The organism is Bacillus cereus group sp. MYBK95-2, from assembly GCF_051915225.1.
Lineage (GTDB): Bacteria > Bacillota > Bacilli > Bacillales > Bacillaceae_G > Bacillus_A > Bacillus_A cereus.
In genome coordinates, this window is record NZ_JBQAEH010000016.1 from 1 (window position 1) to 56888 (window position 56888).

Sequence of the window (56888 nt, forward strand, 5' to 3'; positions counted from 1 at the left end):
GTTCATCCTGAGCCAGGATCAAACTCTCCAATAAAGTTAGTTTGTCTAGCATCTAAAATAAAAATTGACGTTTCACGTTGTTTGTTTCGTTCAGTTTTCAAAGAACTACTTGGTCGCTCATTTGCGACTTCCTTATGTTAACATCTTCGTTAGTTAATGTCAACTAAGTTTTTCAATTTCTTTTTGTCGTTTTCTGCGTTTCCGCATCAGCGACGGTTATTAATTTAACATATACAAACTATTAACGTCAACACTTTTTAATAAAAAATTCTTTTTCTTACATAACGAATACATTCTTCTGTGTTAGCTACTCTCCGGAATAAACAGAAAATGATTTTATATCTTTCTTCCATAGCTTTTTTTACAACTTCATGAATACGCTCATCTTCAAAATCAAATAAAAGTTCCTCTAATTCTCTCTTCAATATGTATTCCATTTCTTTTCTCTCTTCTTTTGTCAACATCAGCCCAAGCAAACAATCACCTCAATAATTCCTTACGCAACAATAAACGTTCCGCTCATTTTCAATTATCACAATCCTATCATCCATTATATCCACTACTTACGATATTAATCCTTTGTTCTCTTTTTTATATTTCCAGCATATATGTAACTGAAAAGGATTGGACAAAGGGGCGTAATATTATGTTTTTCTTTTTTATTACGAGTAAGAGAAATTTTAAACACATTAGCTTAATAGTGATACTGTCCTTATTTACAGCATGGCTACTCTTTTTAAAAACATATTCACATGAATCTGCTTTTTCAACTGCTACAGGCCCTAAAGTAATTTACAAAGGAGACACCGCTAAAAAGCAAGTTGCATTTACGTTTGATATTAGTTGGGGAGACAAAAAAGCAATTCCAATCCTAGATACTCTTAAAGAAAAAGAAATTAAGAATGCAACCTTCTTCCTTTCTGCTGCATGGGCCGAAAGACACCCCGATATTGTAGAGCGAATCATGAAAGATGGACACGAAATCGGTAGTATGGGGTACAATTACACATCCTATACTTCTCTAGAGACAAATGAAATAAGACGAGACCTTTTACGAGCACAAGATGCTTTTACGAAACTTGGTGTAAAACAAGTCAAGCTGTTACGTCCACCTAGTGGCGAATTTAACAAAGCAACCCTTAAAATCGCAGAATCACTTGGATACACCGTCGTGCATTGGAGTAATAATTCAAACGATTGGAAAAACCCAGGTGTAAATAACATCGTTTCCACTGTCTCTAATAATTTGAAAGGTGGAGATATCGTGTTATTACACGCATCCGATTCTGCTCTTCAAACAAATAGAGCTTTACCGCTGCTCCTGCAAAAAATAAAAAGTGATGGATATGAGCAAATATCCGTTTCACAACTTATTTCCAACACAAGTACGAAAAGTGAAGATGTGAAGTAGCTTCTTCCCTACTACTCTTCACGCATAAAAAGCTCTACTACCTTTCAAGAAGGTGGTAGAGCTTTTTTAATCATACCATTTACAACATTATAACTGATGTTGTATAAAACCTCTCTATTAAGCTGATTTACTTGTTTTTCCGATTAAACGATGTAATACAAGTAATTGATATGCATTACATAACAATAGCGGTATAACCATTAAATATAACCAATCTGTATCATTAATCCGAAGCGCCGGTACCCATTCAAGGATCGTTACAACAACCATAAAGAACAGAGCTGGCACAAATGCTTTTTTATTTGTTTCTTTACTTTTTACATAAGCAACAATTGCTCCAAACACAAATAACATTCCAGCAACAAGTATATTATTCCCTAACGAGACTTCCCCATTTGCAATAAGTACAGATCTTAAATACACAAAATCAAATAATACGAATGCAATAAAGAAGAGCTGGACTGCATTCCATAAAGAAGATGAGCGAAACATCCCTAGTCCAAAACGGTGGATTGTTAAATATGCAAAGAATCCCATTTGACTTATAACACTAAAAATAAATCCTACACCCATCAGCCAGAAAGATACTGCTAAAATCTCCTTACCGTCGAAATTTTGAAAAAATTTATTGTACTTGTCCCACTCCAAAACAAAACCAATAATAACTGTGCTAATCCCACCAAGAAACAACGTCGTTAAAAATAGTCGTACCCACTTGCGGCTATTCACAACACATCCCCCATTATCCTTATATTTCTAATTAAATTGTATCAATGACAATTTCAAAAAGCTAGCCATGTTCATGTATAAATTCCTTAAAGATATTTATATTAAAAAGAGAGAACTGTGCTGAAAGGAGTTCCAACTTATGAAACGGATGCTATTCATTTTCGTTTCTTCTTTTCTACTTATCGCACTTGCAGCATGCGCACAAGGAAAAGAAACGAAATCCGAACTAGATTACGATCAAACAAAGAAAATGATTGTTGATATTTTAAAAACAGATCAAGGTAAGAAAGCTATTCAAGATGTATTAACTGATGAAAAAATGAAACAAGCACTCATACTAGATGAAACAGTAGTAAAGAAAACGATTGAAGATGCCATGGTATCCGATAAAGGGCAACAATTCTGGGAAAAGCTCTTTAAAGATCCTGAGTTCTCATCAAAATTTGCTAAAAGTATGGGGAAAGAACAAACTCAATTAATGAAAACCTTATTAAAAGACCCTGAATACCAAGCAGGCGTTATAGAAATTATGAAAAATCCTGAAGTAGAAAAAATGATGTTACAAACAATGAAGAGTAAAGAATACCGTCAATATCTACAACAAGTACTAACAGAAACTGCTGAAAGTCCACTCTTCCAAGCCAAGATGATTGATATCATTAGTAAAGGTGTGCAAAAAGCTGAAAAAGGCGGATCTGGTAAGAAAGAAGCAGGCGGTGACGGTGGTTCTCAAGGCGAAAAGAAGGAAGAACAGTAAAAAATAATAACTATAATAACGAGTGGACAATTTATATATTGTCCACTCGTTATTACTTTATCTTGCTATTAACAGACAAAATGGACCCCTCTAATTAAACGAAAGGTTTACTAGCAACAAAAGCCTTATTGTTGTCAGTAACAGGTGAACCCCACTGATTAAAGTTTCACTTTATTTTTGTGTAACAGCTGTTTTATCAATTACTGTTTCAGCTATTTTACTATAAATAATGCCCGTTGTATGTGTATCTTCATATACTGAAGGAGCAAAGTCTTCTTTATTCCAATCGGGTTGTTGCAGTGGAATACGACCAAGAACATTCGTTTGTAATTCGGTAGCTAACTTATCTCCCCCGCCTTTTCCAAATACATATTCTTTCTCACCAGTTACCTTACTTTCAAAATATGCCATATTCTCAACAACACCAAGAATACTATGTTCAGTGCGCAATGCCATCGCTCCAGCACGCGCTGCTACAAACGCAGCTGTTGGATGAGGCGTCGTTACAATAATCTCTTTGCAAGATGGCAACATTGAGTGCACATCTAACGCAACATCACCTGTGCCTGGTGGCAAATCTAGTACTAAATAATCTAAATCGCCCCATTCTACTTCTGTGAAGAAGTGGTTTAACATTTTCCCAAGCATAGGTCCTCTCCAAATAACTGGTGCATTATCCTCTACAAAGAAGCCCATTGAGATTACCTTTACACCTAAACGTTCCACCGGAATTATCTTGTCACCTCTTACGATAGGACGTTTTTCTATCCCCATCATGTCTGGCACACTAAAACCGTAAATGTCCGCATCAATAATACCAACTTTTTTTCCTAAACGAGCTAAAGCAACTGCAAGGTTAACGGAAACAGTTGATTTTCCCACGCCACCTTTTCCACTCGCTACTGCTAAGAATGTTGTTTTTGAATTAGGTGACAATAAAGATTCACTTTGCTCTTCTTCTTGTTCCGGTGCAAACTGAGCTAATTCCTCTTCTGTAAATTCTGCAAAACGAAGTCCAACTGTTGCTGCCCCAAGTTCTTTTACTAACTTTACAATTCCAGACTGCAACTGCATTTGTTCCGCTGTACCGGTTTTTACGATTGCAATTTTAACACTCACATGTTCCTTCTCTGGCTTGACTGTTACCTCTTTAATTGCACTTGTTTCTTTTAATGTTTTATGTAAAAACGGATCTACAATCCCTTCTAACGCTTCAACCACTTGCTCTTTCGTTACCATAATTAGCCCAGCCCCCTGTATGAAAAATAACGTAATGTTAATTGAATTTATCTCTGCGTATTCTTGAAATAAATGCGTTTACATTTCCAGTATAACATATTTTCCGAAAACTTCGTTAACGAGAGAAGCTCAAAAAAATCCTCCTTATTCTGGAGGATTTCCTTTTTCCGTGAAATAACGTAATATACCACGGTATATTGCAGCTGCTACCTTTTGCTGATATTTCTCCGAATTTAACATATACCTTTCGTTCACATTCGATAAAAAGCCGGCTTCAATTAAAGCACCTGGTGTTTTAGAATACTTTAATAAATACACATGCGAAATTGTCTTAGCAGAACGATTCGTGTTCTCTAAACTTGTTCTCAATTCAGCCTGTATAAATTTTGCAGCACGTTCATTTTCAATCGAAGAGCGGTAATAGAACGTTTGTGCGCCTTTCGATCCACTACTAGTTAAAGCATTTAAATGAATACTTGCAAAAAAGTCTACATCAGGTTTATTGATGATTTCTACACGTTTTTTTAAATCCTCTGCTTTACGTCTACTATATGACTTTGTATCTTTGTTAGCTAAATCATAATCTCCCTCACGCGTTAAAATAACTAGTGCACCTTGTTCTTGTAAATAGTCTTGTACCTTTTTTGTAATTTCAAGCGTAATATCCTTTTCTATAATATCCTTTCCACCAACAGCCCCTCCATCTGGTCCACCATGCCCAGCATCTAATACAATTACTTTCCCTGATAAGGGTAAATTCCAAGCTCGCCACGATTTTGTAATTTGAAATTCTTGCTTGACTAAAAAAAACAATACAACCGCAGCGAGTGCAAAAGAGATAATTCGAATTCTCTTCATACCTTTCCTCCTCCAGCTAGTCCCTCTAATTACTTATATGGGACAAGAGGAAAGTTTATGCTTGTCTTAATGAAGCTTTAATCGATATCTTCTTTCACCTTTTTCATACCCTTCTTGCCACCACAATCCTATAAACTGCTGACAAGATTCAAAAAGTAATTCCTCATCTTTCAACTTTATTTCTCGCATAGTCATACTCGTTAAAAATTGAAATAGCGTTTCAGTTAATTGTTGTTCTTCTTCTAAAGCTCTATATTTCACATCAAAAAACGATTCACCATAATAACCAAATTTACTGTATCTCGCTCCTAATAAATAAGATTCTATCCCTAATTCAATACAGTAATCTTCATACTGACGATGAAGCTCTTGCATTTGAAAGGCATCACGAATATTTGAACGCAATGTTTTTAATGATAATTCCCGCAACATCTTCCGCTCGTATTTTAACTGCTTTTCTTTTTGTTTTTCTTGTAAGCTGACAATGACATTCATAGTACTTATAAACCTCCCTAATACGTATTAGTCTAAACTTCTAAAGAAGAAGCATACGCGCGGCGGTAGCACTAAAATATTCCAAGCTATAAAAATTGCAAAAGAGGAATGAAACATAAAAAACCCCAACCAAAATGGTTGGGGTTTGTAGTTCGCAAAAATTAACGTTTTGAGAACTGAGGTGCACGACGTGCGCCTTTAAGACCGTATTTTTTACGCTCTTTCATACGTGCGTCACGAGTTAATAGACCTGCACGTTTTAGTGTTAGACGGTATTCTGGATCAGCTTTTAATAAAGCGCGAGAAATACCGTGACGAATAGCACCAGCTTGACCAGTGTATCCACCACCATTTACGTTTACAAGTACATCGTAGTTACCTAAAGTTTCTGTTGCAACTAGAGGTTGTTTCACTACTTCACGTAATGCAGCAAATGGGATATAGTTTTCAAAATCACGACCGTTAATAATAACGCGTCCTTCGCCTGGAACTAGGCGTACGCGCGCTACTGAACTCTTACGACGTCCAGTGCCATAGTATTGAACCTGTGCCAAAGTAAGCCCTCCTTTAATTAATTATCCGCGAAGTTCGTAAACTTCTGGTTTTTGTGCTTGGTGTGGATGCTCTGCTCCAGCATACACGTTAAGTTTCTTAGAAACTTGACGGCCTAAGCGTCCTTTTGGAAGCATGCCTTTAATTGCAAGCTCTAACATTTGTACAGGGTAGTTTGTACGCATTTCAAGAGCTGTTCTTTGCTTAAGTCCACCTGGGTGGTTAGTGTGACGGTAGTAAATTTTATCGTTTAATTTATTACCTGTTAAATGAATTTTCTCAGCGTTAATAATAATTACATGATCACCCGTGTCAACGTGTGGTGTAAATGTAGGTTTGTTTTTACCACGTAAAATGGATGCTACTTCACTAGCAAGGCGACCTAAAGTTTGACCTTCAGCATCAACCACATACCATTTACGCTCAACTTCGTTAGCTTTTGCCATAAAAGTCGTACGCATGTGTTTCCCTCCTCGTTATCTTTTCCATAGAAAAAATCTATTGTTTATCTTAAACACGATTTCCTTCCGGGGCTAATCGTGGTTTTAGAAACAATACCATATGTTATGATATACTTTTGAGTTTCTAATGTCAAGCAAATGTTACACCAGGATTAGTTGTTATAGTTTACCTCCCACAAGTAAAGCCCATGACCTGGAGCCATCTTTCCAGCAAACTGACGATTTTGTTTCGCTAAAATCTCTGGAATGCTATCAGGATCAAGCTTTCCTTGCCCTACGCTAAGTAACGTACCAACAATAATTCTGACCATATTATATAAAAATCCATTACCTACAAAACGAAAAATTATTTCATCATCTTGTTCAATTAACTCGATTTCATAAATTGTTCGCACTTTATCTTTTTTGTCAGTTTTTGCCGAACAAAAAGAAGTAAAATCATGCGTTCCAATAAAATAAGGAATTGCTTTTCTTATATAGTTGATTTCGAGCGGGTATGGATATTGATATACGTAATTTCTACGGAATACATCCGCAGTCTTTGATAATAATACACGATAACGATATTCTTTTTTCTCAACACCGTAACGTGCATGAAATTCTTCTGTTTTTTTCTCTACTTGCCTAATAACAATATCATCTGGCAACATTGTGTTTAAAGCATTACTCCATTGCCATTCTTCAAGAGACAAAGGAGTATCAAAGTGTATTACTTGTCCTTTTGCATGAACTGTAGAATCTGTTCTACCAGATGCCTGAACACGAACAAGTTCTCCCTTATGCAATTTCTGCAATGCTTTTTCTATCTCCTGTTGAACAGTACGATGGTTCGGCTGAATTTGATAACCACAAAAATGCATGCCATCATATGCAACCGTACATTTTATTCTATCCATTTCTCTATTCTCCATTACGATCGCACCCATGCCAAAATACAAGCTAAACAAAATAAGCTGACAATCGTTACTGTATCGCTTGTTTTCCAGCGTAGTTGCCTAAATTTAGTACGTCCTTCACCACTTTGATATCCACGAGCTTCCATCGCAATGGCTAAGTCCTCTGCACGCTTAAAAGCACTGATAAACAGAGGAACGAGCAGTGAAATAATAGCTTTCATTCTATCTTTTATCGGTCCCCCGGCAAAATCAATACCACGTGACGCTTGTGCTTTCATTATTTTACTCGTTTCATCCATTAATGTCGGGATAAAACGAAGAGAAATTGACATCATTAATGCGATTTCATGAACAGGAACCTTTATACGCTTCAACGGCTTTAATAACGTCTCCAAACCATCTGTAATTTCAATAGGTGTCGTCGTTAACGTTAATAATGTCGTCATTAAAATAATAACGAAGAATCGTACAGAAATGTATATCCCTTGCTCTAATCCTTTTTCATATATCGAAAACCAACCAAGCTGGAATAGTACATCCCCCTCTTTATTTGTAAAAATATGCAGGAAAAATGTAAAAAGAAAAATCCATAAAATTGGTTTTAAGCCCGAAAGTACATAACGAATCGGCACTTTTGCAAAAAATAAAGCAATGAGTGCATATAAAAATAAAAATCCATATGAAATCGCATTATTTGCTAAGAAAACAACAAATACATATAAAAAGACAATCAGCAGCTTCGTACGTGGATCAAGTTGATGAATAAGTGAATTCCCCGGGATATATCTCCCAATAATCAACTGCTGCATGATTCATGACCACCTTTTCGTAACACCTGCACAACTTCATGAGTAAGATCCTCTAAAGATAAGGTAGCCTTTGGAATTGAAATACCAAACTTCTCTTCAATTGCACGTTTATACTTTAATGACATAGGAAGATCCACACCAATTTTCTCTAGTTCATCAGCATGTGAAAATACTTCCTCTGCACTTCCTTGCAAAAAGACCGTTCCTTTATGCATAACTACAATCTGCTCCGCATACTGAGCAGCATCCTCCATATTATGCGTTACAAGGATGACTGTAAGACCCTTCTCCTTGTGCAGCTTATAAAACATCTCCATAAGTTCGTTCTGCCCTTTTGGATCTAGTCCTGCTGTAGGTTCATCTAATACAAGCACTTCAGGTTCCATTGCCAGTACACCCGCTATAGCAACACGTCTCATTTGTCCACCACTTAATTCGAACGGAGAACGTGTTAACAGTTCTGGTTCTAGCCCTACAAGTTCAATTGCCTTTCTAGCCTTTTGCCTTGCTTCGTCTACAGATACTCCAAAATTAGTAGGGCCGAAACAAATATCTTTCTCCACAGTCTCTTCAAACAACTGATGTTCTGGAAATTGAAAGACAACCCCTACTTTTTTACGTAGTGGCTTTAGCTTTTTTTCTTTCTTTCCTGCCGAAATCAAATGTTCACCAATTTGAACTGTACCATTTGTCGGCTGCAATAAACCATTTAAATGTTGAATCATCGTCGACTTTCCTGAACCAGTATGACCGATAATGGCATAATAGCCCCCACTTGGAAACGACACGTCTACATCATAAAGTGCGCGTCTTTCAAATGGAGTTTTATATTGATAACGATGTTCTACTTTTTGGAATGTAATCTCCAAAGTTCGTTCACCAAGCTTTCCATTGTAAGATGCGTATTTTGCAAGAGAATTTCATTTCTTTTTAATAATTCTGCTATTTTCACCGAAAACGGTACATCTAAGCCAATTTCTTGGAGCATATGAGAGGATTTGAAAATTTTTTCTGGAGTCCCTTCCTCTAATATTTCTCCCTTATTTAAAATAATGACACGATCTGACTGTGCCGCTTCTTCTAAATCGTGCGTAATTGATAACACGGTAATACCTTTTTGAGTAACAAGTTGTCTAACCGTTTCTACTACTTCACGTCTCCCTTGAGGGTCTAACATTGACGTTGCTTCATCTAATATTAAAATAGATGGTTGAAGTGCTAAAACGCCTGCTATTGCCACTCGCTGCTTTTGCCCACCAGATAAGGAATGAGGCTCATCATTAAGAAAATCTTCCATACGGACAAGTTGCAAGGCCTGTTCTAATCTTTCAATCATTTGTTCTCTTGGCATTCCGATATTCTCCAAGCCAAATACAACATCATCTTGCACTGTCGTTCCAACAAATTGATTATCTGGATTTTGAAATACCATTCCAATTTGTTTTCGAACATCCCATACCGTTTCCTCTAATAAAACCATTGTATCATTTACTGTAATAGTCCCTGCTTCTGGCAAAAACAAACCATTCAATAATTTTGCAAGTGTAGACTTTCCTGAACCGTTTTGTCCAATAATAGATACCCATTCTCCCTCATATAAGGAAAATGAAACATCTTTTAATGCATAAGTGGCTGCCCCAGGATATTGAAATGATATATTTTCTATCCGAAGTTTCTCTTTTTTCAATAGAAGGCACCCTTTCCTTCGCCAAGTTAGCCTATTTTTATATTTAAAAAAAAGGGCCATGACCAGTTTCTTGAAAAGAACTGTCCTGCCCTTTTAATTATCATTATACTAACTCGATAATTACCATTGGTGCTGCGTCTCCGCGACGTGGACCAATTTTTGCAATACGAGTGTATCCGCCTTGGCGCTCAGCATAGCGTGGAGCTACATCAGCGAATAGTTTTTGAAGTGCATCTTGACCAGTCTCAGCGTTAGCTACTTCATTGCGAATGAAAGCTGCTGCTTGACGACGAGCATGAAGATCTCCGCGTTTACCTAAAGTGATCATTTTTTCCACTACAGAACGAAGTTCTTTTGCACGAGTTTCTGTCGTTTGGATGCGCTCGTTGATAATTAAATCAGTAGCTAAATCACGTAACATAGCTTTACGTTGCGCACTTGTACGGCCTAATTTTCTGTATGCCATTCGTAGTTCCCTCCTTTGTTGATGGGTTTAAATCCTCAGTCGTCTTTACGTAAACCTAAACCTAATTCCTCAAGTTTATGTTTAACTTCTTCTAAGGATTTACGTCCTAAGTTACGAACTTTCATCATATCTTCTTCTGTTTTGTTCGCAAGCTCTTGTACAGTATTAATTCCTGCACGTTTTAGGCAATTATAAGAACGAACAGAAAGGTCTAGTTCTTCGATAGTCATCTCAAGAACTTTCTCTTTTTGATCTTCTTCCTTCTCGACCATAATCTCAGCATTTTGTGCTTCATCAGTTAAACCAACAAAGATATTTAAATGCTCAGTTAAGATTTTGGCACCTAAAGAGATAGCTTCTTTTGGCCCGATGCTTCCATCCGTCCATACATCAAGCGTAAGCTTATCATAATTAGCCACTTGTCCGACACGTGTCTTTTCCACTTGGTAAGTCACACGTGATACTGGAGTATAAATAGAATCAATAGGAATTACTCCTATTGGTTGATCTTCGCTTTTATTTGCATCAGCTGGCGTATACCCACGGCCACGCTTTGCAGTTAAACGCACGCGGAAATGCGCATCTTTTGCTAACGTTGCAATGTGTAAATCTGGATTTAAGATTTCTACATCACTATCGTGAGTAATATCAGCAGCTGTGACAATACCTTCGCCCTGTACATCAATTTCCAACGTCTTCTCTTCTTCAGAGTAGATTTTAAGAGCTAACTTTTTCAAGTTTAAGATGATCGTCGTAACGTCTTCTACTACGCCCTCAACTGTTGAAAATTCATGTAATACGCCATCGATTTGGATAGCAGTAACAGCGGCACCAGGGAGTGAGGATAAAAGAATACGACGTAAGGAGTTACCCAAAGTAGTACCATATCCACGCTCAAGCGGTTCAATTACGAATTTACCATATTTAGCATCTTCGTTAAGTTCAACCGTTTCGATTTTCGGCTTTTCGATTTCAATCATTAACTAAACCCTCCTTCAAAACGTCGAAACCCCGGTTAAACAAAGGTATAACCCCTGTCTAACCGAAAGTCCCCCTTAGGCAGTTCCCGATTGTGCACAACAAGCGATGTTTCTGTACGAAATTTCTCGATAATGCATCATATCCATTATAGACAAAAGGGAAAATTCTATACAGAAAAATTACACACGACGACGTTTTGGTGGACGACATCCATTATGAGGAACTGGAGTAACATCTCTAATTGCTGTTACTTCTAGACCTGCAGCTTGAAGAGCACGAATTGCAGCTTCACGACCAGCACCAGGACCTTTAACAGTAACCTCTAAAGTTTTTAAACCGTGTTCCATTGCAGCTTTAGCAGCAGTTTCAGCAGCCATTTGCGCAGCGAATGGAGTAGATTTACGAGATCCACGGAAACCAAGTGCACCAGCACTAGACCAAGAAAGTGCGTTACCGTGAGTATCTGTAAGTGTTACGATTGTGTTGTTGAAAGTAGAACGAATATGAGCTATACCAGCTTCAATATTCTTTTTCACACGTTTTTTACGAGTGTTTGTTTTACGTGCCATTGTTAGTTCAACCTCCTTTACTTATTATTTCTTTTTATTTGCTACTGTACGACGTGGACCTTTACGTGTACGAGCATTGTTTTTAGAGTTTTGACCACGAACTGGTAAACCACGACGGTGACGAAGACCACGGTAAGAACCGATCTCCATTAGACGTTTGATGTTAAGAGATACTTCACGACGAAGGTCTCCCTCAACTTTAATACGATCGATGATATCACGGATACGTCCTAATTCGTCTTCCGTTAAATCACGAACTCGTGTTTCTTCAGAAATACCTGCTTCAGCAAGAATTTTTTCAGCAGTTGTGCGACCAATGCCGAATACGTAAGTTAAAGAAATAACAACGCGTTTGTCTCGAGGAATATCTACACCTGCGATACGTGCCATTACGAATGCACCTCCTTCTGATTAACCTTGTTTTTGTTTATGTTTAGGGTTTTCACAAATAACCATTACTTTTCCACGTCTACGAATAACTTTACATTTTTCGCAGATTGGTTTAACTGACGGTCTTACTTTCATGTCTCGAACCTCCTTAAAGATTACGGAGTGCTATATTATTTAAAACGGTACGTAATACGACCACGATTTAAATCGTACGGAGATAATTCTACCGTAACTTTGTCTCCTGGTAAAATACGAATGAAGTTCATACGGATTTTACCAGAAACGTGAGCCAATACGACATGCCCATTCTCTAATTCTACTTTGAACATAGCATTTGGCAACGTTTCAAGAACGGTACCTTCGACTTCAATTACATCATCTTTAGCCATTCAATAGTTCTCCCTTCTTCAAATCAGTAACATTTTACACTGCTCTGAAATCCCGGAGAGCCAGCTACTTATAAAGTGGTAAGGATTTCGTATCCTGCTTCTGTAAGAGCAATCGTGTGCTCAAAATGGGCACACCATTTACCATCTACCGTTACCACTGTCCAGTCATCAGATAGTGTTTTTACATATCGTCTTCCTTGATTCACCATCGGCTCAACACAGATGACCATTCCCGGCTTTAATCTAGGGCCTCTATTTGGTGGACCATAGTGCGGGATTTGAGGGTCCTCATGTAAGTCTTGCCCGATTCCGTGACCAACATACTCCCTAACGATCGAGAATCCATTCTCTTCAGCATGGGTTTGAACCGCATGTGAGATATTTGATAATCTCTCGCCTGGTTTTACTTGTTCTAGACCAAGATACAACGATTTTTCTGTGACATCAAGTAGCTTTTGAACAGATTCAGAAATGTTTCCAACTGGATACGTCCATGCAGAATCTCCATGGTACCCATTGTATTTCGCACCAATATCGATACTGATGATATCGCCCTCTTTGAGCTTGCGCTTCCCTGGAATTCCGTGTACAAGCTCTTCATTTACAGAAGCACATATGCTCCCCGGAAATCCGTTGTATCCTTTAAAAGATGGCGTAGCACCATATTTTTGAATCGTCTTTTCCGCTATTTGATCGAGCTCTTTCGTTGTAATTCCTGGAGTAATGTGCTGTTTCAACTCTTGATGAGTCAAAGCAACGATCCTGCCAGCTTCTCGCATGATTTCTATCTCGCGAGGAGTTTTGCAGATTATCATTACGCTAAGCCTCCGATGAGAACATCGATATCAGCAAATACTTTATTGATATCTTGCTCACCATTAATGCTTTGTAAGTAACCAAGCTCTTCGTAGAAATCAAGCAAAGGTTTTGTTTGCTTAATATTTACATCTAAACGATTTGCTACAGTTTCTTCATTGTCATCAGAGCGTTGATATAATTCGCCACCACATTTATCGCACACATCAGCTTTTGCTGGTGGATTGAATTCTAAGTGGTAAGTCGCACCGCACTCTTTACAAATGCGACGGCCTGTAAGGCGTTTTAATAACAACCCTGAATCCACATTAATGTTTAAAACATAGTCGATTTTTTTGCCAAGATCTTTCATAATTTCTTCAAGAGCTGATGCTTGTGCAACAGTTCGTGGGAAACCGTCTAGTAAGAAACCTCTTACGCAGTCGTCTTGACTTAAACGTTCACGAACGATTCCGATTGTAACTTCATCTGGAACAAGTGCACCTTTATCAATAAAAGATTTTGCTTGTAGACCCATTTCAGTTTCAGCCTTCATAGCTGCACGGAACATGTCTCCTGTTGAAATGTGAGGGATGTTATACTTGGCAACAATCTGTTCGGCTTGTGTACCTTTACCAGCACCAGGAAGCCCCATTAAAATTAAGTTCATCCTTGTTCCCCCTCAGAGTACATGAGCATGTAGGGAAGACAATTCTTCCCACTTACTCACTGCTTGATAAACCCTTTGTAATGGCGTTTTACCAGTTGGCTTTCTAGCTGCTTCATTGTTTCTAAAGCAACGCCGACAACGATTAACATACTCGTTCCACCGATCTGTGCAGATGGAGGAAGATTTCCCAATTTCGTAAAGATAACTGGTAAGATTGCAATCGCTGCTAGGAAAATTGATCCTACAAAGGTCAAACGATACAAGATTTTTGTTAGATATTGTTCCGTATTCTTACCCGGACGAATACCTGGAACATATCCACCTTGCTTGTTTAGATTCTCTGACATTTGCTCTGGATTAACCTGAACAAATGCATAGAAATATGTGAAGGCTACAATGAGCGCAACATATATGATCATTCCCACTGGGTGAGAATAGTTAAAGTTTGCAATAATCCACTGCGATACATCATGTTTCGGGAAGAACTGTGCAATAGTCGGAGGCGTAATTAAGAATGAAACAGCAAAAATTACTGGAATAACACCAGCACTATTTACCTTAAGCGGTAAATGTGTGTTTTGTGCTCCAGCATAACCACCATTTCCTCCTGTTACACGCTTCGCATATTGAATTGGGATCTTTCTAACAGCCTGTTGAATGAAAATAACACCCACAATAACTGCTAGCACAGCTAGTAAAATCAATGCAACTTTAACGATACTCATGAACAATTGATCTCCGATATTTTGAAACTGTTGCTGATACACTTGAGATATAACACTTGGGATCGCTGCGGCAATACCGCCAAAGATAAGGATGGAAATACCATTACCTACACCTTTAGCTGTAATCTGTTCACCTAACCACATTAAAAATGCAGTACCAGCAGTCAGTACCGTAGCAATGTATAAATAAGTGCTCCAACCTGGATTCAAAATTAATTGTCCACCTACCATACCGTTAAAACCGATTGACATACCAAACCCCTGAATAAACGCAAGAACAATTGTAAAGTAACGCGTGAATTGCGTTAATTTACGACGGCCCATTTCACCTTGCTTCGACCATTCCGAAAATTTAGGAACAACATCCATCTGCAATAATTGCACGATGATGGATGCTGTAATATACGGCATGATTCCCATCGCAAAGATGGAGAAGTTTTTCAAGGCTCCACCGCCAAATGTATTTAGAATACCTAAAGCATTTAATTGATCTTGTGCCTTCAGTACGTCTCCATTTGTAAATGGCACGGGGATAAACGTGCCAATCCTGAATACGATTAACATCGCTAAAGTGAATAATATTTTACGTCTTATCTCAGCAACGCGCATAAAGTTGGAGATTGTACGAAACATTAGATCACCTCAACTGATCCGCCAGCTGCTTCAATTGCTTCTTTAGCACTTGAAGAGAACTTGTGCGCTTTAACAGTTAGTTTTTTCTCTACTGCTCCGCTTGCAAGAACTTTAACACCGTCGTTTAACTTGCTGATAACGCCAGTTTCCAGCAATAATTCAGGTGTTACTTCTGTACCATCTTCAAAACGATTTAACGTTGATAAGTTTACAATAGCAAACTCTTTACGGTTAATGTTTGTGAAGCCGCGTTTTGGTAAACGACGGAATAATGGAGTTTGACCACCTTCGAAGCCAAGACGAACACCGCCGCCAGAACGTGCGTTTTGTCCTTTATGACCTTTACCAGCAGTTTTACCGTTACCAGAACCGATACCACGACCGACACGGTTACGTACTTTACGAGAACCTTCTGCAGGTTTTAATTCATGAAGTTTCATTCCCAGGCACCTCCTTATATTAATGAGTTATCCTTAAGCTTCTTTTACAGTTACAAGGTGAGAAACTTTGTTGATCATACCAAGAATAGCAGGAGTTTCTTCCTTAACTACAGTTGAATTCAACTTTTTAAGACCTAAAGCTTCTACCGTCGCACGTTGATCTTGTGGACGACCAATTACACTACGAGTGAGGGTAATTTCTAACTTTTTCGCCATTTGTTTTCCCTCCTTAACCTAGTAGCTCTTCTACAGATTTACCGCGTAATTTTGCAACATCTTCAGCGCGCTTAAGTTCGCTTAATCCGTTCACAGTAGCGCGAATCATGTTGATTGGTGTGTTAGAACCAAGAGATTTCGAAAGAATATCTTGTACACCAGCTAATTCAAGGACCGCACGAACAGGTCCACCAGCAATAACACCAGTACCCTCAGCAGCAGGTTTTAAGAATACTTCACCAGCGCCAAAATGACCGTTGATTGTGTGTGGAATTGTTGTACCAACTAATGGTACAGCGATTAAGTTTTTCTTAGCGTCTTCGATAGCTTTACGGATTGCGTCTGGTACCTCTTGTGCTTTACCAGTACCGAATCCAACATGACCGTTTTTATCGCCAACTACAACTAGTGCAGCAAAGCGGAAACGACGACCACCCTTAACAACTTTCGCGACACGATTTATCGTAACTACACGTTCTTCAAGTTCTAATTTACTTGGGTCAATGCGATGCATCAATTTTCCCTCCTTTGACCATTAAAATTGTAATCCAGCCTCACGAGCAGCTTCAGCTAGAGCTTTAACACGGCCATGGTATAAGTAACCACCGCGATCAAATACTACTTCTTTAACGCCTTTCTCTACAGCACGCTTAGCAACTGATTCTCCAACTTTCGTAGCAGCTTCAATATTGCTAGTACCGTTAAGAGCAAGGTCTTTATCAAGAGTAGATGCACTTACTAACGTTACACCATTCACATCATCAATAACTTGAGCGTAAATATGTTGGTTAGAACGGAACACGTTTAAACGTGGACGCTCTGCAGTACCAGTAAGTTTAGCACGTACACGTGCATGTCTTTTCTTACGAGTCGCATTTTTATCAGCTTTAGTGATCATTCTTGTCACTCCTTTCTCTCACCTAACGGGTTTACTTAGCAGTTTTACCTTCTTTACGACGAACAACTTCGCCTTCGTAACGAATACCTTTACCTTTGTAAGGCTCAGGAGCACGTACAGCACGGATGTTAGCAGCGAATTCGCCAACACGTTGCTTGTCGATACCTTTAATTACGATCTTAGTTGGTGCAGGTACTTCAACTTCAAGACCTGCTTCCGGAGTCATTTCTACTGGATGAGAATAACCTACGCTTAAAACAAGTTTATCACCTTGTTTTTGAGCACGGTAACCAACACCGACTAATTCAAGTCCGCGTGCGAAACCTTCAGTTACACCTTCAACCATGTTTCCGATTAAAGCACGAGTTGTACCGTGTAATGCACGGTGTTCCTTCTGTTCAGATGGACGCTCAACTGTTAATGTATTCTCTTCAATTTTGATAAGCATATCAGCATTGAAAGTACGAGTTAATTCACCTTTAGGGCCTTTTACTGTTACAGTATTGTCTTCTGCAACTGTAATAGTAACACCTGCAGGGATTTCAAGAATCTTTTTACCAATACGAGACATGTGGTCACACCTCCGTTCGTTTTAAATATATATTACCAAACGTATGCTACTACTTCTCCACCAGTTTGTAATTGACGAGCGTCTTTGTCTGTCATTACTCCCTTAGATGTAGAAACAAGAGCGATACCTAATCCGTTAAGTACACGTGGTACTTCGTCAGCTTTAGCGTAAACGCGTAAGCCAGGTTTACTGATACGTTTTAATCCAGTGATTACACGTTCATTGTTTGCACCATATTTCAGGAAAATACGAAGGATACCTTGTTTGTTATCCTCGATGTATTCTACATCACGAATGAAACCTTCACGTTTTAAAAGTTCAGCGATCTCTTTTTTGATTTTAGAAGCAGGAACCTCTAATTTCTCATGACGTACCATGTTCGCATTACGGATGCGAGTAAGCATGTCTGCAATTGGATCTGTCATCACCATGTGTTTTACCTCCTTCCCATTTGTGGGTTTTACCAACTAGCTTTTTTAACACCAGGAATTTGACCTTTATATGCAAGTTCACGGAAACAAATACGGCAAAGTTTAAATTTGCGGTATACAGAATGCGGACGACCGCAGCGTTCGCAACGTGTATACTCTTGTACTTTAAACTTAGGAGTACGCTTTTGTTTCGCTATCATAGATTTTTTAGCCACGTTTTCGCCTCCTCTACTTAGCGTTGGCTTCCATTATTTTTGGAATGGCATACCGAATTGTGTTAAAAGTTCACGAGCTTCTTCATCAGTTTTCGCTGTAGTAACGATTACGATGTCCATACCGCGGACTTTGCTTACTTTATCATAATCAATCTCAGGGAAAATAAGTTGCTCTTTAACACCTAATGTATAGTTTCCACGACCATCGAATGATTTCTTAGAAACACCACGGAAATCACGTACACGTGGTAAAGAAACTGATACTAATTTGTCGAAGAACTCATACATTTGCTCGCCGCGTAAAGTTACTTTCGCACCGATTGGCATACCTTCACGAAGACGGAAACCAGCGATTGATTTTTTAGCACGAGTTACAACAGGTTTTTGACCTGTGATTTGTGTTAATTCTTCTACTGCGTTGTCTAACGCTTTTGAGTTAGATACCGCGTCACCAACACCAGTGTTGATTACGATCTTTTCGATTTTTGGTACCTGCATTACAGATTTATAGTTAAACTTGCTCACTAGAGCAGGAGTAATTTCCTTTTGGAACTTCTCTTTAAGGCGATTCAATGAAGTGACCTCCTTTCTTAAGAAAATTATTTATCTAATAATTCACCAGATTTTTTTGCAATACGAACTTTTTTACCATCTTCTACTTTGAAGCCTACGCGAGTAGGTTCACCTGTTTTCGGATCTAAAATCATAACGTTAGAAACGTGAATAGGTGCTTCTTTAGTAATAATTCCACCTTGTGGATTTAATTGAGATGGCTTAGAGTGCTTCTTAACGATATTGACACCCTCAACGATAACACGGTTTTGCTTTGGGAAAGCCACAAGGATAACGCCTTGTTTTCCTTTGTCTTTACCAGTGATTACCTGTACTTTATCACCTTTTTTTACATGCATCTTAATTCTGCACCTCCTTAGCAAGGCAATACCTTAAATTATAGAACTTCTGGAGCTAAAGAAACGATCTTCATGAAGTTGCTATCACGTAATTCACGAGCTACTGGTCCGAAGATACGAGTACCACGTGGGCTCTTATCGTCTTTAATGATAACCGCTGCGTTTTCATCAAATTTGATGTAAGAACCGTCCGGACGACGAGCTCCGCTCTTCGTACGTACTACTACTGCTTTAACAACGTCACCTTTTTTAACAACGCCACCTGGTGTTGCTTGTTTTACCGTAGCAACGATAATGTCACCAATGTTAGCATATTTACGACCAGAGCCGCCTAATACTTTAATTGTTAAAAGTTCACGTGCACCAGAGTTGTCAGCAACTTTCAAACGAGATTCTTGTTGGATCATGTTATGAAACCTCCCTTCGGACTAAAAATTCCGATTCGTCTATTTAGATAATAACCGCTTCTTCAACGATTTCAACTAAACGGAAACGCTTAGTAGCAGAAAGCGGGCGAGTTTCCATGATTTTAACGATATCGCCAAGTTTCGCTTGGTTTTGCTCATCATGGGCTTTGTACTTCTTAGAATACTTAACACGTTTTCCGTACAAGGAATGAGTTTTGTAAGTTTCAACTAAAACTGTAATCGTTTTGTCCATTTTGTCAGACACTACACGACCAGTATAAACTTTGCGTTGGTTACGTTCGCTCACTATGCAAACCTCCCCTCAATTTATCGATTAATTCCGATCTCTCTTTCACGAACTACAGTTTTCATACGAGCAATTGCTTTACGCACTTCACGAATGCGAGTTGGATTCTCTAATTGTCCTGTAGCAAGTTGGAAGCGAAGATTAAACAACTCTTCCTTTAAAGCTTTAACTTTTGTTTCGATTTCGGCAGTGGTTAATTCACGAATATCATTAGTTTTCATTAGATTCACCACCATTTTCTTCACGTTTTACGAATTTACATTTCACAGGTAACTTGTGAGCTGCAAGACGTAATGCTTCGCGTGCTACCTCTTCAGATACACCCGCGATTTCGAACATAATTTTCCCAGGTTTTACTACTGCTACCCAGCCTTCTGGTGCCCCTTTACCGGAACCCATACGTACTTCTAGAGGTTTTGCAGTGTAAGGTTTAGAAGGGAAAATTTTAATCCATACTTTACCGCCACGTTTCATGTAACGAGTCATTGCACGACGAGCAGCTTCGATTTGACGGTTTGTAATCCATGAAGCAGCTTGTGCTTGTAAACCGAATTCACCGAAAGCAATTTCAGTTCCACCTTTAGCACGACCACGCATTTTACCACGATGCTCTCTACGATATTTTACGCGTTTTGGCATTAACATATTATTTTCCTCCTTCCTCAGAAGCTTTCTTTTTTGTAGGAAGGACTTCTCCACGGTAGATCCATACTTTTACGCCTAATTTACCGTATGTTGTATCAGCTTCAACTGCTGCATAGTCAATATCAGCGCGAAGTGTATGAAGTGGAACAGTTCCTTCACTGTAAGATTCTGCACGAGCGATATCAGCTCCGCCAAGACGACCAGAAACCTGTGTTTTAATACCTTTAGCACCTGCACGCATAGCACGTTGAATAACTTGCTTTTGTGCACGACGGAATGATACACGGTTTTCTAATTGACGAGCGATGTTTTCGCCTACTAATTTAGCGTTAAGATCAGCTCTCTTAACTTCTAAAATGTTGATGTGTACACGCTTGCCTGTTAATTGGTTAAGAGCTTTACGAAGTGCTTCAACTTCAGTACCACCTTTACCAATTACCATACCAGGTTTTGCAGTGTGAATTGTAACATTTACACGATTTGCTGCACGTTCGATTTCTACTTTAGCAACAGCAGAATCTTTTAAGCGTACATTAATGTACTCACGGATTTTGATGTCTTCATGTAATAATGTAGCGTAATCTTTCTCAGCGAACCAACGAGATTCCCAGTCACGGATAACGCCGACACGAAGACCAATTGGATTAACCTTTTGACCCATCGATTATCCCTCCTTCTTTTCTGATACCACAACTGTGATGTGGCTTGTGCGTTTGTTAATTTGGCTTGCACGACCCATTGCACGTGGACGGAAACGTTTTAACGTTGGACCTTCGTCAACGAAAACTTTTTCTACAACTAGGTTGTTAATGTCCATCTCATAATTGTGCTCTGCATTTGCGATTGCAGATTTTAAAACTTTTTCTACAACTGGAGAAGCAGTTTTTGGTGTGTGGTTAAGGATAGCAATCGCTTCACCCACTTGCTTACCTCGGATTAAGTCTACTACTAAACGAACTTTACGAGGAGCAATACGAACTGTTCTCGCTACTGCTTTAGCTTGCATTGAAGTGCCTCCTCTCATTATCTTCTAGTTTTCTTATCGTCAGCAAGGTGACCTTTGTACGTACGAGTTGGTGCGAATTCACCTAACTTATGGCCAACCATATCCTCAGTGATGTACACAGGTACGTGTTTACGACCATCATATACAGCGATTGTGTGTCCGATGAACTGAGGGAAGATTGTTGAACGGCGAGACCAAGTTTTAACAACTTGTTTTTGCTCAGATGCAACTAATTTTTCCATTTTGCTCATTAAGTGATCATCGACAAATGGTCCTTTTTTTAAGCTACGAGCCATTTTGGTGCCTCCCTTCGTGATTGGCGTACGGTTCTAGAAATGAACCGTACTACAATCCCATTATTTTTTACGACGACGAACGATAAATTTGTCAGACGCTTTGTTTTTCTTACGAGTCTTGAATCCAAGAGTTGGTTTACCCCATGGAGACATTGGAGACTTACGTCCGATTGGAGAACGTCCTTCACCACCACCGTGTGGGTGATCAACAGGGTTCATTACAGAACCACGAACTGTTGGGCGTTTACCTAACCAGCGAGAGCGACCTGCTTTACCGATTTTGATAAGTTCGTGTTGTTCGTTACCTACTTGACCGATTGAAGCGCGACAAGCAGATAATACAAGACGTACTTCACCAGAAGTTAAACGTACAAGTACGTATTTACCTTCTTTACCAAGTACTTGAGCAGATGTACCAGCAGAACGAACTAATTGTCCGCCACGACCAGGCTTAAGCTCGATGTTATGAACAACAGTACCTACTGGAATGTTGATTAATGGTAATGCGTTACCGATTTTAATGTCAGCTTCTGGGCCAGACATAACTTCCATACCTACTTCTAAAGATTTAGGAGCAAGAATGTAACGTTTTTCACCGTCAACGTAGTTAATTAATGCGATATTCGCAGAGCGGTTTGGATCGTATTCGATCGTAGCAACGCGTCCTGGAATTCCATCTTTGTTACGCTTAAAGTCGATGATACGGTATTGACGCTTATGTCCGCCACCTTGATGACGCACAGTGATTTTACCTTGGTTATTACGACCAGCCTTCTTGCTTAAAGGAGCAAGTAATGACTTTTCGGGTCTATCAGTCGTGATTTCAGCGAAATCATTCGTAGTCATATTACGACGACCGTTAGTAGTTGGATTATACTTTTTGATTCCCATCTCAATTTCCCTCCTTCTTTAGTAAGAATTAAACGCCTTGGAAGATTTCGATTTCTTTGCTGTCAGCAGTTAGCTTAACGATTGCTTTACGACGACGGCTAGTAAAACCAGCGTGACGACCAACGCGTTTTGCTTTCGGCTTGTAGTTCATGATGTTCACTTTTTCTACTTTAACACCAAAGATCGCTTCAAGAGCATCTTTAACTTCTGTTTTATTAGATTTAACGTCCACATCGAACGTGTATTTTTTTTCAGCCATCATTTCCATAGAACGTTCAGTGATAACTGGGCGCTTAATGATATCACGAGGATCTCTCATTATGCAAGCACCTCCTCTACTTTTTCCACTGCCGCTTTTGTCATGATTAGCTTATCATGATGAAGCACGTCTAAAACGTTTACGCCATCAGCAGTGATTACTGTTACTCCAGGGATATTGCGAGCAGATAACTCTACAGATTCGTTTGCATCAGCAGTTACGATAAGAGCTTTCTTCTCAACAGTTAATCCTTTAAGTACTGCTAGCATGTCTTTTGTTTTTGGTGCATTTAACACTAGGTCTTCAAGAACTACAATGTTGTTCTCAACTACTTTAGTAGCTAATGCAGATTTGATTGCTAAACGACGAACTTTCTTAGGAAGTTTGTACGCATAGCTTCTTGGTGTAGGTCCGAATACCGTACCACCACCACGCCATTGAGGAGAGCGGATAGACCCTTGACGAGCACGTCCAGTTCCTTTTTGACGCCATGGTTTACGACCACCACCGCGAACTTCAGAGCGAGTTTTTACTTTGTGTGTACCTTGACGTAAAGATGCACGTTGCATCATTACAGCTTCGAAAAGTACAGCTTCATTTGGTTCGATACCGAAAATAGCTTCAGCTAATTCGATTTCACCAACCTGTGAACCAGTTTGGTTATATACAGTAACTTTTGGCATTGGAATTCCTCCTTCCTATTGTGAATTATTTGCTAACCTTCACAGCGCCTTGAACAACTACAAGAGATTTCTTAGCACCTGGAACGTTACCTTTTACTAGTAATAAGTTGCGCTCAGTGTCAACTTGAACGATTTCTAAGTTTTGGATAGTAACTTGGTCTCCACCCATACGTCCAGCAAGTTTTTTGCCTTTGAATACACGGTTCGGAGCAACTGGGCCCATTGAACCTGGACGACGGTGATAGCGAGAACCATGAGACATAGGTCCGCGAGATTGTCCGTGGCGTTTGATAACACCTTGGAAACCTTTACCTTTAGAAATTCCTGTTACATCAACGATTTCACCTGTAGCGAATACGTCAACTTTTACCTCTTGACCAACCTCTAATCCGTCCACGTCTGCATCGCGGATTTCGCGAATGAAGCGCTTAGGAGTTGTAGATGCTTTAGCAGTGTGGCCTTGTTCAGGTTTGTTAGTTAACTTTTCACGTTTATCTTCAAATCCTAACTGGATTGCATTGTAGCCATCAGTTTCAGTTGTTTTCTTTTGAAGAACAACGTTTGGATTAGCAGCGATAACTGTTACTGGGATTAACTCACCGTTCTCAGCAAATACTTGAGTCATACCGATCTTTCTTCCTAAGATTCCTTTGGTCATGAGTTACACCTCCTACATTTTTAAGTTATATAAATTATAGTTTGATTTCGATATCTACACCAGATGGTAAGTCTAAACGCATTAATGAATCTACTGTTTGTGGAGTAGGACTCACGATGTCGATTAGACGTTTGTGCGTGCGCATTTCGAATTGCTCACGAGAATCTTTGTACTTATGAACAGCACGAAGAATTGTGTAAACAGTTTTTTCAGTTGGTAATGGGATCGGACCAGAAACTGTTGCCCCAGAACGCTTAGCTGTTTCTACAATTTTCTCAGCTGACTGATCAAGAATACGGTGATCGTAAGCTTTTAAACGGATACGAATTTTTTCTTTTGCCATTATTTTCCCTCCTTCGTTCGCCTATTTCTAAAATAGACCTTCTCCATGGAAATTTCCCCACACCATGCCATGGCAAAGCGGCCGGGTGTGTCAGCAACCTTCCACTTCATCGCAGTCAAAGACCAACATTGTCTATTATACAATGTTATTCGTCTAGATGCAAGCATCTTTTTGTTTGCATCTGCTTTTCTCTACTTTTGCTATTATACATGGCACTTTAAAGAATTTCAAGTTTTCATCTAACAGAATTCATTTTACAGTTTCTGGATTATCTTTTGTCGTTTTTATAATACTATAGAAGAAACTCGTCAAAACAAAAAACACCCTCTTCTTCCTTATATAAACGCAAACAAAAAACCTAAGGGAAAATCCCTTAGGTTTTTTTATATCAGTTAAGATTACTCAACGATAGTAGCAACTACACCGTAACCTACTGTACGTCCACCTTCACGAATAGAGAATTTAGTTCCCTCTTCGATAGCGATTGGAGCGATAAGTTCGATAGTCATTTCGATGTTGTCACCAGGCATTACCATTTCAGTACCTTCTGGTAATTGGATGATACCAGTTACGTCAGTTGTACGGAAGTAGAACTGAGGACGGTAGTTAGCGAAGAATGGAGTGTGACGTCCACCTTCTTCTTTAGATAATACGAAAACTTCAGCTTTGAATTTAGCGTGAGCTTTTACAGAACCGCTTTTTGCAAGTACTTGTCCACGTTGGATGTCTTCACGAGCAACCCCACGAAGTAAAGCACCGATGTTGTCTCCAGCTTGAGCTTGGTCAAGAAGTTTACGGAACATCTCTACACCAGTTACAGTTGTAGAAGCATTTTCTTCAGCAAGACCGATGATTTCTACTACGTCACCAACTTTAACGATACCGCGCTCAACACGACCAGTAGCAACTGTACCACGACCTGTGATAGAGAATACGTCCTCTACAGGCATTAAGAATGGTTTGTCAGTTTCACGTTCTGGAGTTGGGATGTAAGCATCAACTTCAGCCATTAATTCAATGATTTTTGCTTCCCAATCAGCTTCTCCTTGAAGAGCTTTAAGAGCAGAACCTTTGATTACAGGAATGTCGTCGCCTGGGAATCCGTATTCAGATAATAGGTCGCGAACTTCCATTTCTACTAATTCTAATAATTCTTCGTCATCTACCATGTCGCATTTGTTTAAGAATACAACGATGTAAGGAACACCTACTTGACGAGAAAGAAGGATGTGCTCACGTGTTTGAGGCATTGGGCCATCAGCAGCAGATACTACTAAGATACCGCCGTCCATTTGAGCAGCACCAGTGATCATGTTTTTAACATAGTCAGCGTGACCTGGGCAGTCAACGTGTGCATAGTGACGAGTTTCAGTTTCGTACTCAACGTGTGCAGTTGAGATTGTGATACCGCGCTCTCTTTCTTCTGGAGCAGCATCGATTTGATCGTATCCGCGTGCTTCAGCACCACCAGCTTTTGCAAGAACTGTAGTGATCGCAGCAGTTAATGTAGTTTTACCATGGTCAACGTGGCCGATTGTACCGATGTTAACATGGGGTTTAGAACGTTCGAATTTAGCTTTAGCCATTCTAAATTCCTCCTTAGTTTATATAGGTTATTTTATATTTAGACTAGAAAGTGAAACTTACGTCCCACTTTCTAAGCTTACATAAGTAGTTATACTTGAACAATCGATAAAAATCAATTATTCACCTTTATTTTTTTTGATAATTTCTTCAGAAACAGACTTTGGTACTTCTTCATAGTGGTCAAACACCATAGAGAATGTTCCGCGTCCTTGAGTGTTAGAACGTAATGACGTTGCATAACCGAACATTTCAGAAAGTGGAACCATAGCGCGAACAACTTGTGCGTTACCGCGAGCTTCCATACCTTCTACACGTCCACGACGAGATGTTACGTCACCCATAATGTCACCCATGTACTCTTCAGGAATTACAACTTCAACTTTCATCATTGGCTCAAGAATTACTGGGCTACATTTAGAAACCGCAGCTTTAAGTGCCATAGATGCAGCGATTTTGAACGCCATCTCAGATGAATCGACATCATGGTAAGATCCGTCAACTAATGCAGCTTTAATGTCAACTAGTGGATAACCAGCTAGTACACCATTTTTAAGTGCATCTTCAAGACCTGCTCCAACAGCTGGGATGTATTCACGAGGAACTACACCACCGACGATCTTGTTTTCGAATTCGAATCCTTTACCTTCTTCGTTAGGTTCAAACTCAATCCAAACGTGACCGAATTGTCCACGACCACCAGATTGACGAGCGAACTTACCTTCAACTTTCGCAGCAGCGCGGAAAGTCTCACGGTATGCTACCTGAGGAGCACCAACGTTTGCTTCCACTTTGAATTCACGGCGCATACGGTCAACGATGATATCAAGGTGAAGTTCACCCATACCAGCGATGATAGTTTGGCCAGTTTCTTGGTCAGTGTGAGCACGGAATGTTGGATCTTCTTCAGAAAGCTTAGATAATGCTGTACCCATTTTATCTTGGTCAGCTTTAGATTTTGGTTCGATAGCTACAGAGATAACTGGCTCTGGGAATTCCATAGACTCAAGGATAACAAGGCTCTTCTCGTCACAAAGAGTATCACCAGTAGTAGTATCTTTTAAACCTACAGCAGCAGCGATATCACCAGCGTAAACTGTTGAAATCTCTTCACGGCTGTTAGCGTGCATTTGTAGGATACGACCTACACGCTCACGCTTACCTTTAGTTGAGTTTTTCACGTATGATCCAGAGTTTAACACACCAGAGTACACACGGAAGAACGTTAACTTACCAACATAAGGGTCAGTCATGATTTTGAATGCTAAAGCTGCGAATGGTTCTTCATCGCTAGACTTACGTTCTACTTCTTCATCTGTATCCGGTAGAGTACCTTTAATAGCAGGTACATCTAGTGGAGATGGAAGGTAGTCGATAACTGCGTCTAACAGAATTTGAACACCTTTGTTTTTGAATGCAGAACCACAGATTACTGGGAAGAATTCTACAGAAGTTGTAGCCTTACGGATACCAGCTTTAAGCTCTTCTACAGTGATTTCTTCACCTTCTAGGTACTTCATCATCATTTCTTCATCAAGCTCAGCTACCGCTTCAATAAGTTTTCCACGGTATTCTTCAGCTAATTCTTTGTGCTCTTCAGGAATTTCAACACGTTGAATGTCTGTTCCTAAATCGTTACCGTACATGTAAGCACACTCTTCAACAAGGTCAATGATACCATTGAACTCATCTTCAGCACCGATTGGTAACTGAATTGGATGTGCGTTTGCTTGTAAACGATCGTGGATTGTTCCTACAGAGTATAAGAAATCTGCACCGATCTTATCCATTTTGTTAACGAATACGATACGAGGTACGCCGTAAGTAGTAGCCTGACGCCAAACAGTTTCTGTTTGTGGTTCTACACCAGATTGCGCATCAAGTACTGCTACAGCGCCATCAAGTACGCGTAAAGAACGTTCTACTTCTACTGTGAAATCTACGTGTCCTGGAGTATCAATGATGTTTACACGATGACCTTTCCATTGTGCTGTAGTTGCAGCAGAAGTAATTGTGATACCACGCTCTTGCTCTTGCTCCATCCAGTCCATCTGAGATGCACCTTCGTGAGTTTCACCGATTTTATGAATACGTCCTGTGTAGTACAGAATACGCTCAGTTGCTGTTGTTTTACCAGCATCGATGTGAGCCATGATACCAATATTACGAGTGTTTTCTAAAGAGAACTCTCTTGCCATTTGGTGTCTTGCTCCTTCCATATATGGATTGGATTTTTTTATTTTAAGTAGCAAAAAAGCCACTTTATATTGTTACACATGTCAGTATGTCCAGTACTCTCATTATGTAAAACGAGCGCCCGATGAAAGGGAGAGGCATTCTCCCTCTCCACACTTCCATAAGCGACAAATAAAGCGGTTTATGCTTACATTTATTTTACGTTGAATCCTACCAACGGTAATGAGCAAATGCTTTGTTAGCTTCTGCCATTTTATGAGTGTCTTCACGTTTCTTAACAGATGCACCAGCGTTGTTAGCTGCATCTAAGATTTCGTTAGCAAGACGCTCTTCCATAGTTTTTTCACCACGAAGACGAGCGTAGTTTACTAACCAACGAAGACCTAAAGTTGTACGGCGTTCTGGACGAACCTCAACTGGAACTTGGTAGTTAGCACCACCAACACGACGAGCGCGTACTTCAAGAACAGGCATGATGTTCTTAAGAGCTTGCTCGAATACTTCCATTGGCTCTTTACCAGTACGTTCGTTTACGATATCGAACGCATTATAAAGAATTGTTTGAGATTTACCTTTTTTACCGTCAACCATCATTTTGTTGATAAGGCGTGTTACTAGCTTCGAATTGTACATTGGATCTGGTAACACGTCACGTTTCGCAACAGGTCCTTTACGAGGCATATTGAGTTCCTCCTTTCATTTTAAAGTTATTATTTTTTAGCAGGTTTTGGTCTCTTAGTACCATATTTAGAACGTCCTTGCATACGTTTGTCAACACCAGCTGTGTCAAGCGCACCACGAACGATGTGGTAACGTACCCCCGGTAAATCCTTTACACGACCACCGCGAATTAATACTACGCTATGCTCTTGTAGGTTATGACCGATACCTGGGATGTAAGCTGTAACCTCGATACCGTTTGTTAAACGTACACGAGCGTATTTACGTAACGCTGAGTTAGGTTTCTTTGGAGTCATTGTACCAACACGAGTACATACACCACGTTTTTGAGGTGCAGAGATATCAGTTGATTTTTTCTTTAAAGAGTTAAAACCTTTGTTTAACGCAGGTGATTTAGATTTCCATACTTTATCAGTACGACCATTTCTCACTAATTGGTTAATAGTAGGCATTTGATTATCCTCCCTTCGCATGTTTGTATGACCACATATCCAGGTGGTTCATTATTAGTTGAAAACAAAGTTTTTGCAAGGAAGAGCAAATGCTCTCTCCTCACAAAAACAGTTTTAACTTATTATTCCTATTGCTGAAGCTCCCACTTGAATCCCCGAAGCTTTACCAAGCTTACGAACTGATTCAACTTTTGTTATGGGCACGTTATATTGCATTGCAATACGAATGATAGCATGGGTTAACCGCATGTCAGCATCCTCTGCGATGACAACTTCTTTAACTGTACCATTTTTGATTGCTTCCAATGTGCGTTTATGACCAACGACTACATTTTCAGCAGTTGATACTTTTTGATAAGACATATAAATATCCTCCAAAGCATCGTTCAGGAGCAACCTTGATTATAGTAACATTTTGACTCATACAATGTCAACTAAGATTAATTGTTTTTATACAAAATTTATGACGGAAAATTTTACTGTTCCACATAAACCTCATCGTTTTCTACGTTCATGTCATCTTGTGTTGTTTTTACAAGATCCACTTTGCGATAACGATTCATACCTGTTCCAGCAGGAACAAGTTTACCGATAATAACATTTTCTTTTAATCCTAGAAGTTCATCGCGTTTACCCTTAATTGCTGCATCAGTTAAGACACGAGTTGTTTCTTGGAACGATGCTGCAGATAAGAATGAATCTGTTTCAAGTGAAGCTTTTGTAATACCAAGTAGAACAGGTCTAGCTGTTGCTGGTTGCTTACCTTGCAGTAAGACCTTAGCATTCGCATCAGTAAACTGATGGATATCTAGTAATGTTCCTGGTAATACATCTGTTTCACCTGCATCACTTACACGAACTTTACGTAACATTTGACGTACCATTACCTCTACGTGTTTGTCACCAATTTCTACCCCTTGCATACGGTATACTTTTTGAACTTCACGTAATAAGTATTCTTGAACCGCCGTAATGTCCGTTACTTTTAGTAATTCTTTCGGATCAATAGAACCTTCTGTTAACTCTTTACCGTGGCTAATTGGCTGTCCTGGAGTTACTTTCAGACGAGCACCGTAAGGAATAGCATACGTACGAGCTTCAACTTCACCCTGTACAACTACTTCTTGGCGATCTTTAACGTCGTTGATCGCTGCGATAACACCGTCGATTTCACTGATAACTGCCTGACCTTTCGGATTACGAGCTTCGAAGATCTCTTGGATACGAGGTAAACCTTGAGTAATATCATCTCCGGCAACCCCACCTGTATGGAATGTACGCATCGTTAACTGTGTACCTGGCTCACCGATAGATTGAGCTGCGATAATACCTACCGCTTCTCCTACTTCTACGTCTGTTCCAGTTGCTAAGTTACGACCGTAACACTTCTTACATACACCGTGGCGAGTGTTACACGTAAACGCTGAACGAATGTTTACAGTTTCAACACCCGAATTTTCAACGATATGAGCGATATCTTCAGTAATTAATTGATTTTCAGCAACTAATACTTCACCTGTTTCAGGATGTTTTACAGTTTTTCTTGCAAAACGTCCAACAAGACGATCATATAATGACTCGATAACTTCATTACCCTCTTTAATCGCACCAATTAATAAACCGCGATCTGTTCCACAATCATCTTCACGAACGATTACATCTTGTGCAACGTCAACAAGACGACGTGTTAAGTAACCAGAATCGGCAGTTTTAAGTGCTGTATCGGCAAGACCTTTACGCGCACCATGCGTAGAGATGAAGTACTCAAGTACTGTTAAACCTTCACGGAAACTCGATTTGATTGGAAGTTCGATGATACGACCAGATGGATTGGCCATAAGACCACGCATACCAGCAAGCTGAGTAAAGTTAGATGCGTTACCACGGGCACCTGAGTCACTCATCATGAAGATTGGGTTGCGTTTATTCAAGGATTTCATCAGTTTTCCTTGGATAACATCTTTTGCATTACTCCAAATAGAGATAACGCGATCGTAACGTTCTTCTTCCGTGATTAAACCGCGACGGAATTGTTTAATTACATTATCTACTTTTGCTTGTGCTTCGTGGAGAATTTCATCTTTTTCGCCTAATACAAGAATGTCAGATACCCCAACTGTAATACCAGCTTTTGTAGAGTACTTGAATCCTAAGTTTTTCATACGGTCAAGCATGCGAGACGTTTCTGTAATTTGGAAACGTTTGAACACTTCCGCAATGATGTTACCAAGGATCTTCTTGCTAAATGGCGCCACTTCTTCGCGACTAGCAATAATTTCTTTAATGTTCGCACCTTTTTCAACGAAATATTTCGCTGGTGTTTCTTTTTCAAGGTTTGAATTTGTTGGTTCATTAATATAAGGGAACGACTCTGGTAAGATTTCGTTAAATATTAATTTACCAACTGTTGTTAATAGAAGCATACTCTTTTGCTCTTCAGTAAATGTTGCGTTGTTTACTGCACTTGCAGCTACTGCAACACGTGTATGAAGATGAACATATCCATTTTGATATGCAAGCAATGCTTCGTTTGCATCTTTGAAGACCATACCTTCACCGATTGCACCTTCACGCTCAAGTGTTAAGTAATAGTTACCTAATACCATATCCTGAGATGGAGTAACAACTGGTTTACCGTCTTTCGGGTTCAAGATGTTTTGTGCCGCTAACATAAGAAGACGAGCTTCAGCTTGAGCTTCTGATGATAAAGGTACGTGAACGGCCATTTGGTCACCGTCAAAGTCCGCGTTGTATGCAGTACATACAAGTGGGTGAAGACGGATTGCGCGACCTTCTACTAATGTAGGTTCAAACGCCTGGATACCAAGACGGTGAAGTGTTGGTGCGCGGTTTAGAAGTACTGGATGTTCTTTAATCACAGACTCTAAAACGTCCCAAACTTCAGGTTGTACACGCTCGATTTTACGTTTCGCACTCTTAATGTTATGTGCTAATCCTTTTTCAACTAACTCTTTCATTACGAAAGGTTTGAACAGTTCAAGCGCCATTTCTTTTGGCAATCCACATTGATACATCTTTAAGTTCGGTCCTACAACGATTACAGAACGACCAGAGTAGTCAACACGTTTACCTAATAAATTTTGACGGAAACGTCCTTGTTTACCTTTAAGCATGTGAGATAGTGATTTTAATGGACGGTTACCTGGCCCAGTAACTGGACGGCCACGACGACCATTATCGATTAATGCGTCTACAGCTTCTTGTAACATACGTTTTTCGTTTTGAACAATGATGCTTGGTGCACCTAAGTCCAATAGACGTTTTAAACGGTTGTTACGGTTAATTACACGACGGTATAAGTCGTTTAAGTCAGAAGTAGCAAAACGTCCACCGTCTAACTGTACCATTGGGCGTAGTTCTGGTGGGATTACTGGTAGAACATCTAAGATCATCCAAGACGGTTCATTTCCAGAGTTACGGAATGCTTCTAATACTTCTAGACGTTTAATAGCACGAGTACGGCGTTGTCCTTGTGCTGTTTTTAATTCTTCTTTTAAGAAGTCTACTTCTTTATCTAAATCGATGTCTTGTAGTAGCTTTTTAATTGCTTCTGCACCCATAGCAGCTTGGAATGTGCTACCATATCGATCACGATATGCACGGTATTCTTTTTCAGAAAGTAATTGCTTCTTATCAAGTGGTGTATCTCCACTTTCTGTTACAACATAAGAAGCGAAATAAATTACTTCTTCAAGCGCGCGAGGGGACATGTCTAAGACAAGTCCCATGCGGCTCGGGATACCTTTGAAATACCAAATATGAGATACAGGAGCAGCTAATTCGATATGACCCATACGTTCACGACGTACTTTTGCACGCGTTACTTCAACGCCACATCGATCACAAACTACACCTTTATAACGTACACGTTTGTATTTTCCGCAATGACATTCCCAGTCCTTTTGTGGTCCGAAAATACGCTCACAGAATAAGCCATCTTTTTCAGGCTTTAACGTACGATAGTTAATAGTTTCTGGTTTCTTAACTTCACCGTATGACCAAGAACGAATCTTGTCAGGTGAAGCAAGTCCAATCTTCATATATTCAAAGTTATTTACATCTATCAAGGGGCCTACCTCCCTTTTAGTCTACAGGTTATCCCAATTATTCCTTAGTTGTCTCAACTTCGACATTCAATTTATCTGCTGATTGATGATCATCGTCATCTTCTGTATCACGCATTTCAATTTCTGTATCGTCGCTAGACATCATTTTAACGTCCATACCTAAACTTTGCAGCTCTTTAATCAATACTTTGAATGATTCAGGAACGCCTGGTTCTGGAACATTTTCGCCTTTAACAATTGCTTCATAAGTCTTAACACGTCCAACAACATCATCAGACTTCACTGTTAAGATTTCTTGAAGAGTATAAGCAGCACCGTAAGCTTCAAGTGCCCAAACCTCCATCTCACCGAAACGCTGTCCACCGAACTGAGCTTTACCTCCAAGAGGTTGCTGCGTTACAAGTGAGTATGGTCCAGTAGAACGAGCATGAAGTTTATCGTCAACCATGTGCGCAAGTTTGATCATATACATGACACCAACAGATACGCGGTTATCGAATGGTTCACCAGTACGTCCGTCATACAGGATTGTTTTCGCGTCATTTGCCATACCAGCTTCTTCAATTGTGCCCCAAACATCTTCCTCACGAGCACCATCGAATACTGGTGTTGCAATGTGAATGCCAAGGTATCTTGCTGCCATACCAAGATGAAGCTCTAATACCTGACCGATATTCATACGAGATGGTACCCCTAATGGGTTTAACATGATATCGATTGGCGTACCGTCTGGTAGGTAAGGCATATCTTCTTCTGGTAAAATACGAGAAATAACACCTTTGTTACCGTGACGTCCGGCCATTTTGTCACCTTCAGAAATTTTACGTTTTTGAACGATATATGCACGTACAAGTTGATTCACGCCCGGTGGCAATTCATCGCCATCTTCACGGTTGAATACTTTTACGTCTAAGATAATACCGCCACCACCGTGTGGTACACGTAGTGATGTATCACGTACTTCACGCGCTTTTTCTCCAAAGATAGCATGTAATAGACGTTCTTCAGCTGTTAATTCTGTTACACCTTTAGGTGTTACTTTACCAACAAGTAAATCTCCATCTTTTACTTCAGCACCAACGCGAATGATACCGCGCTCGTCAAGGTTACGTAATGCGTCTTCCCCAACGTTTGGAATGTCACGTGTAATTTCTTCTGGTCCAAGCTTCGTATCACGAGCTTCTGATTCATATTCTTCAATATGAATAGAAGTGTACACATCATCTTTTACAAGGCGCTCACTCATGATGATCGCATCCTCGTAGTTATAACCGTCCCAAGTCATGAAGCCAACAAGCACGTTACGTCCAAGTGCTAGTTCACCTAATTCCATAGAAGGACCATCCGCAAGGATTTCACCTTTTACAACTTCATTTCCAACACTTACGATTGGACGTTGGTTGTAACAAGTTCCTTGGTTAGAACGAATGAATTTTTGCATTTTGTAGCGATCTAAGTCGCCTTTTACTGTTTGACCGTCAACTTCTACATAGCGACGTACCCAAACTTCACGTGCTTCTACGCGCTCAACAACCCCAGGATGTTTACAGATTACTGCAGCACCTGAGTCTTTTGCTGATACGTACTCCATACCTGTACCTACAATCGGAGATTCCGGATTCATTAACGGAACCGCCTGACGTTGCATGTTCGCTCCCATAAGTGCGCGGTTAGAGTCATCGTTTTCTAAGAACGGAATACAAGCTGTCGCTGCCGACACTACTTGTTTTGGAGATACATCCATGTAGTCGATGCGTTCTCTATTTGTGACAATGTTTTCACCACGGAAACGAGCTACGATATCTTCACTTAGGAATTCACCTTCGTCAGATAATTTCATATTCGCTTGGGCTACAACATAGTTATCTTCTTCATCTGCTGTTAAGTAATCAACATGCCCTGTTACAAGACCAGTTTCTGGGTCAACACGACGGTATGGTGTTTCAATGAAACCAAACTCATTTACTTTCGCGAACGAAGATAATGAGTTAATCAAACCGATGTTTGGTCCCTCTGGTGTTTCAATCGGACACATACGACCGTAGTGAGAGTAATGAACGTCACGCACTTCAAAGCCTGCGCGCTCACGCGTTAAACCACCAGGTCCTAATGCAGATAGTCTTCGTTTGTGAGTTAACTCTGCTAATGGGTTTGTTTGGTCCATAAACTGAGATAACTGAGAACTTCCGAAGAACTCTTTAATAGATGCAATAACAGGACGAATATTAATTAGTGCCTGTGGTGTAATTGCATTTGTATCTTGGATCGACATTCTCTCACGAACAACACGTTCCATACGAGAAAGACCGATACGGAATTGATTTTGTAACAGTTCTCCAACAGAACGCAGACGACGGTTTCCTAAATGGTCAATATCATCTGTATCCCCTACTTTGTATAGTAGGTTGAAGAAGTAACTGATAGAAGCAAGGATATCACCTGGTGTAATGTGTTTCACATCACGAGTAATGTTTGCATTACCAATTACATTAATTACGCGTTCGCCTTCCGACTCAGGAGCATAAATCTTAATAGATTGCAGCTCAACATCGCCTTCTACCACTCCACCCATTGGTTTCGCTGTTTTGAATCCAATGTTTTTCTCTAAGTAAGGTAAAATGCGATCAAGTGTACGACGATCTAAGATTGTTCCTTCTGCCGCTAAAATTTCACCAGTTTCTGGATCCACTAATGTTTCAGCTAAACGTTGATTAAACAATCTGTTTTTAATGTGTAACTTCTTGTTGATCTTATAGCGACCTACATTTGCTAAATCGTAGCGCTTTGGATCAAAGAAACGAGACACAAGTAAGCTCTTAGCATTTTCTACCGTTGGTGGTTCACCAGGACGTAGACGCTCATAAATTTCAAGCAATGCTTTTTCTGTGCTATCTGTGTTGTCTTTTTCTAATGTGTTGCTTAAGTATTCGTTATCACCTAAAAGCTCGGTGATTTCTTGATCAGAGCCAAACCCTAATGCGCGTAACAAAACAGTTACAGGAAGTTTACGCGTACGGTCAATACGCACATATACAACATCCTTAGCATCTGTCTCATACTCTAACCAAGCTCCGCGGTTTGGAATTACAGTAGCAGTAAAACCACGTTTTCCGTTTTTATCCACTTTGCCACTATAGTATACGCTTGGAGAGCGAACTAACTGGGAAACGATAACACGTTCTGCACCGTTAATTACGAATGTTCCAGTCTCTGTCATGAGTGGGAAATCTCCCATGAACACATCTTGTTCTTTTACTTCACCAGTTTCCTTGTTGATTAGACGCACTTTTACACGAAGTGGTGCTGCATACGTCACATCACGCTCTTTGCATTCGTCTACAGAGTATTTAGGTTCACCTAAGCTGTAGTCGATAAATTCAAGCGATAGATTTCCCGTAAAGTCTTCAATCGGAGAAATGTCTTGGAACATTTCTCGCAAACCCTCATCAAGAAACCACTGATAAGAAGAGGTTTGAATTTCGATAAGATTTGGTAACTCTAATACTTCACTAATACGGGCATAACTTCTTCGTTGGCGGTGGCGTCCGTATTGAACTAGTTGACCTGTCAACTGCTTCACCCCTCAAATCATGAGTATTATAAATGCACAAAAAAATTTGTGCAAAATCACAAATAAATACAACTACTGCTATTAGCGTAGTCTCTTTCTCTTAAAGATAAATACGTTGAGTCTTTCTACCTGCTCAAAAAAGAAAAATGGCTTCTATAAGAAAACCATCATTCTGTTTCATAATCTGCTGATTTTACTATCTTTTCCAAGAGAAACAAAAATATACATCTTTCTCAACGCAGAAAATCATATATTGGCATTGTATAATGTTAACATAGCCAAAAATAACCGTCAACGTTTTTTTGATTTTATGATATAATATCCTTTTTTCTTTTCTACAACCTCAACCTCAGAAAATACTTCTTCTAGTTTTTTTAGCGCAGACGGTGCACCTTGTTTCTTTTGAATAACAATCCAAAGTTCTCCACCTGGAACTAAATACTCCACAGCTTTTTCTAAAATCTCATGTACGATATCTTTACCCGCACGAATTGGAGGGTTAGATAGAATAGCAGCATACTTACCATCTACATTTTCATAGACGCTACTTTGAAAAATACGTATATTCTCGATTTTGTTATTAGCGGCGTTTTCTTTCGCAAGCCCAAGTGCCCTCTCATTCACATCCACCATGTGAACTTCACGACCTTGAAACTCTTTCGCTAACGACAAACCAATAGGACCGTATCCGCAACCTACGTCTAATATATTACCTTTAATATCTGGCATTTGAAACGCTTCAATTAAAAGACGGGAACCAAAGTCCACTTCGTTTTTCGAGAACACCCCATGGTCAGATAAGAAAGTAAATCGAGATCCACGAAGGTCAAACTCCCATCGCTTACGATCACTTTTACTAGAAGGGTCGTTAGAAAAATAATGGTCTGCCATATGGCCACCTCTTTTCTTTACAGTTAAAAAAAAAGCTCGCATGAGAGCGAGCTTTTTTTAAAGCATCAAAAGTTAATTACTTAACTTCTACAGCAGCGCCAACTTCTTCAAGTTTAGCTTTGATTTCTTCAGCTTCTTCTTTAGCAGCAGCTTCTTTGATTACTTTTGGAGTGTTGTCAACTAATTCTTTAGCTTCTTTTAAGCCAAGACCAGTGATTTCACGAACAACTTTGATAACTTTGATTTTTTGTGCACCAGCGCTAGTTAGTTCCACATCAAATTCAGTTTTCTCAGCAGCAGCTTCTCCAGCGCCACCAGCAACAGCTACAGGAGCAGCAGCAGTTACGCCGAATTCTTCCTCGATAGCTTTTACTAAGTCGTTAAGTTCTAATACAGTCATAGATTTAACTGCTTCAATGATTTGTTCTTTAGTCATTGTAAATATCCTCCCTTAAATAGGTTTGTATTGTTTTATCGATAATACGTAATTATCTTTTAAAAAATTAAGCGCCTTGCTCTTCCTTTTGGTCTGCAACTGCTTTAGTAGCAAGTGCAAGGTTACGGATTGGAGCTTGAAGAACGCTAAGAAGCATAGAAAGTAAGCCTTCACGTGATGGAAGAGTAGCGATTGCTTTAACCTCATCAAGTGTTACAAGTTTACCTTCGATTACGCCCGCTTTAATTTCTAAAGCTTCATGATCTTTAGCGAAGTCGTTTAATACTTTCGCAGGAGCAACTACATCCTCGTTACTGAACGCGATTGCGTTTGGTCCTGTTAAGAATTCATTTAACTCAGCCATTTCAGCAGATTCTGCAGCACGACGAGTTAGAGAGTTTTTGTAAACTTTGAACTCAACGCCAGCTTCACGTAATTGCTTACGTAATTCTGTTGCTTCAGAAACTGTTAAACCACGGTAGTCAACAACGATTGTAGATTTACTAGCGCGAAGTTTGTCCGCGATTTCAGTTACAACTTGTTGTTTAGTTTCGATTACTTTGCTCATGTTATTACACCTCCTGTAGATTATATAGAAGATGTACCGAAAGTGCACTAAAAACCTCCATGCCCAACTTGTAGACATGGAGGCATATAGTCACAGAAAAAAGATTCCGCTTCGTATATTAACACCTAGGTAGGAAATTAAGTCTATTGACACCTACTGTCTACGGTACACTAATTAAATTCACAACATAAATGATTATATTAAAACTTCTTTATGAAGTCAACTTCCAAAATTTACGCTAATGTAGAAACGTCTACACGTACGCCAGGTCCCATTGTAGAAGCAACTGTTACGTTCTTCATGTAAGTACCTTTTGCAGCAGCTGGCTTAACTTTTTGTAAAGTGTCAGCAATTGTTTTGAAGTTTTCTACTAATTTAGCATCTTCGAAAGATACTTTACCGATTGGAACGTGGATGTTACCAGCTTTATCAACGCGGTATTCAACTTTACCAGCTTTGATTTCGTTAACAGCTTTAGTTACATCGAAAGTAACTGTTCCAGTTTTAGGGTTTGGCATTAAACCTTTAGGTCCTAATACGCGACCAAGTTTACCAACTTCACCCATCATGTCAGGAGTTGCTACTACTACATCGAAATCGAACCAACCTTGTTGGATTTTACCGATGTAATCAGTATCGCCTACGAAGTCAGCTCCAGCAGCTTCAGCTTCTTTAGCTTTTTCACCTTTAGCAAATACTAATACACGTTGTACTTTACCAGTACCGTGTGGAAGAACAACTGCGCCACGGATTTGTTGGTCAGCTTTCTTAGGGTCAACACCTAAACGGAATGCAGCTTCTACAGTTGCATCAAATTTAGCTGTGTTTGTTTTCTTTACTAATTCTACTGCTTCTGTTGCAGAGTAAGCAGCTGCACGATCAACAAGCTTTGCAGCTTCTACGTACTTTTTACCTCTTTTAGCCATTTTTATTTCCTCCTCGAATGTGGTTTTAGCGGAATAACCTCCCACGTTTACGCCTGTTTTCAGGTATAACCTGAGGATGAGCGCCATCCATTTATTTAAAAACGATAATCATTTACGATAATAAAGGTTGCGAATTGGAATTCCAGACCCGCAACCTTTTTTAAAACAAATCGAATTAGTCTTCGATAACGATGCCCATACTGCGTGCAGTACCTTCAACCATACGCATTGCAGCTTCTACGCTAGCAGCGTTTAGGTCAGGCATTTTAGTTTCAGCGATTTCGCGTACTTTATCACGCTTAACAGTTGCCACTTTATTACGGTTTGGTTCACCAGAACCAGACTCAATACCAGCTACTTTCTTAAGAAGAACAGCAGCAGGAGGAGTTTTAGTAATGAAAGTGAATGAACGGTCCTCAAATACCGTAATTTCAACAGGGATGATAAGACCAGCTTGATCTGCTGTACGAGCGTTAAACTCTTTACAGAAGCCCATGATGTTAACACCTGCTTGTCCTAATGCTGGACCAACTGGTGGAGCTGGGTTAGCTTTACCTGCAGGAATTTGAAGCTTTACCATTTTAATTACCTTTTTAGCCACGAGACACACCTCCTTAAGTCCGTGATGTGGTCAATTGGACAGTGATTTGCCCTCCCACGTCATATTTTATCTGTAAGGATAAAATCTTTCAAAAAACGTCTCCGATAACGAAGACGTACTGACTTAAAAGATATTATCACTTTTTACAATTCATTTCAAGTTTCATTTTATAATTTTTCAATTTGATGGAAGTCAAGTTCAACTGGAGTCTCGCGACCAAACATGTCCACAAGCACGCTAACCTTTTTCTTCTCCACATCAATTTCTTCAATAGCACCTGTATAATCTGCGAATGGCCCCTCATTTACACGTACTGTCTCATGAAGTTCAAAGTCGAAATCAACCACTTCGTTGTCCATTCCCATATGTTTCATAATGGTAACAACTTCCTCTTCTAATAGAGGTGATGGTTTAGATCCAGAACCAGAAGAACCAACGAACCCAGTTACACCCGGCGTGTTACGTACAACATACCAAGAGTCATCAGTCATGATTAATTCTACTAATACATAACCTGGGAACACTTTTCTTTTCATTAATTTTTCTTTTCCGTTTTTCATTTCTACTTCTACTTCTTCCGGGACAACAACACGGAAAATTTTATCTTGCATACCCATTGATTCTACACGTTTCTCTAGGTTTGCTTTTACTTTATTTTCATATCCAGAATAAGTATGGACAACATACCAACTTTTTTCCATTCATTTAGGACGAGCGTCCTTCCCTCCCTGACGTACATTTTTTTGCGCAAATGAAAAAACCCGTTCACCGGGCTTTTACACAGTTCTTATAAATAACATTATATCATGGATAAGTGCTTCTTATTCAAGAATTAACCAAGAATTAACCGAATTAAAGAAGAAATGCCCATATCAACTACTGCGAAGAAAATCGCAAAGAACACAACTGTAGCAACAACAGTCGCTGTTGAGCGGAGTAATTCATCTTTTTTAGGCCAACTTACTTTTTTCATTTCGCGACCTACATCGCCGAAAAAGTTCGTTAAACGCATCTGCGGGACCTCCAGTGTATTATTTCAATTATTTATTTTGTTTCCTTGTGAACTGTATGCTGATTGCATGTTTTACAAAACTTTTTTATTTCAAGTCGCTCTATTGAGCTCGTATCTTTCATAGTAGAGTAGTTTCGATTTTTACACTCTTCACATGAGAGTACAACTTTTTTCCTCATTAGTTACACCAACCTTGTAACATTATGTCCCTAAAAATGTATCATACAATAAAAGACAATGTCAATGACATGCATTTTGTACTCTCTACAAAAGAAAACAGGTGATTTATTTTACACCTGTAGCACTTGTTACTTCTTATGAATTTAAAGTTGTACTTTCTCTCATTTCCATATATCGTTCCAATTTTCTCTTTACTCTTTGTAAAGCGTTATCAATAGATTTCACATGCCTGTTTAACTGTTCTGAAATCTCTTGATAAGAACGACCATCTAAATATAAAGAAAGCACTTTCCTTTCTAAATCGCTTAATAATTCAGATATTTTTGATTCTATGTCTGTATATTCTTCCTGGCTAATGATCATCTCTTCAGGATCAGTCACCTTCGCTTCAGAAATAACATCCAATAACGTTCGATCAGATTCCTCATCGTAAATCGGCTTATCTAAAGACACATACGAATTTAAAGGAATATGTTTTTGTCTTGTTGCCGTTTTAATAGCGGTAATAATTTGTCGAGTGATACATAGTTCAGCAAATGCTTTGAATGAAGACAGCTTGTCCTCTTTATAATCACGAATTGCTTTAAACAACCCTATCATACCTTCTTGAACAATGTCTTCTCGATCGGCACCCACTAAAAAGTAAGATCTTGATTTCGCACGAACAAAGTTCTTATACTTGTGAATTAAATATTCTAGAGCGTCAGTATTACCTTTTCGAACTAACTCAACGATTGCCTCATCCTCTAAATCACGAAATGTAACGTCGCCTATACTTACGAAGCCTGCTTCCACCTTGATCCCTCCGACCGCTATTTATTTAGCAATATTATACAGTAAAAAGATAAAGAGCGTCAATGCTTCAACGCTCTCCTCTTCTTAATTTTTCTAATTTTTCTGTAATATCTTTACTAAATATCTTTCGCATGGCGGGCTGCTGTTCTTTCGTGTCTTTTGTGCGCCTTCTTACTTGTTGTTCCATCGCTTGTACTTCCAACTCTAATTCACGCGCAGATTTTCGAAGGGCACCTTGCCCAAATATAACCCATTGTTCTGTATAATCAGAAGTCGCAACATATATTTGTGTATTTATATTTCTAAGCTCTATCGCAAGTTGCTCTATCTTTTCGTCTGCAGTTTGATTCTTTCGTGTGAATATTACTTCTACACGAGATTGTTTCATCTTTTTTTCAATACCATGGACTGTATAGGCATCAAAGACTATCATCACTTTTATACCTGTATAACCTTGATAATCCGCCATCTTATCAATAAGCGCATCTCTTGATGATTGTAAATCTACATCCCGCAGTTTCTTCAAATCTCCCCAAGCTCCGATAATGTTGTAACCGTCAACGATTAAAATATCGTTCATTTTTTATTTACCAATTTCGTGACGTTTACGATATACCTCATACATTAACAAACTTGCGGCTACTGAAGCATTTAAGGATGTAACTTTACCAACCATCGGTAAAGTGATTAAGAAATCACACTTTTCACCAATAATACGACTCATACCTTTTCCTTCACTACCAATTACTAACCCAATCGGCATTGTACCATCTAAATTACGGTAATCCGTTTTCCCTTTGGCATCTGTACCAGCAATCCAAAGTCCACGCTCTTTTAATTCATCAATTGTACGAGATAAGTTTGTTACGCGCGCAACAGGAATGTATTCAATCGCTCCTGTTGATGCTTTCGCAACTGATGCTGTAAGTCCCACAGCTCTTCTCTTCGGAATAATAATTCCATGAGCTCCTGTTGCATCAGCAGTACGCATAATAGAACCTAGGTTATGCGGATCTTCAATCTCATCTAAAATCAAGAAGAATGGATCTTCATTACGTTTTTCTGCCACTTTGAATAAATCTTCTAACTCTGCATACTGATATGCAGCTACTTGAGCAATTACACCTTGATGATTACCCTCAACTAATTGATCTAACTTTTTCTTTGGTGCATGTTGTAAAATAATCTTATTTTCTTTCGCTAACGCTAGTACAATTTGTACTTGTCCTTTGGCAGCACCTTCTGCGATCCAAATTTTATTAATATCTCTCCCTGATCTTAACGCTTCAATTACAGGGTTACGTCCGATAATATATTCACTAGTCATGATGATGTGCCCCCTTCCTTTTCTTCTAAAACTGCAATTGCCTTATATACAATTTCGTCTAATCTTTCACGATTATTTAATAAATGATGATAACCAATTAGCGCTTCAAAGGCTGTACTATGTCGATATGTTTGTACATCCGTATTTTTCGGAACTGTACCTGAATTTGCATTACGCCCTCTCCTTAATACCGCCTCTTCTTCCTCTGTCAAAAATGCCGTCTCTAATAAATGATAAACAACTTTCGCCTGTGCTTTTGCTGAAACAAAGCTCGTCCCTAAGCGGTGTAATTGATTAGGGCGAACTTTTCCTTTTTGAAGGAGGTGATAGCGGATATATTGTTCATATACCGCATCACCCATATACGCTAACGCCAAGCTGTTTAATTGCTTTGCATCGATCATCCTTATCCTCTTTTCCATCTTGTACCTTGAGCAGTATCTTCTAAAATAATATTACGTTCTTTTAAATCGTCACGAATTTGATCAGACAATGCAAAATCACGATTTTTACGAGCTTCAATGCGCTTTTGGATAAGCTCTTCAATTTCTTCATCCAGTAATTCTTCTTTTGATAATTCTAATCCCAAAATATCAAATAACGTTTCCAGTTGTTTTACGTATGCTTCAATCACAACTTTAGATGTATGCTCTTCAAGTAAATATTGATTTGCATGATTTGCTACGTTGTATAATTCGGTAATTGCATTTGCAGTGTTAAAGTCATCATTCATTGCCTCTTCAAATGCAGTCTGGAATTTCTCTATTTCAGCTAACCATTTCTCATTATGGTCCGTTAAATCCGTACTACTCTCCATACGATGCTTTAAGTTTCCATAAGCTGTTTTAATTCTTTCCAGTCCATTATTCGTACTTTGTAATAACTCTTCACTAAAGTTAATCGGGTGACGATAGTGTACTGATAACATAAAGAATCTAATTAACTGCGGGTCGTATTGCTTAATAATATCGTGAACTAAAATAAAGTTACCAAGCGATTTAGACATCTTCTCATTGTTAATATTAATATATCCATTATGCATCCAGTAACGTGCAAACGTTTTTCCAGTCAATGCCTCTGACTGCGCAATTTCATTTTCATGATGTGGGAAAGCCAAGTCTTGACCACCAGCATGAATGTCAATTGTATCCCCTAAGTACTTACGCGCCATTGCTGAGCATTCAATATGCCATCCTGGACGTCCTTGCCCCCAAGGGCTTTCCCAGAAGATTTCTCCTTCTTTCGCAGCTTTCCATAAAGCAAAATCAAGAGGGTCTTGTTTCTTTTCCCCTACCTCAATACGAGCACCGTGACGTAAATCTGCGATTGGTTGATGTGATAATTTACCGTAACCTTCGAATTCCTTCGTCTTAAAGTACACATCACCCTCTGATTCATATGCATACCCTTTATTCACAAGTTCTTGAATAAATTCAATAATGATATCCATATTTTCTGTTACACGAGGATGAACTGTTGCGTGTTTGCAACCTAGTGCTGTTACATCTTCAAAGTACGCTTCAACAAAACGATCAGCAATTGTCGGTACATCTTCACCTAATTCATTTGCCGCTTTAATTAATTTATCATCTACATCCGTAAAGTTAGATACATATTGCACATCGTATCCTTTGTATTCTAAATAACGACGCACTGTATCGAATACCATAGGAGGCCTTGCATTCCCAATATGAATGTAGTTATAAACTGTAGGTCCGCATACATACATCTTTACCTTATTTTCTTCTAATGGAACAAACTCTTCTTTTTGACGTGTTAACGTATTATAAATGTGAATAGTCATTTTTATCCTTCCTTTCTACCTTTAATTCCAATTGTTTCTTCAATTTATCAAGTTCTACTTCCATAGCCTTTAATTTATCAAAAATCGGATCCGGAAGGTCAGAGTGATTTAATTCTTGACCAATCTTTACTCCATTTTGAATAACGACACGGCCAGGTATACCTACAACTGTAGAATGTGCAGGAACTTCTTTTAATACGACAGACCCTGCTCCGATTTTAGAATTCTCTCCCACAGTAATAGAACCAAGAACTTTAGCACCCGTCGCAATTAATACATTATCCTGAATTGTTGGATGCCTCTTTCCTTTTTCTTTTCCTGTACCACCTAATGTAACCCCTTGATAAATCGTTACATTATCACCAATTTCACAAGTTTCTCCGATTACAACTCCCATTCCATGATCTATGAAAAAACGTCGACCAATTGTTGCTCCTGGATGGATCTCAATGCCAGTAAAAAAGCGGCTCACTTGTGAAACAAAACGTGCAAGAAAGAAAAAATTTCTTTTATAAAAAGCATGTGCAATTCGATGGGCCCAAACTGCATGTAATCCAGAGTAAGTTAAAATGACTTCGAAATAACCTCTTGCCGCTGGATCCTGTTCAAAAACGACTTCAATATCTTCCCGAAGCCTCTTAAACATCGGTGTTCCCTCCCCTTTATGGGCTGCTTTTTTGTCGAGCGAACTAACTCCCCTAACTCATCACTTCTCCCCTAATTCTTTATATAAGGAGATAAATTCTATATTCATACCTATTTACACGGTATAAAAAAAAGGCGTCTCTGTCATATTGACAGAGACGCCTTTTAAGCGCGGTTCCACTCTGTTTAGGCTTAAAAAAGCCTCAAACTCATCCATGATAACGGTGTAAACCGCTTCTGCTTACTTTGCGGCCTAAGACATCCCACGAAGCAATTCGCTGTTCAGCAGAAGACTCGAAGGGGCATTTCAAAAATCCGCTTATAAACCACTCCCAGCCTAAAGGTGGTTCTCTCTGTAAAAAGCCTGATTTTCTACTTCTCCTTCTCGTCGCTTTTCCTTATTAGGTTTTAGGTATACTTATTATATTTCTAAACCTAGAAAATGTTAACCAATTACTTTTTGAAGACGATTTAAAACTTTTTCTTTTCCAAGAAGTGCAATAGCATTCGGAAGCTCTGGACCATGCGTTTGTCCTGTAGTTGCAACACGGATTGGCATAAATAAATTTTTACCTTTATGTCCTGTTTCCTTTTGAACTGCTTTAATCGCTGCCTTAATTGCTGCTGGCTCCATTGCTTCTAGAGCTTCTATTTGACCAGCAAATGCACGAAGTACTTCAGGTACTTGTTCACCATTTAATACTTCTTGTCCTTCTTCTTCATAATCAACATGATCTTTAAAGAACATTTCAGAAAGCTCTACAATTTCAGCTCCAAAACTCATTTGTTCATGGTATAAAGCAATTACATCACGAATCCAAGCTTGGTCTTGTTCGCTTAAAGTTTCTCCCACACGTCCAGCTTTCACTAAATGCGGTAAGCTTAACTCTACAACCGTATCTAAATCTTGCTTTTTCATATACTGGTTGTTCATCCATTTTAGTTTTTGAGAATCAAATAATGCAGGTGATTTTGATAAACGAGCTGCATCGAACATTTTGATAAACTCATCTTTAGAGAAGATTTCTTCTTCTCCTACCGGAGACCAACCTAGTAGTGCAATAAAGTTAAAGATTGCTTCTGGAAGATACCCAAGCTCTTTATATTGCTCAATAAATTGAATAATAGATTCATCACGCTTACTTAACTTTTTACGACTTTCATTAACAATTAGAGTCATATGACCGAATTGTGGAATATCCCAGCCGAAAGCTTCATAAATCATCATTTGTTTCGGTGTATTTGAAATATGATCATCACCACGAAGTACATGTGTAATTTCCATTAGATGATCATCTACTGCTACTGCAAAGTTATAAGTTGGAATTCCATCCTTTTTCACAATAACAAAATCACCGAAATCATTTGAATGGAACGCAACTTCATCTTTTACAATATCTTTGAATGTGTAGTCACGATCAGCTGGTACACGGAAACGAATACTTGGAATACGTCCCTCAGCTTCAAATTCTTTCACTTGTTCTTCAGTTAATTCACGGTGGTTACCTGCGTAACGAGGTGTTTCACCGCGAGCGATTTGTCCTTCACGCTCTGCTTCTAGCTCTTCTTCTGTCATATAACATTTATAAGCTAGACCACGCTCTAATAAATCTTCATATAATTTTTTATAAATATCTAAACGCTCTGTTTGGCGATATGGTCCAAATTCACCACCAACATCAACACCTTCATCCCAGTCCATACCGAGCCATTTCAAGTATTTTAATTGGCTTTCTTCTCCACCAGCCACGTTACGTTTTACATCAGTATCTTCAATACGAATAATAAATTTGCCATCTAAATGACGAGCAAATAAATAATTAAATAATGCCGTACGCGCATTTCCGATATGTAAGTGTCCTGTTGGACTTGGCGCGTAGCGCACTCTCACTTGCTTTTCCATAATTGGTACACCTTCCATTCTTAATGTCAACACATTCTATAATTGTACACCAAAAAAATGTGATTATCCATCTTACGAATTAAAAACCATTATTTTTTCTGTAATAAAACAACCGCTTGAGAAGCAATCCCTTCTTCTCTACCTGTAAATCCTAATTTTTCTGTTGTTGTTGCCTTTACATTAATGTTATCGATAGACGTTTCTAACAGTTCACTAATGCGCTTACGCATACTCTCAATATGTGGTGCCATTTTTGGTTTTTGAGCAATAATTGTACAATCTAAATTTCCTAACTCGTAACCTTGTTCACGCACAAATTCCCAAACTTTTTGTAACAATACAGCTGAATCTGCATCTTTAAAAGCTGGGTCTGTATCAGGAAAATGCTTTCCGATATCTCCTGCTGCAATCGCACCTAAACATGCATCAGCAATCGTATGTAACAATACATCTGCATCTGAATGGCCGATTAATCCTTTCTCGTGTGGAATTGTAATTCCACCGATAATCAACGGGCGCCCTTCCGCAAATTCATGTACATCAAAACCTTGTCCAATTCGAAACATCCTTACTTCCTCCTTAAGCTAAACTACTGAGCTTTATGACTCTATATTATATCGCTATCCTTATAAAGAAAAGCCCGGCTGTTGCCGAGCTTTTCTTTATTAACACGTCATCAATGTTATTTCTTTTGAACACGTAGGAAACTTTCAGCAATTAATAGATCTTCCGGAGTCGTCACTTTAATATTATAGTAACTCCCCTCTACTACACCTACTTGCTTCCCAACACGTTCTACGAGACTTGCATCATCTGTGCCAAGAAAACAACTTTGCTTTGCGCTTCTATGAGCTTCTAACAAAAGAGAAACAGAGAATCCTTGTGGTGTTTGTACAGCGTTAAGTTGAGATCGCTCTACCGTTTCTACAACAACACCCTGCTCTACTTTCTTAACAGTATCTTTTACTGGCACTGCACAAATGGAAGCTCCATATTTTTCTGCTGCAGTTAATACATCGCGAATCACTTTATTCGTTACGAACGGGCGCGCCCCGTCATGCACAAGAACATATTCGACACCACTCGCATACTGAAGTGCGTTATAGACGCTATCTTGTCTTTCGGCTCCACCCTGAATGAATTGTACGTGCTTTTCAATCTGGTACTTCTGCATTAACTCTTCAAAATACGGGCGTTCTTCTTCGTTAATTGCCATAATAATACTTTTGCACGCTTTATCTTTTTCAAAAGCACGCAATGTGTGCACAATAATTGGTACTTCATCTATAAGTAAAAATAACTTATTTTTACCAGCACCCATTCGTTTTCCTTGGCCTGCTGCCGGAATAATTAATGTATACATATTAATAATCCTCTACTTATAATGCTTTTTCTAGCAATTTACGTTTTGCGAAAATCATACGACCAGCCGATGTTTGTAATACGCTAGTAACAAGTACGTCAAGTTGTGAACCCACATACTCTCTACCATCTTCTACTACAATCATCGTACCATCATCTAAGTATGCAACACCTTGATTTTGTTCTTTACCATCTTTCACAACATAAACACTTAATTCTTCACCAGGGAGTACGACTGGTTTAATCGCATTAGCTAAATCATTAATGTTTAACACCGTAACCCCTTGTAATTCAGAAACTTTGTTTAAATTGAAATCGTTTGTTACTACAGTTCCACCAGTGATTTTTGCCAACTTTACAAGCTTGCTATCTACTTCTTGGATATCATCGAAATCGCCTTCATAAATTTCTACCGGAATTGGCATCTCCTTTTGAATACGATTTAAAATGTCTAGCCCTCTGCGGCCACGATTACGCTTTAAAGCATCTGAAGAATCGGCAATATGCTGAAGCTCTTCTAATACGAATTGCGGAATGACAATTGTTCCTTCTAAAAACTTTGTTTGGCAAATATCTGCAATACGTCCGTCAATAATTACACTCGTATCGAGAATTTTCCAATGAGTCGTAGATTTTTCTGCTTCGACCTCTACCTCTTCATTCTCACTATTGTTTTTCTTCTTACCTCCGCGTTGGGGTAATGTAAATAATCCTAGCAATTCATTCCTTTTTTTAAATCCTACTTGGAATCCTAAATATCCAAGTAAAAGGGTGAAGAACACTTGCAACACCGTACTAATAACTGGAATTGTAAATTCACGAATTGGTATCAAAATTAAATATGCAACAATAAGACCAGAGATTAATCCTAATGTACCAAATAAAACATCTGCTACAGGCGCCTTTACAAGAGCCTCTTCAATATGCTTAATAAGTTGAACAATATAATCTACAAGCCAAAATGTTGTTAAAAATAAAATAATTGCACCAATAATTGCACGAACATACGATCCTTCCAACAAAGGAACCGCACCGATATCTAATACATTAATAATTTTGGGGATTAAGTAAATCCCTAACGCTCCCCCGATCACTAAAAAGAAGAGCTGTACAATCCGTTTTAACATCCAACCACCTCCTACTCATTATTAACCATTGTTTCGCTAATCAAAACGCCGAATGCAAAAGCGGACGTGTTTTTTTGTAAATAGTTTTATTTACCAATATATCATATCATATACCAAAAATGTTCTAGTGTCGTTATATTATAGAATCAATGTAATATTCTTAATTGTGTCTACTCATATAGAGATGCTCTTGAATTCTTTTTAGACCTTCTCGTATTTTCTTCGCTCTCACTTCTCCAATTCCTTCCACATCATCCAATTCATTAATAGTTGCTCGGCAAACACCTTGCAATGTTTTAAATCGATTAATTAAATTCTCGATAATAAGTGGCGGAACACGAGAAATCTTGCTTGTGATTCGGTACCCTCTAGGTGTCACACTTTCTTCTAAACTTGTTTGTCCTGGATAGCCAAGCAATTTAACTAAATCACTATCCTCTAAAAGTTGTGTATTTGCAAGATCTTGTAACTTTTTCAAGATTTGATGATGGTCTTGTGTTTTCTCCTGGTGATAATCTTTAATTAACAATGCTGCCTCTGCCTCTAAATCAGCTAGTAATTCTGTAAGCTGTAAACGAATTAACCTACCTTCTGTTCCTAACTCATGAATATAGCTCAATATTTCATTTTTAATACGCAGCACCATTTCAACACTATGTAAAACGTGAACCACCTCGGACATTGTAACGACCTCTTCAAATTCTAGAATACCCAAATTCGTAATGCCGTCATTCCATACAGCCTTATATTTTTCTAGCGTTTGAATTGCTTGATTTGCCTTCGTTAAAATGACACCTATATCTTTTAATGTATAACGTAAGTTCCCTTGATATAGCGTAATTACATTACGTCTTTGTGAAATGGCCACAACAAGGCTGCCCGTCTGCTTTGCTACACGCTCTGCTGTTCGGTGACGCATACCTGTTTCAATAGAATCAATAGATGAATCTGGAACTAACTGTGCGTTTGCAATTAAAATTTTACTTCCAGTTTCATTTAAAATAAGTGCTCCATCCATTTTTGCTAATTCATATAAACTAGCAGGAGAGAATGCGCAATTAATATGAAAACCACCATCAACAATGCTTTTAATCTGCTCATTATACCCAAGAACAATTAGTCCCCCCGTTTGTGCGCGAAGTACATTATCTATCCCTTCGCGCAGTGGTGTTCCTGGGGCCACGAGCTGTAAAATGTTAATCATACTTTTGACACGTTGCTTATTTTCTTCCATAGCCTAGCCTCCTAATGTCAAACGAAGCGCTTCTCCCAAATTAGAAACACCTACAACCTCAATCCCCTCTGGAATTGTCCATCCCCCTAAATTTTTTCTAGGAATGATAGCACGTTGAAATCCTAATTTAGCTGCTTCTTGTACACGTTGTTCAATTCTTGATACTCTTCTTATTTCTCCAGTTAATCCAACTTCTCCTATTACCGCATCAGTTGGTGCCGTAGATTTATCTCTAAAACTTGAAGCTATACTTAAGGCGACAGCTAAATCAATTGCCGGTTCGTCTAATTTCAAACCACCAGCTACTTTTAAATACGCATCTTGATTTTGTAATAGTAAACCTGTTCTTTTCTCTAGTACCGCCATAATAAGCGAGACACGATTATGATCAATTCCTGTCGCCATTCTTCGAGGATTTCCAAAACTAGTAGGGGAAATTAATGCCTGTATTTCTACTAAAACTGGTCTTGTTCCTTCCATTGAGGCAACTACTGTTGAACCTGCAACTCCAACTGGTCTTTCCTCAAGGAAAATTTCAGAAGGATTTAAGACTTCTGCAAGGCCAAGTTCTTTCATTTCAAAGATACCCATTTCATTCGTAGAACCAAAACGATTCTTTACAGCTCGTAAAATACGATATGTATGGTGTCGATCTCCTTCAAAGTAAAGAACTGCATCAACCATATGTTCTAGCATACGCGGTCCCGCAATTGCACCTTCTTTTGTCACATGTCCTACGATGAAAATTGGGATTCCCTTTGTTTTTGCAAGTTTCATTAATTCTGCTGTACATTCACGTACTTGCGCCACACTACCAGGAGCTGATGTTACCTCAGGTAAATGTATCGTTTGAATAGAATCAATAACAACAAAAGCAGGATTCATCTCTTCAATATGTGCTGCAATACGCTGTAAATCTGTCTCTGATACAACAAATAGATTACTACCATTTACATGTAAACGATCTGCACGAAGTTTAATCTGCTTTGCTGACTCCTCACCTGATATATACAATACATCATATGAAGCATCTGCTAATTGCGAGGAAATCTGTAATAATAACGTTGATTTTCCAATCCCAGGGTCCCCACCAATAAGTACTAAAGATCCATCTACAATTCCGCCACCTAGTACACGGTTAAACTCTTGAAATTTTGTTTCAATACGTGCCTCAGACTTTGTTTCTACTTCTGTAAGACGTCTTGGTTTTGTTACTTCTGTTTGAATTGCATTTGCATAATTTAGGCGTCTGGATGATACAACGGGTTCCATCTCTTCAACAAGCGAATTCCATTGACCACACCCTGGACATTTACCCATATATTTTGGTGATTGATAACCACACTCTTGACATGTGAATTTTGTTTTCTTTTTAGCCATATCTTTTTATATTTCACTTCGCTTTCATCTATAAACATTTGACCTTCTCGTACAAGAAAGAGGGCTATCTCGTAGCCCTCTTAGTTTGTCTATACTTATTTTACCTTTTCAGCACTATGAATGACAAATGTTTCCCCTTCTACATCAAAGATAACTTTTTGACCTTTCTCAATAGCACCTTTTAAAAGTTCTTCCGATAGTCTATCTTCTACATGCTTCTGAATTGCTCTACGTAGTGGACGAGCACCATATTCACGATCAAACCCTTTATCAGCAATAGCTGCAATCGCTCCTTCTGTTAAGTGCAATTCAATTTCTTGTTCTTTTAAGCGATTCACTAACTGATTTACCATAAGAGTCACAATTTCTTGAATATGTTTTTTCTCAAGCATATGGAATACGATAATTTCATCAATACGGTTTAAGAATTCTGGACGAAATGCCTTTTTCAGCTCATCCATTACTTTACCTTTCATATCCGAATAATCACGGCTTTCATCTTGTACGTTAAATCCAAGATGTTTGTTACGTTTTAACGCCTCAGCACCAACGTTAGACGTCATAATAACAATCGTATTACGGAAATCAACTGTACGTCCTTTAGAATCAGTTAAACGACCATCTTCCAATACCTGTAGTAGAATATTAAATACATCAGGATGTGCCTTCTCTACTTCATCTAATAGGACAACTGAATAAGGCTTACGACGAACCTTCTCTGTTAATTGTCCGCCTTCTTCATACCCAACATATCCTGGAGGAGAACCAACTAAGCGAGAAGTTGAATGTTTCTCCATATACTCAGACATATCAATGCGAATCATTGCATCCTCATCACCGAACATAGATTCTGCCAATGCTCTTGCTAATTCTGTTTTACCTACACCTGTTGGCCCTAAGAAAATAAATGAACCAATTGGACGTTTCGGATCTTTCAATCCTGCTCTTGCACGACGAACAGCTTTCGCTACAGCCACTACAGCTTCATCCTGACCGATGACACGATCATGAAGAATGGATTCTAAGTTTAATAATTTATCAGTCTCTGTTTGTGCAAGTTTAGAAACAGGGATACGTGTCCATGTAGAAACGACATTTGCAATATCTTCTACCGTAACCTCTGAATTTTCTTTTCCTTGTTGTTCTTTCCACTGACGTTTTGTATCTTCCAATTTCTCACGTAAGCGTTGTTCCATATCACGTAAGGAAGCAGCCTTTTCAAACTCTTGACTTTGTACAGCCGCATCTTTTTCTTTTCGAATTTCCTCAAGCTTCACTTCAAGCTCTTTTAAGTTTGGTGGTGTTGTATAAGAACGCAAGCGAACTTTTGAAGCAGCTTCATCAATTAAATCAATTGCTTTATCTGGTAAGAAACGATCCGTAATATAACGATCTGAAAGTTTTACAGCTGCATCAATTGCATCATCTGTAATAGACACACGGTGATGCGCCTCATAACGATCGCGTAATCCTTTCAAGATTTGAGTTGATTCTTCTAGACTCGGCTCATCAACATGAATTGGCTGGAAACGTCTCTCTAAAGCTGCATCCTTTTCAATATATTTACGATACTCATCTAAAGTTGTCGCACCAATACATTGTAATTCTCCGCGTGCTAAAGATGGTTTTAAAATATTCGATGCATCGATTGCACCTTCTGCTCCACCTGCACCGATTAATGTATGAAGTTCATCAATAAATAGAATAATATTCCCTGCTTGACGTATTTCATCCATTACTTTCTTTAAACGATCTTCAAACTCACCACGATATTTCGTCCCAGCTACCACTGTTCCCATATCTAGTGTCATAACACGCTTATCTCTTAACGTTTCAGGAACTTCATTATTTACGATTTGCTGTGCTAACCCTTCAGCAATTGCTGTTTTACCTACACCAGGCTCTCCAATTAACACTGGATTGTTTTTTGTTCTACGGCTTAACACTTCAATTACACGTTGAATTTCTTTACTACGTCCAATAACAGGATCCAAACGATTCTCACGTGCAACAACTGTTAAGTCGCGCGCTAAACTGTCTAGTGTCGGTGTATTTGCATTTGTCGATGAACCACCTTGGTGACCTGAACTTGCTTCGTTACTTCCAAGAAGTTGTAACACTTGTTGTCTTGCTTTGTTGAGGCTTACACCTAAATTATTTAATACACGTGCCGCTACACCTTCACCTTCACGGATTAAGCCAAGTAAAATATGTTCTGTTCCAACATAAGAATGTCCTAGCTTACGCGCTTCATCCATAGACAATTCAATAACTTTTTTAGCACGAGGTGTATAATGTACAGTTTGAGAAGCTTCTGTTCCACGTCCAATTAACGCTTCTACCTCTTTTTGCACTTTCTCCGGGCTCAATCCAAGAGCAATTAACGCTTTTGCTGCAATTCCTTCACCTTCGCGTACAAGCCCAAGTAAAATATGTTCTGTTCCAATGTTATTATGCCCAATGCGAATTGCTTCCTCTTGAGATAAAGCTAATACTTTCTGTGCTCTTTCTGTAAATCTTCCAAACATCATAGAAATCGCCTCCTACTTGCGCTTAGTTTTTTTCAATACGTAATCGCTCACGGATTAAGGTTGCTCTTCGATAATCTCTTTCTTCTGGTCCTAAAGGTCCTCCTGCATATTGTTGTAAAATACCAGGTTGCGTAAGAACCATTAGCTCAGTCAAAATATTTCTCGATATACCTTTTATATATCCTAGATCAATACCGAGTCGTACATCCGATAAGCAAGTTGCCGCTTCTGCAGATTGAATTAAACGACTGTTTGCTAGTATACCGTAAGAACGATAAACCTTATCTTCAAGCTCAATGCTCGAATTTTGTACAATTAATTCTCTGGCCAATTTTTCTTGTTGTATAATTTGCTGCATGACACTCTTTAAATCTGCAATAATATCTTCTTCGGATTTCCCTAACGTCATTTGATTTGATACTTGAAATATATTACCTAACGCTTCGCTACCTTCACCGTATATTCCTCTTACTACTAAACCTAATTTTTGAATTACTTGTATAATACGGCTAATTCTTTTTGTTAAAACCAGCCCTGGTAAATGAATCATTACAGAAGCTCTTAATCCTGTACCAACGTTAGTAGGACAACTCGTAATATATCCAAGTGATTCATCAAAAGCATATTCAACCTCTTTCTCAATCCAATTATCTATTTGATTGGCGCTTTGAAGCGCCTTTGATAACTGTAGTCCTGGAAATAGGCACTGAATCCTAATGTGGTCTTCCTCATTAAGCATCACACTAATGTGTTCGCTTTCTGATAACAGACATGCTCCATATTCGGTCCCTGCTAGATTTGGACTAATTAAATGCTTTTCGACTAAAACTCGCCTTTGAAGAGGAGTTAGTTCATTCATTTTTAATAGTCCAAACTTCCCAAAGGGCTCTACCGCTTTATTTATA

72 protein-coding genes and 2 other annotated features (1 of these 74 running past the window's edge) are annotated in these 56888 nt (G+C 39.0%); of the genes, 2 read left to right on the forward strand and 70 right to left on the reverse strand.

Going from position 1 to position 56888, the window contains the following annotated elements; genetic code table 11:
• Positions 1-257: 257 nt before the first annotated feature.
• Entirely contained in the window at positions 258-476 is a 219-nt protein-coding gene (locus tag ACTFN4_RS28530) for a hypothetical protein (protein ID WP_000901147.1), read from the reverse strand.
• A gap of 170 nt (positions 477-646) precedes the next feature.
• Here ACTFN4_RS28530 and pdaB point away from each other — a divergent pair, with 170 nt between their 5' ends.
• Complete coding sequence (gene pdaB / locus ACTFN4_RS28535) at positions 647-1411, forward strand: polysaccharide deacetylase family sporulation protein PdaB (RefSeq protein ID WP_439963188.1); 765 nt, start codon at positions 647-649, stop codon at positions 1409-1411.
• A gap of 117 nt (positions 1412-1528) precedes the next feature.
• On the opposite strand, the gene kbaA is transcribed toward pdaB, so the two are convergent.
• Positions 1529-2140, reverse strand: coding sequence for a KinB signaling pathway activation protein KbaA (kbaA, locus tag ACTFN4_RS28540; protein ID WP_001088527.1), 612 nt, complete (start codon positions 2138-2140; stop codon positions 1529-1531).
• A gap of 139 nt (positions 2141-2279) precedes the next feature.
• On the opposite strand from kbaA, the gene gerD reads away from it, so the two are divergent.
• Positions 2280-2897 (forward strand): spore germination lipoprotein GerD, encoded by a 618-nt coding sequence (gene gerD / locus ACTFN4_RS28545; protein WP_000827295.1) that lies wholly within the window; start codon positions 2280-2282, stop codon positions 2895-2897.
• Positions 2898-3068: 171 nt separating this feature from the next.
• Here the strand turns inward: gerD and ACTFN4_RS28550 are convergent, their stop codons facing one another.
• From ACTFN4_RS28550 to ACTFN4_RS28885, 68 genes are all read right to left on the reverse strand, one after another.
• Positions 3069-4136: an Mrp/NBP35 family ATP-binding protein gene (locus ACTFN4_RS28550; protein ID WP_000256628.1), complete on the reverse strand. Its 1068-nt coding sequence runs from the start codon at positions 4134-4136 to the stop codon at positions 3069-3071.
• 144 nt (positions 4137-4280) lie between these two features.
• The gene (gene cwlD, locus ACTFN4_RS28555; RefSeq protein ID WP_000822439.1) at positions 4281-4994 is read right to left on the reverse strand and encodes an N-acetylmuramoyl-L-alanine amidase CwlD; all 714 of its coding nucleotides are present in this window, start codon (positions 4992-4994) and stop codon (positions 4281-4283) included.
• Between the two features lie 66 nt (positions 4995-5060).
• A complete protein-coding gene (locus ACTFN4_RS28560; RefSeq protein WP_001101005.1) occupies positions 5061-5489 on the reverse strand; it encodes a DUF2521 family protein in 429 nt (142 codons plus the stop codon).
• Positions 5490-5650: 161 nt separating this feature from the next.
• Positions 5651-6043, reverse strand: coding sequence for a 30S ribosomal protein S9 (rpsI, locus tag ACTFN4_RS28565; RefSeq protein ID WP_000079986.1), 393 nt, complete (start codon positions 6041-6043; stop codon positions 5651-5653).
• Positions 6044-6064: 21 nt separating this feature from the next.
• Entirely contained in the window at positions 6065-6502 is a 438-nt protein-coding gene (gene rplM / locus ACTFN4_RS28570) for a 50S ribosomal protein L13 (RefSeq protein ID WP_001260793.1), read from the reverse strand.
• 152 nt (positions 6503-6654) lie between these two features.
• Positions 6655-7398, reverse strand: a complete 744-nt coding sequence (gene truA / locus ACTFN4_RS28575) for a tRNA pseudouridine(38-40) synthase TruA (protein WP_025687200.1) — start codon at positions 7396-7398, stop codon at positions 6655-6657.
• Between the two features lie 14 nt (positions 7399-7412).
• Positions 7413-8207 (reverse strand): energy-coupling factor transporter transmembrane component T family protein, encoded by a 795-nt coding sequence (locus ACTFN4_RS28580; protein WP_001186526.1) that lies wholly within the window; start codon positions 8205-8207, stop codon positions 7413-7415.
• Positions 8195-9076: an energy-coupling factor ABC transporter ATP-binding protein gene (locus ACTFN4_RS28585; RefSeq protein WP_000406535.1), complete on the reverse strand. Its 882-nt coding sequence runs from the start codon at positions 9074-9076 to the stop codon at positions 8195-8197. The genes ACTFN4_RS28580 and ACTFN4_RS28585 overlap by 13 nt, the downstream gene beginning before the upstream one ends.
• Entirely contained in the window at positions 9052-9894 is an 843-nt protein-coding gene (locus ACTFN4_RS28590) for an energy-coupling factor ABC transporter ATP-binding protein (protein ID WP_324656254.1), read from the reverse strand. The genes ACTFN4_RS28585 and ACTFN4_RS28590 overlap by 25 nt, the downstream gene beginning before the upstream one ends.
• Positions 9895-9997: 103 nt before the next feature.
• The gene (gene rplQ, locus ACTFN4_RS28595; RefSeq protein ID WP_000331490.1) at positions 9998-10360 is read right to left on the reverse strand and encodes a 50S ribosomal protein L17; all 363 of its coding nucleotides are present in this window, start codon (positions 10358-10360) and stop codon (positions 9998-10000) included.
• Positions 10361-10395: 35 nt separating this feature from the next.
• Positions 10396-11340 (reverse strand): DNA-directed RNA polymerase subunit alpha, encoded by a 945-nt coding sequence (locus ACTFN4_RS28600; RefSeq protein WP_000569643.1) that lies wholly within the window; start codon positions 11338-11340, stop codon positions 10396-10398.
• Between the two features lie 180 nt (positions 11341-11520).
• Entirely contained in the window at positions 11521-11910 is a 390-nt protein-coding gene (rpsK, locus tag ACTFN4_RS28605) for a 30S ribosomal protein S11 (protein ID WP_000101798.1), read from the reverse strand.
• A 24-nt stretch (positions 11911-11934) separates the two neighbouring features.
• Positions 11935-12300: a 30S ribosomal protein S13 gene (gene rpsM / locus ACTFN4_RS28610; RefSeq protein WP_000090788.1), complete on the reverse strand. Its 366-nt coding sequence runs from the start codon at positions 12298-12300 to the stop codon at positions 11935-11937.
• Positions 12301-12321: 21 nt separating this feature from the next.
• Positions 12322-12435: a 50S ribosomal protein L36 gene (gene rpmJ, locus ACTFN4_RS28615; RefSeq protein ID WP_000868344.1), complete on the reverse strand. Its 114-nt coding sequence runs from the start codon at positions 12433-12435 to the stop codon at positions 12322-12324.
• Positions 12436-12470: 35 nt separating this feature from the next.
• Complete coding sequence (gene infA, locus ACTFN4_RS28620) at positions 12471-12689, reverse strand: translation initiation factor IF-1 (protein ID WP_001029884.1); 219 nt, start codon at positions 12687-12689, stop codon at positions 12471-12473.
• Between the two features lie 68 nt (positions 12690-12757).
• Positions 12758-13504: a type I methionyl aminopeptidase gene (gene map / locus ACTFN4_RS28625; protein ID WP_000582539.1), complete on the reverse strand. Its 747-nt coding sequence runs from the start codon at positions 13502-13504 to the stop codon at positions 12758-12760.
• Positions 13504-14154, reverse strand: a complete 651-nt coding sequence (locus ACTFN4_RS28630; RefSeq protein ID WP_001048989.1) for an adenylate kinase — start codon at positions 14152-14154, stop codon at positions 13504-13506. The genes map and ACTFN4_RS28630 overlap by 1 nt, the downstream gene beginning before the upstream one ends.
• 56 nt (positions 14155-14210) lie before the next feature.
• Entirely contained in the window at positions 14211-15512 is a 1302-nt protein-coding gene (gene secY / locus ACTFN4_RS28635) for a preprotein translocase subunit SecY (protein WP_000490117.1), read from the reverse strand.
• Positions 15512-15952: a 50S ribosomal protein L15 gene (gene rplO / locus ACTFN4_RS28640; protein ID WP_000766081.1), complete on the reverse strand. Its 441-nt coding sequence runs from the start codon at positions 15950-15952 to the stop codon at positions 15512-15514. The genes secY and rplO overlap by 1 nt, the downstream gene beginning before the upstream one ends.
• Before the next feature lie 33 nt (positions 15953-15985).
• The gene (gene rpmD / locus ACTFN4_RS28645; protein WP_001085234.1) at positions 15986-16168 is read right to left on the reverse strand and encodes a 50S ribosomal protein L30; all 183 of its coding nucleotides are present in this window, start codon (positions 16166-16168) and stop codon (positions 15986-15988) included.
• Between the two features lie 13 nt (positions 16169-16181).
• Positions 16182-16682 carry a 30S ribosomal protein S5 gene (rpsE, locus tag ACTFN4_RS28650; RefSeq protein WP_000554646.1) on the reverse strand — a complete coding sequence of 167 codons (501 nt, stop codon included), beginning with the start codon at positions 16680-16682 and terminating at the stop codon, positions 16182-16184.
• A gap of 21 nt (positions 16683-16703) precedes the next feature.
• Positions 16704-17066, reverse strand: coding sequence for a 50S ribosomal protein L18 (gene rplR, locus ACTFN4_RS28655; protein WP_000628816.1), 363 nt, complete (start codon positions 17064-17066; stop codon positions 16704-16706).
• Between the two features lie 31 nt (positions 17067-17097).
• On the reverse strand, positions 17098-17637 hold the full coding sequence (rplF, locus tag ACTFN4_RS28660; RefSeq protein ID WP_000086558.1) for a 50S ribosomal protein L6: 540 nt from the start codon (positions 17635-17637) through the stop codon (positions 17098-17100).
• A 32-nt stretch (positions 17638-17669) separates the two neighbouring features.
• Positions 17670-18068, reverse strand: coding sequence for a 30S ribosomal protein S8 (gene rpsH / locus ACTFN4_RS28665; RefSeq protein ID WP_000245511.1), 399 nt, complete (start codon positions 18066-18068; stop codon positions 17670-17672).
• A gap of 29 nt (positions 18069-18097) precedes the next feature.
• Entirely contained in the window at positions 18098-18283 is a 186-nt protein-coding gene (gene rpsN / locus ACTFN4_RS28670) for a 30S ribosomal protein S14 (protein ID WP_001085700.1), read from the reverse strand.
• A 33-nt stretch (positions 18284-18316) separates the two neighbouring features.
• On the reverse strand, positions 18317-18856 hold the full coding sequence (gene rplE, locus ACTFN4_RS28675) for a 50S ribosomal protein L5 (protein WP_001080831.1): 540 nt from the start codon (positions 18854-18856) through the stop codon (positions 18317-18319).
• 26 nt (positions 18857-18882) lie between these two features.
• On the reverse strand, positions 18883-19194 hold the full coding sequence (gene rplX, locus ACTFN4_RS28680) for a 50S ribosomal protein L24 (protein WP_000558200.1): 312 nt from the start codon (positions 19192-19194) through the stop codon (positions 18883-18885).
• 38 nt (positions 19195-19232) lie between these two features.
• Positions 19233-19601, reverse strand: a complete 369-nt coding sequence (gene rplN / locus ACTFN4_RS28685; protein WP_000615912.1) for a 50S ribosomal protein L14 — start codon at positions 19599-19601, stop codon at positions 19233-19235.
• Between the two features lie 43 nt (positions 19602-19644).
• Positions 19645-19908 (reverse strand): 30S ribosomal protein S17, encoded by a 264-nt coding sequence (rpsQ, locus tag ACTFN4_RS28690; RefSeq protein WP_000004106.1) that lies wholly within the window; start codon positions 19906-19908, stop codon positions 19645-19647.
• A gap of 20 nt (positions 19909-19928) precedes the next feature.
• The gene (rpmC, locus tag ACTFN4_RS28695) at positions 19929-20129 is read right to left on the reverse strand and encodes a 50S ribosomal protein L29 (RefSeq protein ID WP_000855718.1); all 201 of its coding nucleotides are present in this window, start codon (positions 20127-20129) and stop codon (positions 19929-19931) included.
• The gene (gene rplP / locus ACTFN4_RS28700; protein ID WP_000928969.1) at positions 20119-20553 is read right to left on the reverse strand and encodes a 50S ribosomal protein L16; all 435 of its coding nucleotides are present in this window, start codon (positions 20551-20553) and stop codon (positions 20119-20121) included. The genes rpmC and rplP overlap by 11 nt, the downstream gene beginning before the upstream one ends.
• Position 20554: 1 nt before the next feature.
• On the reverse strand, positions 20555-21214 hold the full coding sequence (gene rpsC / locus ACTFN4_RS28705) for a 30S ribosomal protein S3 (protein ID WP_000529956.1): 660 nt from the start codon (positions 21212-21214) through the stop codon (positions 20555-20557).
• A gap of 3 nt (positions 21215-21217) precedes the next feature.
• The gene (gene rplV, locus ACTFN4_RS28710) at positions 21218-21559 is read right to left on the reverse strand and encodes a 50S ribosomal protein L22 (RefSeq protein WP_001148024.1); all 342 of its coding nucleotides are present in this window, start codon (positions 21557-21559) and stop codon (positions 21218-21220) included.
• A 17-nt stretch (positions 21560-21576) separates the two neighbouring features.
• The gene (gene rpsS / locus ACTFN4_RS28715; RefSeq protein ID WP_000124454.1) at positions 21577-21855 is read right to left on the reverse strand and encodes a 30S ribosomal protein S19; all 279 of its coding nucleotides are present in this window, start codon (positions 21853-21855) and stop codon (positions 21577-21579) included.
• Positions 21856-21915: 60 nt separating this feature from the next.
• Complete coding sequence (gene rplB, locus ACTFN4_RS28720; protein WP_000511583.1) at positions 21916-22746, reverse strand: 50S ribosomal protein L2; 831 nt, start codon at positions 22744-22746, stop codon at positions 21916-21918.
• A gap of 28 nt (positions 22747-22774) precedes the next feature.
• On the reverse strand, positions 22775-23065 hold the full coding sequence (rplW, locus tag ACTFN4_RS28725; RefSeq protein WP_001205558.1) for a 50S ribosomal protein L23: 291 nt from the start codon (positions 23063-23065) through the stop codon (positions 22775-22777).
• Positions 23065-23688, reverse strand: coding sequence for a 50S ribosomal protein L4 (rplD, locus tag ACTFN4_RS28730; RefSeq protein WP_001127258.1), 624 nt, complete (start codon positions 23686-23688; stop codon positions 23065-23067). Before rplD ends, rplW begins: the two co-directional genes overlap by 1 nt.
• Positions 23689-23713: 25 nt before the next feature.
• Positions 23714-24346, reverse strand: coding sequence for a 50S ribosomal protein L3 (gene rplC, locus ACTFN4_RS28735; RefSeq protein ID WP_000160207.1), 633 nt, complete (start codon positions 24344-24346; stop codon positions 23714-23716).
• 34 nt (positions 24347-24380) lie between these two features.
• Entirely contained in the window at positions 24381-24689 is a 309-nt protein-coding gene (rpsJ, locus tag ACTFN4_RS28740; RefSeq protein ID WP_001040596.1) for a 30S ribosomal protein S10, read from the reverse strand.
• A 398-nt stretch (positions 24690-25087) separates the two neighbouring features.
• Positions 25088-26275 carry an elongation factor Tu gene (tuf, locus tag ACTFN4_RS28745; protein ID WP_001029614.1) on the reverse strand — a complete coding sequence of 396 codons (1188 nt, stop codon included), beginning with the start codon at positions 26273-26275 and terminating at the stop codon, positions 25088-25090.
• 117 nt (positions 26276-26392) lie between these two features.
• Complete coding sequence (gene fusA, locus ACTFN4_RS28750; RefSeq protein ID WP_000090370.1) at positions 26393-28471, reverse strand: elongation factor G; 2079 nt, start codon at positions 28469-28471, stop codon at positions 26393-26395.
• A gap of 208 nt (positions 28472-28679) precedes the next feature.
• Complete coding sequence (gene rpsG / locus ACTFN4_RS28755; RefSeq protein ID WP_001137491.1) at positions 28680-29150, reverse strand: 30S ribosomal protein S7; 471 nt, start codon at positions 29148-29150, stop codon at positions 28680-28682.
• A gap of 29 nt (positions 29151-29179) precedes the next feature.
• Entirely contained in the window at positions 29180-29602 is a 423-nt protein-coding gene (gene rpsL, locus ACTFN4_RS28760; protein ID WP_001142341.1) for a 30S ribosomal protein S12, read from the reverse strand.
• A gap of 114 nt (positions 29603-29716) precedes the next feature.
• A complete protein-coding gene (locus ACTFN4_RS28765; protein ID WP_000121836.1) occupies positions 29717-29965 on the reverse strand; it encodes a 50S ribosomal protein L7ae-like protein in 249 nt (82 codons plus the stop codon).
• A 113-nt stretch (positions 29966-30078) separates the two neighbouring features.
• Positions 30079-33690, reverse strand: coding sequence for a DNA-directed RNA polymerase subunit beta' (gene rpoC, locus ACTFN4_RS28770; RefSeq protein ID WP_000567939.1), 3612 nt, complete (start codon positions 33688-33690; stop codon positions 30079-30081).
• Between the two features lie 37 nt (positions 33691-33727).
• Positions 33728-37261 carry a DNA-directed RNA polymerase subunit beta gene (gene rpoB / locus ACTFN4_RS28775; protein WP_000147553.1) on the reverse strand — a complete coding sequence of 1178 codons (3534 nt, stop codon included), beginning with the start codon at positions 37259-37261 and terminating at the stop codon, positions 33728-33730.
• 291 nt (positions 37262-37552) lie between these two features.
• Positions 37553-38152, reverse strand: coding sequence for a class I SAM-dependent methyltransferase (locus ACTFN4_RS28780; protein WP_000763268.1), 600 nt, complete (start codon positions 38150-38152; stop codon positions 37553-37555).
• Positions 38153-38228: 76 nt separating this feature from the next.
• A complete protein-coding gene (gene rplL / locus ACTFN4_RS28785) occupies positions 38229-38588 on the reverse strand; it encodes a 50S ribosomal protein L7/L12 (RefSeq protein ID WP_000159736.1) in 360 nt (119 codons plus the stop codon).
• Between the two features lie 67 nt (positions 38589-38655).
• Positions 38656-39156, reverse strand: a complete 501-nt coding sequence (gene rplJ, locus ACTFN4_RS28790; protein WP_000048716.1) for a 50S ribosomal protein L10 — start codon at positions 39154-39156, stop codon at positions 38656-38658.
• Positions 39157-39195: 39 nt separating this feature from the next.
• Positions 39196-39340 (reverse strand) — a sequence feature (ribosomal protein L10 leader region).
• 49 nt (positions 39341-39389) lie between these two features.
• Positions 39390-40082, reverse strand: coding sequence for a 50S ribosomal protein L1 (gene rplA, locus ACTFN4_RS28795; protein WP_001987630.1), 693 nt, complete (start codon positions 40080-40082; stop codon positions 39390-39392).
• 175 nt (positions 40083-40257) lie between these two features.
• Entirely contained in the window at positions 40258-40683 is a 426-nt protein-coding gene (gene rplK / locus ACTFN4_RS28800; protein ID WP_001085872.1) for a 50S ribosomal protein L11, read from the reverse strand.
• Between the two features lie 167 nt (positions 40684-40850).
• Entirely contained in the window at positions 40851-41384 is a 534-nt protein-coding gene (nusG, locus tag ACTFN4_RS28805; RefSeq protein ID WP_000415794.1) for a transcription termination/antitermination protein NusG, read from the reverse strand.
• A gap of 131 nt (positions 41385-41515) precedes the next feature.
• The gene (gene secE / locus ACTFN4_RS28810; RefSeq protein ID WP_001241323.1) at positions 41516-41695 is read right to left on the reverse strand and encodes a preprotein translocase subunit SecE; all 180 of its coding nucleotides are present in this window, start codon (positions 41693-41695) and stop codon (positions 41516-41518) included.
• A gap of 32 nt (positions 41696-41727) precedes the next feature.
• The gene (rpmG, locus tag ACTFN4_RS28815) at positions 41728-41874 is read right to left on the reverse strand and encodes a 50S ribosomal protein L33 (protein ID WP_014481927.1); all 147 of its coding nucleotides are present in this window, start codon (positions 41872-41874) and stop codon (positions 41728-41730) included.
• Positions 41875-42010: 136 nt separating this feature from the next.
• On the reverse strand, positions 42011-42670 hold the full coding sequence (locus ACTFN4_RS28820) for an RNA polymerase sporulation sigma factor SigH (RefSeq protein WP_000387193.1): 660 nt from the start codon (positions 42668-42670) through the stop codon (positions 42011-42013).
• A gap of 67 nt (positions 42671-42737) precedes the next feature.
• Complete coding sequence (locus tag ACTFN4_RS28825; RefSeq protein WP_000997876.1) at positions 42738-43250, reverse strand: NYN domain-containing protein; 513 nt, start codon at positions 43248-43250, stop codon at positions 42738-42740.
• Between the two features lie 3 nt (positions 43251-43253).
• A complete protein-coding gene (rlmB, locus tag ACTFN4_RS28830; RefSeq protein WP_000200237.1) occupies positions 43254-43997 on the reverse strand; it encodes a 23S rRNA (guanosine(2251)-2'-O)-methyltransferase RlmB in 744 nt (247 codons plus the stop codon).
• Positions 43994-44401 (reverse strand): Mini-ribonuclease 3, encoded by a 408-nt coding sequence (locus tag ACTFN4_RS28835; protein ID WP_000564261.1) that lies wholly within the window; start codon positions 44399-44401, stop codon positions 43994-43996. The genes rlmB and ACTFN4_RS28835 overlap by 4 nt, the downstream gene beginning before the upstream one ends.
• A gap of 2 nt (positions 44402-44403) precedes the next feature.
• Positions 44404-45801, reverse strand: coding sequence for a cysteine--tRNA ligase (gene cysS / locus ACTFN4_RS28840; protein WP_000152276.1), 1398 nt, complete (start codon positions 45799-45801; stop codon positions 44404-44406).
• The gene (cysE, locus tag ACTFN4_RS28845; protein ID WP_000476497.1) at positions 45782-46447 is read right to left on the reverse strand and encodes a serine O-acetyltransferase; all 666 of its coding nucleotides are present in this window, start codon (positions 46445-46447) and stop codon (positions 45782-45784) included. The genes cysS and cysE overlap by 20 nt, the downstream gene beginning before the upstream one ends.
• 150 nt (positions 46448-46597) lie before the next feature.
• Positions 46598-46844, reverse strand: a binding site (T-box leader).
• Positions 46845-46891: 47 nt separating this feature from the next.
• Positions 46892-48349 carry a glutamate--tRNA ligase gene (gene gltX, locus ACTFN4_RS28850; protein ID WP_000415143.1) on the reverse strand — a complete coding sequence of 486 codons (1458 nt, stop codon included), beginning with the start codon at positions 48347-48349 and terminating at the stop codon, positions 46892-46894.
• Between the two features lie 89 nt (positions 48350-48438).
• Entirely contained in the window at positions 48439-48915 is a 477-nt protein-coding gene (ispF, locus tag ACTFN4_RS28855) for a 2-C-methyl-D-erythritol 2,4-cyclodiphosphate synthase (RefSeq protein WP_000488386.1), read from the reverse strand.
• Positions 48916-49031: 116 nt separating this feature from the next.
• On the reverse strand, positions 49032-49712 hold the full coding sequence (gene ispD, locus ACTFN4_RS28860) for a 2-C-methyl-D-erythritol 4-phosphate cytidylyltransferase (protein ID WP_000288284.1): 681 nt from the start codon (positions 49710-49712) through the stop codon (positions 49032-49034).
• A gap of 16 nt (positions 49713-49728) precedes the next feature.
• Entirely contained in the window at positions 49729-50838 is a 1110-nt protein-coding gene (locus ACTFN4_RS28865) for a PIN/TRAM domain-containing protein (protein WP_000919677.1), read from the reverse strand.
• A 160-nt stretch (positions 50839-50998) separates the two neighbouring features.
• On the reverse strand, positions 50999-52072 hold the full coding sequence (disA, locus tag ACTFN4_RS28870) for a DNA integrity scanning diadenylate cyclase DisA (protein ID WP_000392163.1): 1074 nt from the start codon (positions 52070-52072) through the stop codon (positions 50999-51001).
• Between the two features lie 3 nt (positions 52073-52075).
• Positions 52076-53452: a DNA repair protein RadA gene (radA, locus tag ACTFN4_RS28875; protein WP_001085202.1), complete on the reverse strand. Its 1377-nt coding sequence runs from the start codon at positions 53450-53452 to the stop codon at positions 52076-52078.
• 95 nt (positions 53453-53547) lie between these two features.
• On the reverse strand, positions 53548-55983 hold the full coding sequence (clpC, locus tag ACTFN4_RS28880) for an ATP-dependent protease ATP-binding subunit ClpC (RefSeq protein WP_000971183.1): 2436 nt from the start codon (positions 55981-55983) through the stop codon (positions 53548-53550).
• A 22-nt stretch (positions 55984-56005) separates the two neighbouring features.
• Positions 56006-56888: the 3' portion of a protein arginine kinase gene (locus ACTFN4_RS28885; RefSeq protein WP_000050842.1), read on the reverse strand. 182 nt of this gene lie beyond the right edge of the window; 883 of the gene's 1065 nt are visible here — the last part of the coding sequence; its start codon lies off the right edge, out of view; its stop codon occupies positions 56006-56008.

Coding starts and splice junctions, on each gene's coding strand:
- radA (WP_001085202.1), bottom strand. CDS start 53,452: ATGGCTAAAAAGAAAACAAAATTCACATGTCAAGAGTGTGGTTATCAA.
- ACTFN4_RS28550 (WP_000256628.1), bottom strand. CDS start 4,136: ATGGTAACGAAAGAGCAAGTGGTTGAAGCGTTAGAAGGGATTGTAGAT.
- cysS (WP_000152276.1), bottom strand. CDS start 45,801: ATGACTATTCACATTTATAATACGTTAACACGTCAAAAAGAAGAGTTT.
- pdaB (WP_439963188.1), top strand. CDS start 647: ATGTTTTTCTTTTTTATTACGAGTAAGAGAAATTTTAAACACATTAGC.
- rplA (WP_001987630.1), bottom strand. CDS start 40,082: ATGGCTAAAAGAGGTAAAAAGTACGTAGAAGCTGCAAAGCTTGTTGAT.
- infA (WP_001029884.1), bottom strand. CDS start 12,689: ATGGCTAAAGATGATGTAATTGAAGTCGAAGGTACCGTTCTTGAAACG.
- rplP (WP_000928969.1), bottom strand. CDS start 20,553: ATGTTAATGCCAAAACGCGTAAAATATCGTAGAGAGCATCGTGGTAAA.
- ACTFN4_RS28835 (WP_000564261.1), bottom strand. CDS start 44,401: ATGATCGATGCAAAGCAATTAAACAGCTTGGCGTTAGCGTATATGGGT.
- secY (WP_000490117.1), bottom strand. CDS start 15,512: ATGTTTCGTACAATCTCCAACTTTATGCGCGTTGCTGAGATAAGACGT.
- rplV (WP_001148024.1), bottom strand. CDS start 21,559: ATGCAAGCTAAAGCAGTAGCGAGAACAGTTCGTATTGCTCCTCGTAAA.
- rpsH (WP_000245511.1), bottom strand. CDS start 18,068: ATGGTGATGACAGATCCAATTGCAGACATGCTTACTCGCATCCGTAAT.
- fusA (WP_000090370.1), bottom strand. CDS start 28,471: ATGGCAAGAGAGTTCTCTTTAGAAAACACTCGTAATATTGGTATCATG.
- rplJ (WP_000048716.1), bottom strand. CDS start 39,156: ATGAGCAAAGTAATCGAAACTAAACAACAAGTTGTAACTGAAATCGCG.
- rplF (WP_000086558.1), bottom strand. CDS start 17,637: ATGTCTCGTATTGGTAAAAAGATTCTTGAAATCCCTGCAGGTGTTACT.
- nusG (WP_000415794.1), bottom strand. CDS start 41,384: ATGGAAAAAAGTTGGTATGTTGTCCATACTTATTCTGGATATGAAAAT.
- rpsS (WP_000124454.1), bottom strand. CDS start 21,855: ATGGCTCGTAGCTTAAAAAAAGGACCATTTGTCGATGATCACTTAATG.
- ACTFN4_RS28580 (WP_001186526.1), bottom strand. CDS start 8,207: ATGCAGCAGTTGATTATTGGGAGATATATCCCGGGGAATTCACTTATT.
- rplL (WP_000159736.1), bottom strand. CDS start 38,588: ATGACTAAAGAACAAATCATTGAAGCAGTTAAATCTATGACTGTATTA.
- rplM (WP_001260793.1), bottom strand. CDS start 6,502: ATGCGTACGACTTTTATGGCAAAAGCTAACGAAGTTGAGCGTAAATGG.
- rpsL (WP_001142341.1), bottom strand. CDS start 29,602: ATGCCTACTATTAACCAATTAGTGAGAAATGGTCGTACTGATAAAGTA.
- cysE (WP_000476497.1), bottom strand. CDS start 46,447: ATGTTTAAGAGGCTTCGGGAAGATATTGAAGTCGTTTTTGAACAGGAT.
- gerD (WP_000827295.1), top strand. CDS start 2,280: ATGAAACGGATGCTATTCATTTTCGTTTCTTCTTTTCTACTTATCGCA.
- rpmC (WP_000855718.1), bottom strand. CDS start 20,129: ATGAAAACTAATGATATTCGTGAATTAACCACTGCCGAAATCGAAACA.
- rpsG (WP_001137491.1), bottom strand. CDS start 29,150: ATGCCTCGTAAAGGACCTGTTGCGAAACGTGACGTGTTACCAGATCCA.
- ACTFN4_RS28825 (WP_000997876.1), bottom strand. CDS start 43,250: ATGAACGATATTTTAATCGTTGACGGTTACAACATTATCGGAGCTTGG.
- rplC (WP_000160207.1), bottom strand. CDS start 24,346: ATGACCAAAGGAATCTTAGGAAGAAAGATCGGTATGACTCAAGTATTT.
- ispD (WP_000288284.1), bottom strand. CDS start 49,712: ATGTATACATTAATTATTCCGGCAGCAGGCCAAGGAAAACGAATGGGT.
- rplR (WP_000628816.1), bottom strand. CDS start 17,066: ATGATCACTAAAGCTGATAAAAATGCGACTCGTAAGAAAAGACATGCA.
- secE (WP_001241323.1), bottom strand. CDS start 41,695: ATGCGTTTAACGAACTTTTTCGGCGATGTAGGTCGCGAAATGAAAAAA.
- rpmD (WP_001085234.1), bottom strand. CDS start 16,168: ATGGCGAAAAAGTTAGAAATTACCCTCACTCGTAGTGTAATTGGTCGT.
- cwlD (WP_000822439.1), bottom strand. CDS start 4,994: ATGAAGAGAATTCGAATTATCTCTTTTGCACTCGCTGCGGTTGTATTG.
- ACTFN4_RS28780 (WP_000763268.1), bottom strand. CDS start 38,152: ATGGCAGACCATTATTTTTCTAACGACCCTTCTAGTAAAAGTGATCGT.
- rplD (WP_001127258.1), bottom strand. CDS start 23,688: ATGCCAAAAGTTACTGTATATAACCAAACTGGTTCACAGGTTGGTGAA.
- map (WP_000582539.1), bottom strand. CDS start 13,504: ATGATAATCTGCAAAACTCCTCGCGAGATAGAAATCATGCGAGAAGCT.
- clpC (WP_000971183.1), bottom strand. CDS start 55,983: ATGATGTTTGGAAGATTTACAGAAAGAGCACAGAAAGTATTAGCTTTA.
- truA (WP_025687200.1), bottom strand. CDS start 7,398: ATGGATAGAATAAAATGTACGGTTGCATATGATGGCATGCATTTTTGT.
- ispF (WP_000488386.1), bottom strand. CDS start 48,915: ATGTTTCGAATTGGACAAGGTTTTGATGTACATGAATTTGCGGAAGGG.
- rplN (WP_000615912.1), bottom strand. CDS start 19,601: ATGATCCAACAAGAATCTCGTTTGAAAGTTGCTGACAACTCTGGTGCA.
- rpmG (WP_014481927.1), bottom strand. CDS start 41,874: ATGAGGAAAAAAGTTGTACTCTCATGTGAAGAGTGTAAAAATCGAAAC.
- rplW (WP_001205558.1), bottom strand. CDS start 23,065: ATGAGAGATCCTCGTGATATCATTAAGCGCCCAGTTATCACTGAACGT.
- rplO (WP_000766081.1), bottom strand. CDS start 15,952: ATGAAACTTCATGAATTAAAACCTGCAGAAGGTTCTCGTAAAGTACGT.
- ACTFN4_RS28630 (WP_001048989.1), bottom strand. CDS start 14,154: ATGAACTTAATTTTAATGGGGCTTCCTGGTGCTGGTAAAGGTACACAA.
- rpsK (WP_000101798.1), bottom strand. CDS start 11,910: ATGGCACGTAAAACAAACACTCGTAAAAAACGTGTGAAAAAGAATATT.
- rpsC (WP_000529956.1), bottom strand. CDS start 21,214: ATGGGTCAAAAGGTTAATCCAATTGGTCTTCGTGTCGGCGTTATCCGT.
- disA (WP_000392163.1), bottom strand. CDS start 52,072: ATGGAAGAAAATAAGCAACGTGTCAAAAGTATGATTAACATTTTACAG.
- rpsE (WP_000554646.1), bottom strand. CDS start 16,682: ATGCATCGCATTGACCCAAGTAAATTAGAACTTGAAGAACGTGTAGTT.
- ACTFN4_RS28600 (WP_000569643.1), bottom strand. CDS start 11,340: ATGATTGAAATCGAAAAGCCGAAAATCGAAACGGTTGAACTTAACGAA.
- ACTFN4_RS28765 (WP_000121836.1), bottom strand. CDS start 29,965: ATGTCTTATCAAAAAGTATCAACTGCTGAAAATGTAGTCGTTGGTCAT.
- gltX (WP_000415143.1), bottom strand. CDS start 48,349: ATGGAAAAGCAAGTGAGAGTGCGCTACGCGCCAAGTCCAACAGGACAC.
- rpmJ (WP_000868344.1), bottom strand. CDS start 12,435: ATGAAAGTAAGACCGTCAGTTAAACCAATCTGCGAAAAATGTAAAGTT.
- ACTFN4_RS28560 (WP_001101005.1), bottom strand. CDS start 5,489: ATGAATGTCATTGTCAGCTTACAAGAAAAACAAAAAGAAAAGCAGTTA.
- rpsM (WP_000090788.1), bottom strand. CDS start 12,300: ATGGCACGTATCGCAGGTGTAGATATTCCTCGAGACAAACGCGTTGTT.
- rplB (WP_000511583.1), bottom strand. CDS start 22,746: ATGGGAATCAAAAAGTATAATCCAACTACTAACGGTCGTCGTAATATG.
- rpsJ (WP_001040596.1), bottom strand. CDS start 24,689: ATGGCAAAAGAAAAAATTCGTATCCGTTTAAAAGCTTACGATCACCGT.
- rplQ (WP_000331490.1), bottom strand. CDS start 10,360: ATGGCATACAGAAAATTAGGCCGTACAAGTGCGCAACGTAAAGCTATG.
- rlmB (WP_000200237.1), bottom strand. CDS start 43,997: ATGACTAGTGAATATATTATCGGACGTAACCCTGTAATTGAAGCGTTA.
- rplX (WP_000558200.1), bottom strand. CDS start 19,194: ATGCATGTAAAAAAAGGTGATAAAGTACAGGTAATCACTGGTAAAGAC.
- ACTFN4_RS28865 (WP_000919677.1), bottom strand. CDS start 50,838: ATGTTAAAACGGATTGTACAGCTCTTCTTTTTAGTGATCGGGGGAGCG.
- tuf (WP_001029614.1), bottom strand. CDS start 26,275: ATGGCTAAAGCTAAATTCGAACGTTCTAAACCCCATGTTAACATCGGT.